At 62.0% G+C, this 44,302-nt stretch carries 33 protein-coding genes and 1 pseudogene (1 of these 34 running past the window's edge); 28 read left to right on the forward strand and 6 right to left on the reverse strand.

The window, feature by feature from the left end; all coding sequences use genetic code 11:
* From J5Y06_RS15580 to J5Y06_RS15600, 5 genes are all read right to left on the reverse strand, one after another.
* Positions 1-1,237, reverse strand: partial view of a sigma-54-dependent transcriptional regulator gene (locus J5Y06_RS15580; protein ID WP_385932620.1) — the 5' portion only. 155 nt of this gene lie to the left of the window's left edge; the window shows 1,237 of its 1,392 coding nt (coding positions 1-1,237); the start codon lies at positions 1,235-1,237; its stop codon lies beyond the left edge, outside the window.
* Positions 1,238-1,327: 90 nt separating this feature from the next.
* Entirely contained in the window at positions 1,328-2,437 is a 1,110-nt protein-coding gene (locus J5Y06_RS15585; protein ID WP_342453439.1) for a DUF1513 domain-containing protein, read from the reverse strand.
* 4 nt (positions 2,438-2,441) lie between these two features.
* The gene (locus J5Y06_RS15590) at positions 2,442-3,500 is read right to left on the reverse strand and encodes an imelysin family protein (RefSeq protein ID WP_209336115.1); all 1,059 of its coding nucleotides are present in this window, start codon (positions 3,498-3,500) and stop codon (positions 2,442-2,444) included.
* Positions 3,500-4,999, reverse strand: coding sequence for a di-heme oxidoreductase family protein (locus J5Y06_RS15595; protein ID WP_209336116.1), 1,500 nt, complete (start codon positions 4,997-4,999; stop codon positions 3,500-3,502). The genes J5Y06_RS15590 and J5Y06_RS15595 overlap by 1 nt, the downstream gene beginning before the upstream one ends.
* A gap of 41 nt (positions 5,000-5,040) precedes the next feature.
* On the reverse strand, positions 5,041-6,303 hold the full coding sequence (locus J5Y06_RS15600) for an imelysin family protein (protein ID WP_209336117.1): 1,263 nt from the start codon (positions 6,301-6,303) through the stop codon (positions 5,041-5,043).
* Between the two features lie 543 nt (positions 6,304-6,846).
* Here J5Y06_RS15600 and J5Y06_RS15605 point away from each other — a divergent pair.
* The 14 genes from J5Y06_RS15605 (at position 6,847) to J5Y06_RS15670 (ending at position 23,460) form a co-directional block, all read left to right on the forward strand.
* Complete coding sequence (locus tag J5Y06_RS15605) at positions 6,847-7,788, forward strand: formylglycine-generating enzyme family protein (protein WP_209336118.1); 942 nt, start codon at positions 6,847-6,849, stop codon at positions 7,786-7,788.
* 104 nt (positions 7,789-7,892) lie between these two features.
* Positions 7,893-9,284, forward strand: coding sequence for an ABC transporter substrate-binding protein (locus tag J5Y06_RS15610; RefSeq protein WP_209336119.1), 1,392 nt, complete (start codon positions 7,893-7,895; stop codon positions 9,282-9,284).
* Positions 9,284-10,228 carry a carbohydrate ABC transporter permease gene (locus J5Y06_RS15615; protein ID WP_209336120.1) on the forward strand — a complete coding sequence of 315 codons (945 nt, stop codon included), beginning with the start codon at positions 9,284-9,286 and terminating at the stop codon, positions 10,226-10,228. The genes J5Y06_RS15610 and J5Y06_RS15615 overlap by 1 nt, the downstream gene beginning before the upstream one ends.
* On the forward strand, positions 10,225-11,058 hold the full coding sequence (locus J5Y06_RS15620) for a carbohydrate ABC transporter permease (protein WP_209336121.1): 834 nt from the start codon (positions 10,225-10,227) through the stop codon (positions 11,056-11,058). The genes J5Y06_RS15615 and J5Y06_RS15620 overlap by 4 nt, the downstream gene beginning before the upstream one ends.
* The gene (locus J5Y06_RS15625) at positions 11,055-12,113 is read left to right on the forward strand and encodes an ABC transporter ATP-binding protein (RefSeq protein ID WP_209336122.1); all 1,059 of its coding nucleotides are present in this window, start codon (positions 11,055-11,057) and stop codon (positions 12,111-12,113) included. The genes J5Y06_RS15620 and J5Y06_RS15625 overlap by 4 nt, the downstream gene beginning before the upstream one ends.
* Positions 12,110-12,892 (forward strand): GntR family transcriptional regulator, encoded by a 783-nt coding sequence (locus tag J5Y06_RS15630; protein ID WP_209336123.1) that lies wholly within the window; start codon positions 12,110-12,112, stop codon positions 12,890-12,892. The genes J5Y06_RS15625 and J5Y06_RS15630 overlap by 4 nt, the downstream gene beginning before the upstream one ends.
* A 14-nt stretch (positions 12,893-12,906) precedes the next feature.
* Positions 12,907-14,538 carry an arylsulfatase gene (locus J5Y06_RS15635; RefSeq protein ID WP_245247920.1) on the forward strand — a complete coding sequence of 544 codons (1,632 nt, stop codon included), beginning with the start codon at positions 12,907-12,909 and terminating at the stop codon, positions 14,536-14,538.
* Between the two features lie 429 nt (positions 14,539-14,967).
* A complete protein-coding gene (locus J5Y06_RS15640; RefSeq protein WP_209336125.1) occupies positions 14,968-15,843 on the forward strand; it encodes an ABC transporter ATP-binding protein in 876 nt (291 codons plus the stop codon).
* On the forward strand, positions 15,840-17,789 hold the full coding sequence (locus tag J5Y06_RS15645; RefSeq protein WP_245247921.1) for an AMP-dependent synthetase/ligase: 1,950 nt from the start codon (positions 15,840-15,842) through the stop codon (positions 17,787-17,789). Before J5Y06_RS15640 ends, J5Y06_RS15645 begins: the two co-directional genes overlap by 4 nt.
* Entirely contained in the window at positions 17,789-18,676 is an 888-nt protein-coding gene (locus tag J5Y06_RS15650; RefSeq protein ID WP_209336126.1) for a branched-chain amino acid ABC transporter permease, read from the forward strand. Before J5Y06_RS15645 ends, J5Y06_RS15650 begins: the two co-directional genes overlap by 1 nt.
* Positions 18,677-18,681: 5 nt before the next feature.
* Positions 18,682-19,755 carry a branched-chain amino acid ABC transporter permease gene (locus tag J5Y06_RS15655; RefSeq protein WP_209336127.1) on the forward strand — a complete coding sequence of 358 codons (1,074 nt, stop codon included), beginning with the start codon at positions 18,682-18,684 and terminating at the stop codon, positions 19,753-19,755.
* Between the two features lie 33 nt (positions 19,756-19,788).
* Positions 19,789-21,045 carry an ABC transporter substrate-binding protein gene (locus J5Y06_RS15660; protein ID WP_245247923.1) on the forward strand — a complete coding sequence of 419 codons (1,257 nt, stop codon included), beginning with the start codon at positions 19,789-19,791 and terminating at the stop codon, positions 21,043-21,045.
* A gap of 66 nt (positions 21,046-21,111) precedes the next feature.
* The gene (locus J5Y06_RS15665; protein WP_209336128.1) at positions 21,112-21,903 is read left to right on the forward strand and encodes an ABC transporter ATP-binding protein; all 792 of its coding nucleotides are present in this window, start codon (positions 21,112-21,114) and stop codon (positions 21,901-21,903) included.
* Positions 21,904-21,939: 36 nt separating this feature from the next.
* Complete coding sequence (locus tag J5Y06_RS15670) at positions 21,940-23,460, forward strand: AMP-binding protein (RefSeq protein WP_209336129.1); 1,521 nt, start codon at positions 21,940-21,942, stop codon at positions 23,458-23,460.
* A gap of 163 nt (positions 23,461-23,623) precedes the next feature.
* Here J5Y06_RS15670 and J5Y06_RS15675 read toward each other — a convergent pair whose 3' ends face one another.
* Entirely contained in the window at positions 23,624-24,052 is a 429-nt protein-coding gene (locus J5Y06_RS15675; RefSeq protein WP_209336130.1) for a DUF1810 domain-containing protein, read from the reverse strand.
* Between the two features lie 954 nt (positions 24,053-25,006).
* Here J5Y06_RS15675 and J5Y06_RS15685 point away from each other — a divergent pair.
* The 14 genes and pseudogenes from J5Y06_RS15685 to J5Y06_RS15750 form a co-directional block, all read left to right on the forward strand.
* Entirely contained in the window at positions 25,007-25,096 is a 90-nt protein-coding gene (locus J5Y06_RS15685) for a potassium-transporting ATPase subunit F (protein WP_209336131.1), read from the forward strand.
* A 20-nt stretch (positions 25,097-25,116) separates the two neighbouring features.
* Positions 25,117-26,823 (forward strand): potassium-transporting ATPase subunit KdpA, encoded by a 1,707-nt coding sequence (gene kdpA / locus J5Y06_RS15690; RefSeq protein WP_209336132.1) that lies wholly within the window; start codon positions 25,117-25,119, stop codon positions 26,821-26,823.
* Between the two features lie 9 nt (positions 26,824-26,832).
* Positions 26,833-28,869 carry a potassium-transporting ATPase subunit KdpB gene (gene kdpB / locus J5Y06_RS15695; RefSeq protein ID WP_209336133.1) on the forward strand — a complete coding sequence of 679 codons (2,037 nt, stop codon included), beginning with the start codon at positions 26,833-26,835 and terminating at the stop codon, positions 28,867-28,869.
* 9 nt (positions 28,870-28,878) lie between these two features.
* Positions 28,879-29,457 (forward strand): potassium-transporting ATPase subunit KdpC, encoded by a 579-nt coding sequence (gene kdpC, locus J5Y06_RS15700; RefSeq protein WP_209336134.1) that lies wholly within the window; start codon positions 28,879-28,881, stop codon positions 29,455-29,457.
* A 2-nt stretch (positions 29,458-29,459) separates the two neighbouring features.
* Positions 29,460-32,147, forward strand: coding sequence for a sensor histidine kinase (locus tag J5Y06_RS15705; RefSeq protein WP_209336135.1), 2,688 nt, complete (start codon positions 29,460-29,462; stop codon positions 32,145-32,147).
* Positions 32,144-32,827: a response regulator gene (locus J5Y06_RS15710; RefSeq protein ID WP_209336136.1), complete on the forward strand. Its 684-nt coding sequence runs from the start codon at positions 32,144-32,146 to the stop codon at positions 32,825-32,827. Before J5Y06_RS15705 ends, J5Y06_RS15710 begins: the two co-directional genes overlap by 4 nt.
* Before the next feature lie 1,350 nt (positions 32,828-34,177).
* Positions 34,178-35,155 carry an AraC-like ligand-binding domain-containing protein gene (locus J5Y06_RS15715; protein WP_209336137.1) on the forward strand — a complete coding sequence of 326 codons (978 nt, stop codon included), beginning with the start codon at positions 34,178-34,180 and terminating at the stop codon, positions 35,153-35,155.
* 94 nt (positions 35,156-35,249) lie between these two features.
* On the forward strand, positions 35,250-37,277 hold the full coding sequence (locus J5Y06_RS15720) for a hydantoinase/oxoprolinase family protein (RefSeq protein WP_209336138.1): 2,028 nt from the start codon (positions 35,250-35,252) through the stop codon (positions 37,275-37,277).
* 4 nt (positions 37,278-37,281) lie between these two features.
* Complete coding sequence (locus J5Y06_RS15725; protein WP_209336139.1) at positions 37,282-39,249, forward strand: hydantoinase B/oxoprolinase family protein; 1,968 nt, start codon at positions 37,282-37,284, stop codon at positions 39,247-39,249.
* Positions 39,250-39,401: 152 nt separating this feature from the next.
* Positions 39,402-40,253, forward strand: coding sequence for an FAD binding domain-containing protein (locus J5Y06_RS15730; protein ID WP_209336140.1), 852 nt, complete (start codon positions 39,402-39,404; stop codon positions 40,251-40,253).
* Positions 40,250-40,741: a (2Fe-2S)-binding protein gene (locus J5Y06_RS15735; RefSeq protein WP_209336141.1), complete on the forward strand. Its 492-nt coding sequence runs from the start codon at positions 40,250-40,252 to the stop codon at positions 40,739-40,741. Before J5Y06_RS15730 ends, J5Y06_RS15735 begins: the two co-directional genes overlap by 4 nt.
* Entirely contained in the window at positions 40,734-43,094 is a 2,361-nt protein-coding gene (locus J5Y06_RS15740; protein ID WP_209336142.1) for a xanthine dehydrogenase family protein molybdopterin-binding subunit, read from the forward strand. The genes J5Y06_RS15735 and J5Y06_RS15740 overlap by 8 nt, the downstream gene beginning before the upstream one ends.
* Before the next feature lie 32 nt (positions 43,095-43,126).
* Complete coding sequence (locus tag J5Y06_RS15745) at positions 43,127-43,846, forward strand: LamB/YcsF family protein (RefSeq protein WP_209336143.1); 720 nt, start codon at positions 43,127-43,129, stop codon at positions 43,844-43,846.
* A gap of 66 nt (positions 43,847-43,912) precedes the next feature.
* Positions 43,913-44,171 (forward strand): annotated as a pseudogene (locus tag J5Y06_RS15750) (aldehyde dehydrogenase family protein); the annotation flags it as partial.
* Positions 44,172-44,302: the final 131 nt, after the last annotated feature.

Genomic DNA, 44,302 nt, shown 5'->3' on the forward strand with positions numbered 1-44,302 from the left:
CGTCTTGGGTTTCCGGCAGATCGAATTCGTCAGGAAAGCGCCCGAGAATCAGCACGCGTTCGACAAGGTTGCGCAACTCGCGCACGTTTCCGGGCCAGTCATAGCGGGCGAGGCCCCGGCGAACCGCGTCGTCCATTGGTACGGCTGGCATTCCCAGCTGTTGGGACAGCTTGCCCATGAAGAGGTCCGCCAGGTCCTGTACGTCGTTGTCGCGGTCCTTCAGGGGCGGCAGGTGGATCTGCATAACGTTGATGCGGAAATAAAGATCGGCGCGAAACTGGCCCTTGTCGACTGCAGCTTTCAGATCGGCGTTGGTGGCGAAGATGAAGCGCAAATCAACCGGAACTTCACGCTCGGAGCCGACGGGGCGAACCCGGCGATCTTCAAGCACTCTCAGAAGCTTGCTTTGCAGGGTAAGCGGCAGTTCGCCGATCTCGTCCAGAAAGAGTGTTCCGCCTTGGGCATGAAGGAACAGGCCTTCCCTGCCGCTTTCCGCGCCTGTGAAGGCGCCCTTCAGGTGACCGAAAAGCTCACTTTCGATCATGTCGGGTGGAACGGCCGCGCAGTTGACCGGTACAAACGGCTTTTGAGCGCGATCAGACAGGATGTGGAGCGAGCGCGCGGCCACTTCCTTGCCGGTGCCGGATTGGCCGGTCAACAGAATGCTCATCGGCAAGGGAGCCACGCGGGCAATGGTTTCGCGGACCTTCGCAATGGCTGCGGAACTGCCGATCAGCCTATCGCGCAAGAGCAAGTGGTCGGACGTTGACTTCAATTCATAGCGCAGAACGGCATTCTCCCGTCGCAGCCGCTGGCGATCCAGGCAACGTGCAACGGAGTTCAGGAGCTGATTGGATCGAAACGGCTTCAACACGAAATCCACGACGCCGGCGCGCAACGCCTGGATCGCCGTGTCGAGATCGGCAAACGCCGTCATCAGGATCACGTCGGGAAAGAGACCAACGCGTCGCTGCTCGACCAGCCATTCCAGCCCGTTGCGGCCGGGCATGATGTTGTCGAGGATCACGACGTCGAAATGCTGCGCGTCGAGCTTGCTCGACGCCTGTTCGGCATTGGGTGCTTCCTCGACCTGCTTGCAGCGCGGCCCGAGCGTACGCATGAGAAAGTTGCGCATTCCCGGCTCGTCGTCCACCACCAGGATCGAAGCCTGAGCCAGCCATGGTCCAAAACTCCGGATCTCCCACCGCTTCGCGCGTCCGGCGCGCTGCTTCCGCAGGCATTGTGTTTCCCTCCCGGCCATCTTGTCGTGGCATCCGCCCGATGATGACCGAAGCCGCGGCAGAAGGCAAAGCGGGGGGAAGGGTGCCTACACGAAAACGCGCAGATGATTGTCCCAGGCTGGCTTGCTTTGATCTGGCTCGACCAACATCACTTCGGCCGCGGGCGACATGCTGGCCACCGCCCCGCGGCCGCTGGTCGCAAGCACCTTACCGGATCCGAGCGGCGCCACGCCACAACCGTCGGGAATCGCCTGCTGGCCAAGAAAGCGGCCCGTTGCGCAGTCCCAGAAGGCCACCAGACCGCCCCGCGGAGAAGAGGTCGCTACGATGTCTCCCGAGGCATCTACCGACATGGAGCCGACGTAATTGTCAAAAGCCCGAAGGGCGTCGCTCGGGCCGGGGAAGAGTTCAGGTTCGCGGCCCCGCCGATGCCTGCCCACCAAAGGCGGCCGTTCCGTTGCCTGGCCCTGGTGCTGGCAGCCGAACCACACAGTTCCCGTTCTGTCGGTTGCAAGATGGCGAATCGAGAGCTGGTGCAGTTCGGGGGCAAGCGACACCTGTTCCACGATCTCGCCTGTGGCAATGTCGATGTAAGCCAGCGTCGGCTTCATCGTATCCAAGTTGAGCTTTAGCCGCTCATAGTCAGGATGTGTGAGGATGCCCCCATTGGCGATGCATAAAGTGCGCCCGTCCCTGGACAACACCGCTTCATGCGGCTCGACGCCGCCGCTCGCAAATTCGCCGATCCTTTCAAAGCCGGCCTGTACGTCATAGATACCGATGACGCCTCGCGCTCCGTTGAAATCGTTTTCCGTGGACAGCATCAGACGACCATCCGGGGTGAATACCCCGTGGCCGAAGAAGTGCCTGTTTCCGGGAGGAGCAATGGCGAGGGGGTCGCCACACCCATCGACATTGAAGGTCACCGCATAACGGCCAGGCGAGCGTCCGAAGGCGACGGCCCGACGGCGTGGCGCGTCAATGGCGAAGGAATGGCCGCGGGCTTCCACCGGAAGCACAAGCCGATCGCGACCGCGTTCGTCGACGACGACCACCTCGAAGCCACCCTTGTTGAGCCGGGCACCGAGGAAAAGGAGCGTGTCCTTCTCCGCCGCAGCAGAGGGCGGAGCAAGCGACGCCGCTCCTGCCAAAGCCAAGAAGGTGCGTCGATCGATGAGGGCGCCTCTGCTTCTCACGGGATCAGTCACCATCCAGGGCGTTGAATCCCATCGAGAGCCCCAGCGCACCTGCGAGTTGTTCCGACACCTGTTGCCCGGCGTGCTCGACCGCGAGATCCGCGAGATTGATCTTCCCGCGCGCGTTCTGGTCCTCGAACGCGTGCTCCGGCGGGATGTCTATGCTTCGCAGCGCTCCCAGCGCCGTGTTCAGCTCGAAAAGGATCGAGTCCGCGATCCAGCGATGATCCTTCGGCAAGGCCTCCGTGAAGCCCGCTTGCTCCAGAAGATCGCGCGCCCCCTGCAGTTGCGCGACCACAAGCTCGAAAGTCAGATCGGAACGCCAGAACGGCGCGCGCTTGCCCCGCGCCTTATCCGGCTTTTCGCCCAGTGCCGGACGAAGTTCGGCGGCATGGACGAACTGGAAAACGGTTGTAAGCGCCTTGATGATCTCGCCTTTGACCTCGGATGCCGAGCGGTAGGGAGCGCTGCTGCCGTCCGGTGCAATAAAGGATTGCGCAAAGGGTTGGCTCGGCGCCCAGCCCGCCAAAACATCTTGCGCCACGTCTTCGATGGTGGCGGCAATCGCGTGACCAAGGCGGCAGCGGAAGCCGCCTCCAGTCGCCGTAAGCTCCTCCGCGCCCGCGCCAAACAGCACCACTTCGAGCGCGGGAAGGCCTTGGCGGGCGACGCTTCCGTCGGCGAGGCTTGCGGCCGTTGTTGCGGCCTCGTTCTCCTCGACCAACAAACCCTGCACCTGCTTCAGCGTTGTGCCGCGCGGATCAGGCCAAAAGAACAAGCGTTCGAAGCGGTTGTTCGCCGCCAGAGGACCGAAGCGCAGCACCGAAGCGCGGCCCCAGGTCGTCACAAGACCTCCGAAAGCGTCGCGCGCGGCGTCGAGCGCGGGTTGGGAGGGCGCTTCGCACAAGCTCCCAATCGTGGTCTCGGCGTGGTCGGCAGCCTCCACCAAAGCGTCGAAAGCCGGCCGGGCAAATGCCAGCGAGATTTGAGCGCCGGGTCCTTCCTGCGCAACAGCCGGACACGAAAGAAGCGCCGGGATCAACAAGAGAAGGAATTTTCTCATCAAAGCGACTCCAGAAAGCGGATCAGCGCGTCCCGTTCATCTCGTTGCATGGCCGCGAACGAGTCCCGCGCCGCCTGCGCTTCGCCGCCGTGCCAAAGAATGGCCTCCTTGAGCGTTCGAGCACGCCCATCATGCAGGAAACCCGCTTCCCCGCTGATCGTGGTGGCTGTGCCGATGCCCCAAAGAGGCGGCGTGCGCCATTCGCGGCCTGTCGCTTGACCTTCCGGCCGATTGTCCGCCAGTTCGGCCCCCATGTCATGCAGCAGCAGATCGGTATACGGCCAGATCAGCTGGAAGCGGTGCGCCTCATGGGCAGCGTTTCGGCTCGTCACATATTTGGGCACGTGGCAGGATGGACAGCCTGCCTGGTAGAAGGCCTTCTTTCCGTTCAGGACTGTGGTGTTGCCGCTGTTGGGTCTTGCGGGGAGGGCCAGGTTCTCGGAATAGAATGTAACGAAATCCAGCAGGTCGCGCGGCACTTCTTCTGGCCCGAAGTCCGCCTGTGCGCCGTGCGGCATCGACCGGCACGCTGCTTCAGCTTCGCCGCAGTCCCCCCAATGATCCGCAAGGATCGGCGTTGACAAGCCCATGTCGCCCGCAAAGGCATGCGCGGTCTGCTGTTCCACCGTTGGCTGTACGGCCTTCCAGCCAAAGCGGCCGATGGTGAGACCGCCTCGTCCATCGCCCACCATGTTTGGACGTCCGGAAATGCCGTCGCCATTGGCGTCATCGGGATCGGCTTTCGCCAGGATATCGGCCGGATGGATTGCGTCCAGCAGTCCCATGCCGCCCATCGGCGGCGCAATGCGCGCCGAAAGCATGAAATCAGGCGCCAGGGGTCCGAAGCCGAGATTGCCGATCGTCACGGCAGGCTTGCGCAAGATCACGGTTTCACCGCCAGATAGGCTGGCCGGGAACTCTTCATAAGCGATCCGGACTTGGCCTTCCGCAGCAAGCCCGGCGACGGCAAAATCCTGAAGCTGCGAGCCATATGTCGGCTCGGGCACCGCCGTGAGCAGCCCCGCGTCAATTGCGCTTTGCTGTTTCCCGTTTGGAGGAATCGAGATCCGCAGCAGCAAAGAAACCGCATCGTCGCCCGCATTTGCTGGCGCGTGCCCGCGTCCATCCTTGATATGGCAGGACTGGCAGGCACGGGCATTGAACAAGGGGCCTAGTCCGTCCGAGGCCTGGGTCGAGGACGGCGCGCTGATCCATTCCTTGCGGAACAAGCCGTTCCCCACCACGAAGCGCTGCTGGTCGTCCAAGGAAAGGTTCGCCGACGGATGCGACAACGCGTTGGCATCCCGGGGCTTGAGCACCGTGGCCGCGCCGGCGGGCATAGCCTCGAAAGCTTCAGGCCGTGAGAAATCGGTCGCTGGCCGCGTCACGGACGCGACCTTCGCCTGGTCCTTTGCGCTGAGATCGTCCCGCAGAATGGCCGTTGCCGCTGCGGACGTAGCGGCGAGCAAAACCAGTGCGAGCGCGAGCTTGAGTTGCATTCCGCTTTTGTCCGCGCCGATCCGTGGTTCCGAGTTGACGGCTATTCGAACACTGCCCCGGGATTGTCCAGGCTATCGGATCCTTCGATGGTCACGCCGCCGAGGTCGAGTGCTGTGATCACCCGCTCCAAAGATCGGGTTTGCGCCATCAGGCCGTCAATCACCGCCTGCACGACGGCGTTGCCTTCCGAGTTGCCTTCGCCGATCATCTGGTCATAGACTTCGCCGCCTTCCGCGCGCGCCTTCAGCGTCTTCGCCGCTTCCATGGTTTCTTTCAAACGGGTTTCCACCTCGTCTGCCAAACCCGGATCGGTTTCCCTTACCAGCTCCGCGAGGCTCGCTCCTTCGACCATGGAGCCGTCCACCCGCTGGTATCGGCCGTGATAGACATTGTTGATACCCACCACGTCATAGAAATGCGAGTTGTGGGTGTTGTCGGAGAAGCAGTCATGCTCCTCCTCGGGGTCGTGGAGCATGAGGCCGAGCTTCATGCGCTCACCGGCGAGCTCGCCATAGGACAGGGAGCCAAGCCCTGTGAGGATCTTGGTCAAGCCGTTTGCAGGATCTCCTTCGGCTACGGCAAGGCGAGCGGCGCCGCCGTCTTCCCAGTTGGCAGCCATCTCCTGGAGATCGGTCACCAGCAGGTCGCTGGCCGCGGTCAGGTACTGAACGCGCCGTTCGCAATGTCCGCCTGTGCAGTTGGCGGGATCGAATTCGGTCGCCGGACGCGCGCCTGCGCCTGCGTCGCTTCCGTTTAGATCCTGTCCCCACAACAGGAACTCGATCGCATGGTAGCCCCGCGAAACATTGGCTTCGATGCCGCCGATTTCCTGCAGCGACTCCAGAACCTCGGCGTTGATGGTGGAGGCGTCAACGTCCGTCCCGCCCACGCTGATCTTTGGATTGGCGATTACGTTGACCGAGTAGAACGCGTTGGCGTCGCTTTCGGCCCCGTAGCTGCCATCCACGTAATCAATCAAACCTTCATCCAGCGGCCAAGCGTTTACGCGACCTTCCCACTCGTCCACGATTGGATTACCGAAACGGAAGGCTTCCGTTTGTTGGTAGGGCACCCGCGCTTGGAGCCAGGCCTGCCGCGCGGCGCGGAGCGTTTCCTGCGTGGGATCTGCGGCGAGCTCATCGATGGCAGCGTCGAGTTTTTTGGCTGTTTCCAAACTGTCCTGATAGCCTGCCAAAGCGATGTTGGAATAGGTTTCCAGCACAGCCGAGGCTTCAACTGCCGACGCTGAAGAGGGAACGGCGAAGGCCAACACCAAAGCCGCAGTTCCGAAAGCATGTTTCATATGGCTGCTCCGCTCGTCCCCAAAGCCGCGCCGAAGCGCGTACCGGACGACAACAATCGGCCGGCAACCCGTCCATCAAGACCTGATCACGAGTTTCTGGAGTTTAGAAGTCAGCTTTAGGCAGTGCAAGAGACATTCATGGCCACCAGCACGTTTCGTGGGAACTCAGTTGTCAGTCAACATGGGAAAGCTTGTGAGAACAACGGTGGGGAGAAGACACTGGCGAGGGAGTGGGATACACACGAACGCAGCAAACCACAGAAAACCTGCGTTTCTCACCTGATCTTTGCCCAATAGGTAGGACAAGTTCGGGAAGTAATTAGCGCCTCATAGAAACGAAGCTGCCCGGCTGTTCACAAGCAGCAGGGTCAGTCAACTCGACCACCGTTGACCGAAGCTGAAGATCCTCACGAGCCGCGATCCCCACGGCTGCTCGGCTGCGAAAGATTATCGCGGGATCGCACGACACCCCTCATGCTCAGACTGCAACGCTTGCATATTCCCCCCAAACAGGAGCTTTCTCCTCATGCCTAGGAGGAGCCCATGACGAACCGAGACCTACCATCTTGCTGCGTCCCCTCCAGCGGAGCCGATGAACCTACTCGCTCGCCTGAGGTGCGACAGTCCATTCAAGCTGATGTGGTACATGAAGAGTGCGTCCTGAGCGGCATCTTCCAGATGGGCGACGCCTTTCGAGAAGGCCGGAAGGACGACGGCGAGGGGCCTCTTCATCGAGTAAATATTAGTTCCTTCGCGATCGATCTGGTCTGCGTCACCGTCCAGCAGTTCGCCGCATTCGTCGAGGACACCGGCTTTGTCACTACGGCTGAACGGCGCGGGTCTTCGGCCGTATTCCATCTGGCTGTGGCCGCCCGCTCGGACGACGTGCTGGGGGACCTTGGCATGCCGTGGTGGCTTGATGTGTGCGGGGCGGACTGGCGCCACCCCTTTGGACCGCTGTCAGATAGCGAAGCGCTACTGGACCACCCGGTCGTGCACGTCAGTCATGATGATGCGCGCGCTTATTGTTTCTGGGCTGGCCGCGCCCTTCCAACCGAAGCTGAATGGGAATTTGCTGCGCGCGGCGGGCTGGACGGGCGGCGCTACGCCTGGGGGGATGAGTTGCATCCCAGCGGGGAACATCGCGCCAACATCTGGCAAGGTGTTTTCCCGACATTCAATTCTGGCGAAGACGGTTTCCGTGCCACCGCACCAGTGAAAGCTTTTCCGCCGAACGGGCACGGCATTTATCAGACGGCGGGGAACGTCTGGGAGTGGTGCGCGGACTGGTTCGATCCCGGGTATTACACGGTCTCGCCAACCCAGGATCCTGCCGGTCCGGCTGATGGTGCGGAACGCGTTCTGCGCGGCGGCTCTTACCTTTGCCATGCCTCCTATTGCGACCGTTACCGTGTATCCGCGCGTAGCCGCAACACGCCAGACGCGACGGCCGGGAATATCGGTTTTCGAACCGTGCGTCGTTAGGAGCCCGCAGTCCGGTCCCTCAAAATACAAATGTCATAACATGATTGACATGTCAGAACATTTGCGCGAGCGTGTGGCATCCGAATTTGAGAAGGGAGGCTCAAATGGAATTGTCAAACTGGAATCGTCGTCTCGTTCTTAAGGGGCTTGCAGCATCAACTGCTGTAGGACTCGCGTCACCGCTGGTGGTCCGGCATGCGCAAGCCCAAGCCAGCGATCTTTCCGCCTACCAGTCCGCCAAGATCGACTGGCGGCAGGCCGAGGGTGAAAACATCACCGTTGCGGTCATCCCGGCGGGCTACTTTGAAAACCTCATCACACTTGCACCACAGTTCCAGGAGCTGACCGGGATCAATGTGCGCTTTGAAAAAGTGCCGCCTGCGCAGATCCGCCAGAAGGCGGTGCTAGACCTGACCTCGGGCACCGGAACTTACGCGACGCATGCCGCGGATCCCATGTATTACCCGCTTTACCAGGCCAATGGCTGGGTAGAGGATCTGACGCCTTACCTTGATGACGCCTCGCTTACCGACAAAGCCTGGTTCAGGCCAGAAGACATCGTTCCTTCCTGGCTAGCTGCCAACAGCATCGAAGGAAAGGTCTACGGTATCCCCTATGACGGGGAAGTCACCCTCCAGGTGCTGCGCAAGGATCTGCATGAAGCCAAAGGGCTGAAGCCCGCTGACGACTTCGAGGGCTTCCTTGCCAATGCCAAGGAGCTTCATGCGCCCCAGGATCGCGTTTGGGCCACCGCCCTGCGCGGGCTCGCAGGAGCCGGGCAGAACGTTTACATCTACTCCTCGATCTTCCGCGCGTTCGGCGGCGAGTGGCTCCCGGGTGGCACCTTGACCGTGAACGGTCCGGAAGCGGAAGCTGCCCTTGCCTGGTACGTCGACACGATGAAAACCTACGCACCGGCTGCAGCCCAGAACTGGAACTGGCCTGACATCGCTGACGCGTTTTCCCAGGGCACGCTCGCCAGCTATATCGATGCACATTCCTCTGCATCAGTGATCAACAACCCCGAGAAGTCGCAGGTCATCGGCAAGATCTCCTACGCACGTTGGCCGAAGGGACCTTCGGGTAAGCGTGTCAGCTCCATCTGGAACTGGGGCTTCCCCATCAACACCCAGCTGTCCGATGAGCAGAAGAAGGCGACCTGGCTCTTCATCCAGTGGGCTGCCAGCCCGGAAACACAGATCCGCACGTCCTACAAGTTCGAAGGCGCGACCCGCAGGTCCGGCGTCAACCGCTTGTCGATGTGGGAAGACCCCGGCTACATCGAGACGGTGTCGAAGTTCGGCGACAACTTTGTCGAAGCGACGCTGACGGCATTGCGGGAAGACACGGATGTCGAGTGGCGGCCGCGCGTTCCGCAGTGGCCCGGCATCGGCGACGTTGTTGCCACAGCTGTTGCTTCGGCCCTGGCCGGCCAGGCAACGCCGAAAGCCGCGCTTGATGCCGCCCAGGAACGCGTTTCATCGATGATGCGATAATGCCCGTTGCAGGTCCAAATATCGCCGGGGAGCCTGACGCGCTCCCCGGTCTGACTGGTCACGACCGGATTTCGGCGCGTCGGGAAAAGCGCTTCGCCACAGCGCTGCTTGCGCCCGCTTTCCTTGCGTTGATCGCCACGACGACCTTTCCGCTGTTGTTCCTCATTTGGATTTCCACCCAGCGCATGGACCTCGCGATGCCGTTCATGGACGGCTTTGCGGGCGTGGACAACTACCGCCAGCTTCTCGCTGATCCGCGGTTCTGGCGGTCGCTCGTGCTCAGCCTTGTTTACACGGTTTCGACTGTTGTGCTGCAGGTCGTGATCGGCTTGGCCTTGGCGCTGCTGCTCATGAAGATGAAGCGCGGTCAGACGTTGTTTCGGATCATCGCCATCCTGCCGGTGGTTCTGTCGCCGGCGATCGTCGGCATGGTGTGGCGGTCATTCATGCTAACGCCCGAATTCGGCGTCATCGATTACCTCGCCATCAGCGCCGGTCTCGGCAGTCAGAATTGGCTCGGTGATCCAACCATGGCGATGATCTCAGTAATCGTGATCCACACCTGGCAGTGGACTCCGTTCGCCTTCATGGTGCTCCTTGCGAGCCTCGCAGCGCTGCCAGACGAAATCTACGAAGCCGCGCGCATTGATCGCGCCGGTGCCTGGCAGCGGTTCATCCGCATCACTCTGCCGCTTCTGCGCCCTGCGATCGTGATGGTGATCATCATGCGCACCATGGTGGCACTGACCGCCTTTGCGGCGATCTATGTGGTGACGGCAGGTGGGCCCGGCACGGCCACCGAAATCCTCAACCTCTACGCCTACAGAAAGTCGTTCACGGAACTTTCGCTGGGTTATGGTTCGGCGCTCGCTGTTGCGCTGCTGATTGTCACTCTTCTCATTTCAGCAGTGTTGTTCCTGATGCGCCGGGAGCGCGCAGCATGAAAACCTTGCGCTCACTCGCCATCAGCCTGGCGGTTCTCGTGTTCATCATCGCATGGGTCTTTCCCATTCTTTGGAGCGTTCTGAACTCGTTCAAGACGGAACAGGACATCCTCGCCTATCCCCCGAAGTTCTTCTTCGAGCCGACCTTGGCGGCCTATCGCGAAGTGCTGTTTGGATCGCAGTCGATCCTGCCCAACGTTTGGAGCAGCTTCGTAATCTCGATCGGCACAACCGTGCTGACGATGATCCTCGCCATTCCCGCAGCTTATGCGCTGGCGCGGCTCCGCGTGCCCGGTAAGCGAGGCGCAGGCTTCTACATTCTGGCTACCCAGATGCTGCCGCCGGTCGGCATCATCATCCCGTACTTCCTGGTTCTGCGGAATATTGGCTGGATGGACACCTACCAGGGCATCATCATCATTTATCTATCGTTTTCGCTGCCGTTCGCGATCTGGCTGATGGTTTCCTACTTCGAAGACATCCCGTTCGAGATGGAGGAAGCGGCCGCCGTGGACGGCGCCGGACGCTTGACCACGTTGTGGCGCATCATCATTCCGCAGGTGAAGGGCGGCATCGCCGTCACCGTTGTGTTCGTCTTCCTGAACGCCTGGAACGAGTTCCTGTTTGCGGTGGTCCTTAGTGGAAACACGGTTCGGCCCGTGACGATCGCAATGTTCAATTTCGTTTCGGTCGAGCAGACGCTTTGGGCTCAGCTCGCCGCGGTTTCGGTGATCGCCATGCTGCCGGTCGTTGTCCTCGGCGTCATCGCACAACAACACATCGTCAAGGGCCTAACCGTCGGCGCAGTCAAAGGGGGAGGCCGGCGATGACGGCACGTGGTCACGTCAAGGTAGAAAAGGTCGCGAAGCTGCATGGCCAGGTCGCAGCTCTGAAAGGGGTGGATTTCGACATTCGTCCGGGCGAGTTCTTCGCGCTGCTTGGTCCTTCCGGCTCAGGCAAATCGACCACGCTTCGCCTGTTGGCCGGGCTCGACAAGCCGACACGGGGTCGGATCCTGTTCGATGGCAAGGATGTCACTGCGCTCGACGCGCAACATCGCGACGTTGCCATGGTGTTTCAAAGTTATGCGCTTTATCCGCACATGACTGTGCGCCAGAACATCGCCTTTCCCCTGGAGATGGCCAAGACGCCGAAAACGGAAATGGCGGAGCGTGTGGAAGACGCGGCCCGTAAGGTCAGCATCCAGCACCTTCTCGATCGCCGCCCTGGCCAGCTTTCTGGCGGGCAGCAGCAACGTTGCGCGCTTGCGCGCGCCATCGTGCGCCGAAGTGGTTTGTTTCTGCTTGATGAGCCGCTGTCGAACCTCGACGCCAAGCTGCGGCTGGAAACGCGAGCGGAACTCAAGAAGCTGCAGCGCTCGCTCGGCGTGACGGCAGTTTACGTCACGCATGACCAGGAAGAAGCCCTGACCTTGGCGGACCGCATGGCGGTTTTCATGGAAGGAGAAATTCGTCAGATCGGGAGCCCCGCCGAAGTCTTTGCGCGGCCGAACTCGATTGACATCGCAGGCTTCATCGGCAGCCCACCCATGAACCTGATGAAGGCTCGCCTCGACAATGGAACGCCGGTCTTGGCCGGTCGTCCCTTGCCGCTGCGGGTCAAGCAGCAAGCCGGTGAGATCGTGGTCGGTGTGCGGCCATCGGCCATCACGATCGGGGAAGAAGGCATGCCAGCCCGGGTCGACCTCGTGGAGAACCTCGGCGACAACGCCATCTTCGACCTCAGTTTCGATGGCGGATTGGTTCGCGCTCGCGGGCCGGATCCGCTGGCCTTTGCGGAAGGACAACAGGTTGCCATCTCGTTTGATGCCAAGGACATCCATCTCTTTGATGCAGCCTCGGGCCATCGGCTGGAGGCAGCATGAACCTTGCGCGTGCTAAAGCCCAGAGCCTTGCATCATCGGTGGACACGCAGAGCCGTGTGCCGCTGCACGTGCAGGTGCGAAAGCTGATCCGAGAAAAAGCCCGCGTGGGAGCTTTGGTGGACGGCGAGGGCCGCCTAAAAACGGAAGCCGAACTCGGTCAGATCTTCGGGGTCAGCCGCATCACCATCCGCAATGCGCTTCAGCCACTTGTGGACGAGGGTATGTTTGAACGCACCCGAGGCAAGGGCACTTTCCTGCGTTCCTCGGAACTCGAGGATTGGGGCGGTGCGCTGATCGGGTTCGTCGAGAGCGGGCGTGAGGCTGGCTTCGAGCCGACGGGAGCCATCCTTCATCAGGGAATGACCAATCAGCAGGACGCAGACATCGCCAAGATGTTGAACGAGCGCGCCGTTTTCGAGCTCAAGCGGCTGCGCTTTGCCGATGGCGACGCGGTTGCAATCGAGCAGGCCTTCTACCCACCCGACATCGGCCTGGAGCTTGAAAAGAGGGATCTCGCGGATGCGGCGATCTACGCAGTCTTCGAGCAGGAACTCAACTTCGAGATCAAGGATGCCGTGCAAACAATCAGCGCGACCTTGGCCGACAAAGAAGCTGCTCGGCTTCTGGACGTGGCGGTGGGAAGTCCGCTCACATTCACCGAGCGCCTGACGCGCGATCGCGACGATCGCCCACTCGAGCTTCTGCGCACGGTTTACGTGCCCGAGCGACATCGCTTTGCAATACGGCTGACGCGCCGAGCCTCGTCGCCTACCGAATGACCGGAGAGAACATCATGGCTGCTTCCAAGCCCGACATCCTCATCATCCTCAATGACGACATGGGTTTCTCCGACATCGGTTGTTACGGCGGTGAAGTGGAAACCCCCAACCTCGACGGGCTCGCAACCGGGGGGCTCCGCTACTCGCAGTTCTACAACACGGCACGCTGCTCTCCCTCGCGCGCGTCTTTGATGACAGGCCTGCACCCGCATCAGACAGGCATCGGCATTCTCACCTATGACACGGGCCCGGAAGGCTATGCAGGCGATCTTAATCGCCGCTGCGTCACCATGGCGGAAGTTCTGAGGGAGGCCGGCTACGGCACCTATCTGAGTGGCAAGTGGCACGTGGCGAAGAACCTGAGGGAGCCAACCGACTCCTGGCCGATGCAGCGCGGCTTTGACAAGTTCTACGGTACGATCATCGGCGCCGGCAGCTTCTTTTATCCAAATACTCTGACGCGCGGCAACGAGAACATAGAGCATGAGGCGAGGGACGACGCGGAGTTCTTCTATACCGATGCAATCAGCGACCAAGCGGCCGCTTTCATCCATGAGCACCACGCTGCTAGCCCCGACAAGCCGCTGTTCCAGTATGTGACCTACACGGCGCCCCATTGGCCGCTTCACGCGCATGACGAAGACATCGCCAAGTACAAAGGGCGTTTCGACGCGGGGTGGGACAGGTTGCGTGAGCAGCGGCTCGAACGCCTGGTTCGCGCAGGCATCATCGACCAGTCGTGGATGCTCACCGATCGGGATCCGTCACAGCCCGCGTGGGAAAATGCCGAGCAGAAGGAATGGCTGCTGCGTTGCATGGAGGTTTATGCCGCGCAGATCGACCGCATGGACCAAGGCATTGGCAGGATCCTTCAAGCGCTTGAGGAAACAGGCCGTTTCGAAAACACGCTGATCATCTTCCTTTCCGACAATGGCGCTTGTGCCGAAGACATCCCGGAAGGCGTGGACGAGAAGTCCCTCGTCGAAGACCTGATGATAGCCCGCGCGCAAACCCGCGATGGTCGACCGGTGCGCCTCGGCAACGACCCAACCATCATGCCCGGCGCTGAGGACACCTACCAAAGCTATGGTGTGGCCTGGGCCAACATGTCGAACACGCCCTTCCGCCTTTACAAACACTGGATCCACGAAGGCGGCATTGCGACGCCGTTGATCGCGCATTGGCCGAAAGGCATTGCGGAGCGTGGCGCGCTCCGCCATGTGCCGGGCCAACTGCCCGACCTGATGGCTACTGTTCTTGAAGTAAGCGGAGCGCGCTATCCGGAAACCTTCAAAGGCAACGTCATCCTTCCACTCGAGGGCGTGAGCCTCGTAAAGTCCTTTGCCGAAGATCACCAGCGCACCGAGCCCTTGTTTTGGGAGCATGAGGGCAATGCCGCCGTGCGCGTGGGCAACTGGAAGCTGGTGCGCAACTATCCTGGCGCCTGGGAACTCTACGACATGCAAAGCGACCGCACCGAGATGCGCGACCTTGCGGCGGATAATTCCGAGCGGGTCAAGGACATGCTTGCGCTCTACGAGGCGTGGGCGAAGCGCTGTGGCGTGATTCCGCGCGAAAAGATCCTGGAGGAAATGAAGAAGCTGGGCGGAAATGCGTTCTGGGAGAAGGAGGAGGAACAAGGCTAGGGGTGATAGCCGAAAAACTCGAAAGCCGAAGCTTTAGCTGTTGGCCGCCTACCGGAGCACGCGTCTTAAGCCAGTCTCTGCGGGAATGTGGCTACGGCCACTAGGCATCGGGTTTGAAGACCTCCGGGACGAGACGCTATTAAGCCGCCCCCATTTTTGAGCCGTTCCGGCTAACATAAGCTGCATCAACTCCGATGCGCTATTGCATTAGGTGCAACCTTCCAGCGGGTGCTGCTCTAAGCACCGCCGCCTGCGCAGCACAGTTGCGAATGACGTTCAGCAAGCGGTTTCGTAACCCCCCTCCTGCCTGGCAAAGTCGCTTAGAAAATACTTCAGGTCCTATAGGCCCAGCCTGCCTCTTGACTTGATGAACCTTATTCATTCGAATGCTGATGAGCTTGGCGCCGCTTGCGGCCAGGGAGGAGGCTCATGAGCGAACGCCCGACTAGGACGTCGTGGGACAAACAAGAGGCATTGGCCCGGCCTGTGGGCTTGTCGAAGGGTGGTCGCGAAGCGCCCGTTCTAGTCTGCGCGGACATTGAACGTCGTTTCGGTGGTCTCCGCGCCCTGAAGGGTGTCAGCCTCTCTGTCGAGAAGGGCGAAATCTTCGGACTTGTGGGACCCAATGGGTCTGGCAAGACCACGATGGTCAATGTCATGACAGGCTTTTATCCGCCCAGCAGCGGCACCGTGACCCTGTTTGGACAGGATGTCAGCGGCATCGCGCCGCATCGCATTGCATCGCTGGGCGTCGCGCGAACCTTTCAGAATCTTGCGCTCTTCAAGGGCATGAGCGTGCTCGACAACATCATGCTTGGGCGCCACACCGCGATGCGGCCAAGCGCGCTCGGTACGTTCTTTTATTGGTGGTGGTCACAACGGGAAGAGCTCGCGCACCGTCGCGTGGTCGAGGAAACGATCGAGTTCATGCAACTCGAGGACATTCGCAATGAGCCCGTGGAGGTTATCCCGATCGGACTGCAGAAGCGGGTGGAACTGGCGCGCGCGCTGGTGGCCGAACCGCGCTTCCTCATCCTGGATGAGCCAATGGCCGGGATGAACCAGGAGGAAAAAGAGTACATCGCGCGCTTCATTCTCGATGCCCGAGAGGAGCGCAACACCACAATTCTTATCATCGAGCACCACATGGACGTGGTGACGGCCATCTGCGACCGCGTCGTGGTGTTGTCCTATGGCGAAATCATCGCTGAAGGGGAACCGCGCGCGGCCATTGCGGATCCCGCCGTGGTGAAGGCCTATATCGGCGAGCGGGCTGCCCGTCGCCAGGCGGGGGCAGCGGCTTGAACGCGGCAGTAAAAACCATCAAAGCGACAGGCTGGCCCGTGCGGGATGATGGTGCCCCGGCGACTTTGGTTGCGGCTGTCGCCCGCAACGCCTTCGAACACGGCGAGCGCATCGGGTTCCGGGAGCGCGAGCATGGCATCTGGCGCGAATGGACCTGGGCCCAGGTGCTTGAAGAGATCCTTCAACTGGCTGCCGGTTTTGAAGCCGTGGGCCTCATGCCCGGCCAAGCCATGACGGTTGTCGGAGACAACCGCGCGGCGATCTACTTCTCCATGGTTGCGGCAAATGCTCTTGGAGCATTTCCCTCGCCGGTCTTCCCAGACGTGCCGGTGGATGAATTCGATGCCTATATGAGATTTGGAGAGCCGCGGATCGCACTTGCCGAGGACCAGGAGCAAGTGGACAAGCTGCTGGATGTACGAGCGCGCACAGGTCGACCGGAGATCATCGTTTATGACGACCCGCGCGGCGTCGCGGCGTATGAGGCTGAAGGCCTCGTTTCTGTTGAGCGATTGCGTGACATGGGAAGCCAGCAACTCGCCTCCGACCCTGGTAAGCGCACAGCGCTGATTGGCCGGGCCGGTGGGGACGACATCGCGGTGCTGCTTTATTCGTCCGGCACCACAGGCAAGCCCAAGGGTATTCCGCTGCGCCACCGCAACGTGGTCAGCGGTGTCCTGAACGCAGAAAAAGGCGGATATTTCCGCCTTCATGAGGAACTCTTCGCATACCTGCCGACGGCTTGGGTCGGAGACTACATCTTCACGCTTGGTGCCGGTATCGTTCTCGTCGCCACCATTAACGTGCCCGAACGCCAGGAAACGGCCCTACACGATCTGAGGGAAGTGGCGCCGACGTTCTACCTCGCTGCGCCGCGTGCGTGGGACAACATGCTGACACGAGTGCAGGTTGGCATGGCGGATTCGACGCCGTTGAAGCGCCGCTTGTTCGACTTTTTCCTGCCGCGTGCCGTCGAACTGGAGCGCCGCAGGCTGGCGGGCAAGTCCATAGGGATCAAGGATCGTGTTCTCGACGGTATTGGCCAAGTGCTTGTTTATGGGCCGATCAAGGATTTTCTCGGTTTGTCACGTGCGAAACGAGCTTTCACTGGCGGCGAGGCCATGGGCGAGGACACGTTCCTGTTTTTCCGCGGTCTCGGTATCCAGTTGAAGCAGTTCTACGGCCAAACCGAGACCTGCGCCTTGTCCGCCGCACAGGTGGAGGGAAGTGTTCGACTCCACACGGTCGGCAGGGCGATGCCCGGTGTTGCGGTGAGGATCGCCGACGATGGCGAAATTCTGCTCAAATCGCCATCGATCATCGAGGCGTATCTCGATGATCCCGACGCGACGGCAAAAACCTTCGTGGACGGATGGCTGCGCACGGGCGATGCTGGCTACCTTGAAAGCGAGGGCGATCTTGTCGTGCTCGGCCGCGTCAGCGAAGTGGTTCACACGGCCGCTGGTGAGCGCTTCATCCCCAATTTTATCGAGAACCGGATCAAGTTCGCGTCCTTCGTGCGAAACGTCGCGGTGTTCGGCGCAGGGCGCGACGACCTGACCGCAATTGTGTGCATCGACTATGAAGCCGTGGGCCATTGGGCAGAGCGTCGGGCAATCACCTATGGATCCTATGCTGAGCTTTCACAGAAGCCGGAAGTCGGCGACCTCGTGGGCGAGGTCATCGCGCATGTCAACGAGACCCAGCCCGAGCCATTGAAGATTCGACGCTACGTGAACCTCTTCAAAGATTTCGACGCCGATGACGGCGAGATCACGCGCACCCGAAAGCTGAGGCGCAGCGTGATCGAGGATCGCTACGCGCCGCTGATCGAGGCGCTGTACTCCGCAAGCGAGAAGGTGGTTTACGAGGCGAGCATAACCTACGAGGACGGCACGCATGGTGTGCTGACCCGCGAACTCGAGATCCGGAAGGTGCTCGTCTGATGGACATGCTGCTTTTGGCGGAACTCGCGATCAACGGTGTTTTTATCGGCCTGATGTATGCGCTGGTGGCAGCCGGCATCGTGTTGATCTACAAGACATCGGGTATTGCCAATCTCGCGCAGGGTGCCCTCGCGATGATGGGCGGCTATCTTGCGTGGGCTTTTTCAGCCCTCACGGGCTTTCCGATCTGGATCGCAATTCCCTTAGCACTTGTCGCCATGTTCCTGATCGGAACGCTTCTTGAGCGGTTCGCTCTCCGCCGCATGGTCGGCCAGCCAATCATCATGGTGATCATGCTGACGCTCGGCCTCGAAATCATGCTGCGCGGCGTATTGCCGGGTTTCTTCGGTTCGGCAGTGAAGCGCCTCGATATCGGGATTCCGCCGACACCATTCTTTATCGGGGACATCTTCCTCAACAAGGCGACGCTGATTGGGGGCTCGGTGTCACTGCTCCTGATCCTGGTCGCGATCTATTTCTTCAACTCGCGCCTGGGCATCATCATGCGGGCGGTTTCGGACGACCAGTCCGCTGCCTGGTCTGTCGGCATCAAGGTCGAGCGCGCCATCGCCATCGCCTGGGGCTTATCAGCCGTCATGGCTACGGCTGCCGGTGTGCTTTGGGGAGCAACCCAGGGCGTCGACTGGTCCTTGTCGCTGCTTTTGATCAAGGCGCTGGCGATCGCCATTCTTGGAGGCCTGGACTCTTTGCCGGGCGTCCTGATCGCCGGCGTCATCGTGGGGCTGGCTGAAAGCCTCGCCACAGGGGTGCTTGACCCGATCGTCGGCGGGGGTACGCGCGATGTCGTGGCATCGGTCATTATCGTGCTGACTTTGTTGCTGCGACCCCACGGCCTGTTCGGCCGCGAGCATATCGAAAGAGTTTAGCAGCCATGTTTTACCGTCGCGCTGGCATCCGGCATACACGCTACCAGGACGAGCGGCAGATCTGGCCCTTACCGTTCGACCGTCGGCTGGCCTTGCTAATATTCCTGCTGGCGATCTTCGCCCCGCTGCTGATCGATCGCTTGTATCTGGTCAGCTATCTGCTTCCTTGGGTCATATGGTCCACCGCCGCGCTTGGCTTGAACTTCCTGATGGGCGGGGCAGGGCAGATCCATCTCGGCTATGGCGCGGTGATCGCAATCGGCGCCTATGCTTCCGTTCACATGGTCCGGGCTGGTTTGCCGTTCGAACTGGCGATGATCGGCGGCGGCTTGTTGAGTGCGGCCGTAGGGATGATCTTTGGCGCGACAGCCCTTCGGGTCAAGGGCCTCTACCTCGCCATGGCAACGCTGGCCATGCAGTACATCGTCGACTTCGTGATCATACAGTTTCCCGCAATCAGCGGCGGCACTCAGGCGACCTTACAGGTGCCGCGGGTGTCGTTCCTTGGCGTCGAAGTGACCGGCGACCTCGCGCCTTACTATGTGGCTCTGTTGATCTGCCTGTTGGTCACCCTTTTCATGCTGAACCTTCGCCGCTCGAGCTTCGGGCGCGCCCTCGCTGCCGTGCGAGAAAAGGACTATGCGGCAGCGGTGATCGGCGTGAACACGTTCCGGTACAAGCTGCTTGCCTTCTGGGTGTCTTCCTTCATCGGCGGCGTCGTAGGTTCAGTCTTGGCCGTTTGTTATTATCGCGCCATTTCGCCCGACCAGTTTCACCTCGACCTGTCGATCCAACTGGTCGCCATGGTGATCGTCGGTGGCCTCGGGAGTGTGCTTGGTTCCTTTTTTGGAGCAGCACTCATCCTGTTTGCGCCGATTCTGCTCAACCAGTTCTTCGGATTCGCGGCAAGCGAACTCGGCATGACGATCTCCACGGATCTGCGCAGTCATGTCCCCCTGATGCTCTATGGCGCAATGATCGTGGGGTTTCTGCTTTGGGAGCCGCTGGGGCTCGCAAAGATCTACGCGAACCTGAGGAACTACTTCCTGGTTTGGCCTTTCCGCCACGCCCGGCAGTGAGTGCGACCAAAAACAATGTGGAGGAGAACGGAAATGAAAAGACGGGAGTTCCTGACCGCTACCGCGGCCGCCGCAGTTCTGAGCCAGATGCCCATCCGCATCGCAGCTGCCCAAGACAAGGTGATCAGATTTTCAATGCCGCAGGACTTCACCAAGGTTTATACCTTTGTGACTGCGGAATATAGCCAAGGACAGCGCGACTACCTGACGCTCGTCAACTTGCAGGGCGGGATTAACGGGCATCAGATCGTCGCCGACGTATCGGATCACGGCAACGATCTTCCGCGGGCGATCGAGGCCTATGAACGGGCGAAGAGCGAAGGCGCAGTGTTGATCGACCCGCTGTCGACACCAGTAGCGCGAGCGCTTGTTCCCCGCGCCCTGGAAGACAAGATCAACCTGATCACCGCGTTCTCGGGTCGCTCCGACGCTGCTGACGGGACGGCGTTCCCTTATGTTCTGCCGCTTTCGCCCAACTACTGGACGCAGGCGGCGCTGCTGATCGACTTCTTTCGGCAAAAGGACGGAGACCTGAACGGCAAAAAGATCTGTTACGTCCATATCGACACGCCGTTCGGCAAAGAACCGCTGCCGATCCTCCAAAAGCTGGCTGAGCAGCAAGGCTTTGAGCTCGTCACCTTCCCCTATACGCCGCCTGGAAACGACCAATCGGCGATATGGCCGCAGGTGCGCCGCGCGCGTCCTGACTGGGTGATGTTCTGGGGCGCGGGGGTTGGTCAAACCACGGCTTTGACAGAGGCCATTCGCAATGGGCTCGACATGTCGCGCTTGTCGTCGAGCGTCTGGATTTCAGAGTCCGACATGGAAGTCGTCGGTGCGGAACAATGCACGGGCGTGTTGAAGGTTGAGCCTTGTGTTTCCGGACGCGAACCGGAGTTGATCCAGGAAATCCTGAAGGAGGTCGTGGAGCCCGACAAAGGTGCAGGACCGGAAGACAAGGTTGGTACCGCCTACTACAACTATGGGGTGATGCTGGCCGCGATTATGGTGGAGGGTGTGCGGAAGGCCTTCGAGAAGGACCCGGATGGTCCGATCTCGGGCGAATGGCTCAACGCCGGCCTGCGGTCCATTTCCGATTTCACGGCGGAAGGATTGATCCCCGCAACGACCATTACGCCAGAAGATCACCAGGGTGGCGGACAGGGGCGCATAGCCCACTGGGACGGTGCGAAGTTCGTGCCAGACACAGACTTCTTTTCCGCAAACCAGGATGTGGTTTGGGAAGAGGTGCGAAAATACTCCGAGGAGTTCAAGAAGACGGGCAAATAGGCTCCTTCAGGTACGGTCGAGCTGAGGCTCGGCCGTACCGGTTTCCTCCAGAGCTTCAGGTCACCAATGACACTGCTTGCGTTGAACAACATCGAGGTCGTCTACGACAGCGTCTTTCTGGCAGTGAAGGGCGTGTCGATCGAGGTGCCGGAAGGTGGGCTCGTCGCGCTTCTGGGTGCGAATGGCGCCGGCAAGAGCACGATCCTGAAGTCTATCAGCGGACTTCTAAAGCCCGAACGTGGTGCCGTCAGCCACGGTCAAATCACGTTCGAAGGAACAGATATCTTGGCGCTTGATCCGCCGGAGCGGGTCCGCCGTGGGCTGGTTCATGTCCTAGAAGGTCGCCGCGTCTTTGAGCACCTGACGCCCGAAGAGAACCTTCTGGCCGCAACCTCTATGCACGGGGATCGCTCTGAAGTCGCAGGGCTGGTCGAGCAGATGTTTCAACTCTTTCCGCGGCTGGCTGAACGAAACAAGTCGAAGGCGGGTTACTTGTCTGGTGGTGAGCAGCAGATGCTGGCGATCGGGCGCGCCTTGATGACCAAGCCGAAGCTGATCCTGCTTGATGAGCCCAGCCTTGGCCTTGCTCCTTTTCTCGTCGATGAGATATTCGATACGATCCGTCGCATCAATGCCGAGCAGAACACAGCGGTGCTTCTTGTCGAGCAGAATGCCGTTGCCGCGCTTGATGTCGCGCAATCCGCTTACCTGATCGAGCAGGGACGCATCGTGATGAGCGGCACAGCAGACGTTCTGAAATCCAATCCGGATATCCAGCAAGCCTATCTCGGGGGTGGCAGTGGCGTCGACTACCATGCCGTGAAGCACTACCGCCGGCGCAAGCGCTGGCTTGCCTGACCCAACATCGTTCGCATTTCAGAAGGTGAGTTCGAGATGCCGAATCCTCTCCGCGCTTACACAGTCTGGAACGTGATCGAGCGCAACGCTCGTGTCCGGCCGGAGCACGCCGCTTTTGTTGGCGATCTAGGTGTTCTCACCCATCGCGACCTGTTGACCAAAGCCCTCGGCCTAACCGCCCAACTAGCGGAGCTTGGCGTTTCACCCGGCGACCGCATCGCAGTTTTGGCCGAAAACCACATACGATTTTACGCGCTGTTGGGAGCCGCGGCCCGTATCGGAGCCATTCTCGTGCCGCTCAATTGGCGGCTGCAGGTGTCTGAACTCAACATCATCGTCGACGACTGCCAGCCAGTTCTGTTGGTGTGCGACGCAGCCACGCGTGATGTGGCAGAGGCACTCGCGGAGGGTGTTGGTCCCCTCCAACTCCTCACGCTTGATCAAGCGGACGGATCCATCAAAGCGCTGGCGCCGGCGACGCCGGGCTCAGGACTTTCTCCAGATCCCGATGCCGATGCTGTGCTGTGCTTGATCTACACGGCGGCCACCGACGGGGTGCCACGTGGCGTGATGCTGACCCATGGCAACATGATCGCGTCTGCCGTCCAGCTTGGTTATGGCCTGAAGCTTGACGACAAGGCAGTGTTTCTCGGCAATCTGCCGCTATTCCATATCATGGCATTGAGCTTCGCGTTTGCGGTCCAATTTGCCGGCGGCGCAACCGTGGTGCGGCCCCGCTTCGACGCGGCTGATGCAGCGCAAGCCATTGCGAAGTACGGAGTGACGATGGCCGGAACTTTTCCGCCCATGCTCGCAGCGCTGCTTGATGCAGCGGAAGAAGGAGGGCATGACCTGTCCACGCTGCGGTTCTGCCTCGGACTTGAAGCACCAGCCACCATCGAGCGCCTAGAAAAAAACTGGCCAAATGCCCGTTTCTGGAGCGGGTTCGGTCAAACGGAAACGTCCGGTTTGGTTTCGCTCGGCCAAGCCCAAGCTATGCCCGGCGCGTCGGGTCAGCCGTCGCCGCTCAGCGACGTTGCGATTGGAGCCGAGGACGGCATGCTGCTTCCAGAAGGTGAAACGGGTGAAATCCTCGTCCGCGGGCCGTTGGTGATGAAGGGCTACTGGAACAGGGCGGCTGAAACCGCCGCGGCGTTCCAGGACGGCTGGCACCACACAGGCGATCTTGGCCGGCTCGAAGGCGGATGGCTCTTTTACCAGGGGCGCAGCGCGAGAAAAACGCTGATCAAAAGCGGCGGCGAGAACGTCTATCCCGCCGAAGTAGAGCAGGTGCTGAAGCAGCATCCCCAAGTCGCGGACGCCGCAGTTTTCGGCGCCCCGGACGAACGCTGGGGGGAGGTGGTTGTCGCCGCAGTTGTTCTAATGGAGGGCGTTCATCCCGACCCCGACGCCTTGCGTGCCTTTGTTGGTTCGCGGATCGCCGCCTACAAGCGACCGAAGCACATCATCTTCCGAAAGCGCCTCCCGCGCAACGCAAACAACGAGTTGGATCGCGCAACGATCGCCAAGCACTTGTCTTCTGGTGCGCTTAACTGACTTGAGTATCACCGCGCCGAATTTGCGCTTATCACTGCGACCGGCATGCTCCTCGAGAGCGAACGCATGGGATCGCTCACAGCAATCGTGAATACGGCTTCAACGGCGAACTCGCGATCAATGAATCCGGCGAGCGCTGGTCATCGGCGCGGTGACCAAAGGCTCACGACTTGACCAAATTCAGCGTCCGCTCATCGCGGTTCCCTGAACACAAGCCGTCCAACGCCCGGCCGAAAAGATCTTCCTTCGGATCGGCCGCTTCGAACAAGGTCATTGACGACCGGAATTTGAGGTCGTCGGGGGAGCCAAAAATATCGATCAACGACTGCGCTTGACCCTCCAAGACCGTCTGGGTGCAGAGGGTCAGGCGCGAGCCCAGCACGTCATGCTGGAGATAGGCGCGGGCCTCGTCGACGGATACGATGCCATAGAATTGCGCAGTGGGAGAATAGCCAAGCCCGCGCAGCTGGGGAAACACGAACCACATCCAGTGGCCTCGCTTCTTGCCTTCTTTTAGCTCCGCCAAGGCGATGTCGAAGACAGGTTCCTGCGCCGCGACGAAGCGCTTTAGATTGTAGGGATCGTCGGCCATGAGGGGGTCCTCTCCTGGCTGCGGACGCCTTTGCGCGTCCGCTCGTCAGCCGGCTCAATCAATGTCCGCGTTTGGTCGCCGAGTTTCTCCCGAGCGACTCTGGCATCGTTCCTAAGGATAGCAGTGGCGGAACGGAAAAGTGAACCCTGTCCCCTGCGGGAACGGTTTGTCCAGGAAAGCCGCTTCGCCTCCTGTAAGCTGCCAACTGGCGTTCGGCCCCAAGCCGTAGCGTTTCGCCAAAATCTCCTTTGGCCAATCATGGCCGAGAGAACTCACATGGGCGCCATTCCAAATCGATAGTGCTAGTCGCGAGCGCGCTGCCTGGAACATCGGAAAGAAGGTCGGCACACCAAGCCTCCGTTCACCCAGAAGCAAATCCAAGCCATTCGTTTTTCCTTGATCGCGAGAGACGCGTTCGGGATAGAGCGTTGTTCGATCTGCCAATCGACAGGAAGCTTCGCGGCTATGACTTGGTCAAGATCAGGATCCGTGAGGTGGTCGGCGGACTCGCTTCGGCGCACGAAGACCTCGATGATCTACAGGGCGACCGGAAACATCGGCGCCATCCAGATCCTGCTTGGTCACTCCAAGATCGAGAACACGGTCCGCTATTTCGGCGTCGACGTCTAGGACGCGCTGCTGCTGGCTGAGCGCACCGAAATCTAGGAGTTCGGCTGCCAGGGATATGGACGCCTCCCGCCACGCTTCGCGATAGCTGCGGAGGACACTTTCTGTGCTGCGGAGCGTGGATTCTCCCCAGTCGCGTTTATGCGCTGTTTACACCGATCGTTTCGATGACACATCGCGCGTTGATGCCTCCGCGCCATAGGTAGGACGCTCCCGACAACACGGAGCGTTCCATGTCCGACATCCTCTACATTGCGCTGGCAGCCGGCTTCTTCGTCGCCGCCGCTGCCTCTGTGCGCCTGCTCGAACGGCTCTGAGGTTTCCGACATGGCTCTCGACCTCATCGTCGGCGGCGCGGTTGCCGCTCTCATCCTCGTCTATCTTGGCTATGCGCTGGCTCGACCGGAACGGTTCTGACCCAGCGCAAGGACATTCTCATGGCCCCCGACATTCTGCAGTTCATCCTCTATGCGGCACTCGTGACCGCGCTCGCATGGCCGCTCGGCCTCTATCTCGCTCACATCTATGAAGGCGGTAGGACCCGGCTATCGCCGCTCCTCGCCCCCGTCGAACGCGGCATCTACAGGCTCGCCGGCATCCGCCCGGACCAGGGCCAGCACTGGACGCGCTATTCGCTGTCCGTGCTCGCACTCAGCCTCGGCTCCTGGGCGCTGCTCTACGCGATCCTGCGACTGCAGCACCTGCTGCCGTTCAACCCGCAGGCGCTCGGCCCCCTTTCGCCAGACCTCGCCTTCAACACGGCTATCTCATTCACGACCAACACCAACTGGCAGGCCTATGGCGGGGAAACGACCATGTCGTACTTCAGCCAGATGGCCGGGCTGACGGTGCAGAACTTCGTCTCAGCCGGCGTTGGCATGGCGGTCTGTGCGGCGATCATCCGTGGCTTCTTCGCCCGCGAGCAAAAGACGCTCGGCAATTTTTGGGTCGACCTGACCCGCTCCGTTCTCTACGTGCTTCTGCCCCTGTCGATCCTGCTGACGCTGTTCCTGGTTTGGCAGGGCGTGCCGCAGAACCTGATGGCCTATGTGACCGCGACGACCGTCGAAGGCGCGCAACAAACGATCAGCCAGGGCCCCGCTGCCTCGCAGATCGCGATCAAGCAGCTCGGCACAAACGGCGGTGGCTTTTGGAACGCGAACTCGTCCGTGCCTTATGAAAACCCAACGCCGCTTTCGAACCTTGCGGAGATGGTTTCGCTCCTGCTTATCCCGGCCGCCTTCTGCTTCATGTTCGGGCGAATGGTGCGCGACACGCGCCAGGGCGTGGCGATCTTCGCGGCCATGGGGCTCCTGTTCCTCGGCGCTCTCGCGCTGACCTATGGTTCGGAAGTCTCCGGCAATCCGGCGTACGCGCAGCTTCCGGTCGAACAAACGGCCGGCAACATGGAGGGCAAGGAAGTCCGCTTCGGCGTCGGCAATTCCACGCTCTGGGCGACCGCCACGACGGCGGCGTCCAACGGCTCGGTCAATTCGATGCACGACTCGTTCATGCCGCTCGGTGCGCTCGCCCCGATGCTCCTGATGCAGATCGGCGAAGTGGTGTTCGGCGGCGTGGGGTCGGGCTTCTACGGCATGCTGTCCTTCGTCGTGCTGACCGTGTTCCTTGCCGGGTTGATGGTCGGGCGCACGCCGGAATACCTCGGCAAGAAGATCGAGGCGCGTGAGGTGAAGCTCGCCGTCATCGCCTTCCTGGTCATGCCGCTCGGCGTGCTGGGGCTCGGTGCGCTCGCCGCCGTGCTGCCGATCTCGCTGTCCTCGCTCCAGGATGCCGGCCCGCACGGACTTTCCGAGATCCTCTACGCCTATTCCTCGGCAACGGGAAACAATGGCTCGGCCTTCGCGGGCTTGGGGGCGGGAGTGCCCTACCACAACACGATGCAGGGCATCGCCATGCTGCTGGGGCGCTTCATCTACATCGTGCCGATGCTGGCGGTCGCCGGGTCGCTGGCGGCCAAAAAGTCGGCGCCGGCATCGTCCGGCACCTTCCCCACGCACGGGCCGCTGTTCGTCACCCTCTTGATCGCCGTGATCCTGATCCTCGGCGGATTGACCTTCTTCCCGGCGCTCGCGCTGGGTCCGATAGCCGAGCACGTCTCGATGCTCGCCGGCGAAACCTTCTGAGGCACTCCCATGCGCAAGAAACCCGATATCTCCCTGTTCGACTGGCGCGTTACCGGTCCCGCGCCGAAAATGGCTTTCACAAAGCTTGATCCGCGCCTGATGGCCAGGAACCCCGTCATGTTCGTCACCCTGGTGGTGGCAGCGCTTTCCACCTTGTTGTTCCTGCGCGATCTTGTCGCCGGAGGTGAGAACGTGGCCCTTACCGGGCAGATCGCCGCCTGGCTCTGGTTCACCGTGTACTTCGCCAATGTCGCCGAAGCGATGGCTGAGGGCCGTGGCAAGGCCCGCGCCGATACACTGCGCGCCACTCAGTCCGAGACGCCTGCGCGCAGGCTTCCCTCGATCGATTCGGACGCGCCTGAAACGGTTTCGAGTCGGTCGCTCAGGCCGGGAGACTTGGTGCTGGTGAAAGTCGACGACATCGTGCCCGCCGACGGCGAGATCATTGAGGGCATCGCCTCCGTCGACGAGAGCGCGATCACCGGCGAATCCGCATCGGTGATCCGCGAGGCGGGCGGCGACCGGTCGGCGGTGACTGGCGGCACGCGAGTCGTGTCGGACTGGATCAAGGTCAAGATCACCTCAAAGCCCGGCGAGAGCTTCCTTGATAGGATGATCGCCATGGTCGAGGGAGCGGAACGCCAGAAGACCCCGAACGAGATTGCGCTCAACATCCTGCTCGCGGGCATGACGATCATCTTCCTGATCGTCGTCGTCACGCTTCAGCCCTTCGTCATCTATTCCGGCGCGTACGTGCCGGTGGTCTTCCTGATCGCACTGCTCGTCACGCTCATCCCGACCACGATCGGCGGCCTCCTGTCTGCCATCGGCATTGCCGGCATGGATCGGCTGGTGAAGGCCAACGTCATCGCCAAATCGGGCCGAGCGGTGGAAGCGGCCGGCGATGTCGACGTGCTTCTTCTCGACAAAACCGGCACGATCACCTTCGGAGCGCGACAGGCCGACGCCTTCGAGCCCTTACAGGGCGTGTCGCAAAAGGAGATGGCGGAGGCCGCGCTGATCGCATCCCTTGCCGACGAGACACCCGAGGGTCGATCGATCGTGGATTTTGCACGCAAGCAGCTCGGCCGGACCCTGGACGGAACGGACGAGGTCGCGGAAGCCATTCCCTTTTCCGCCAACACGCGCATCTCCGGGGCCGACCTGAAGCATGGGTCGACGCTGCGCAAGGGGGCCTCCGATGCGATCCTCGCATGGTGCGGCATCGGCACCACCCCGCAGATCCGCGCCGTCGTCGAAGGCATAGCAAAATCCGGCGGCACCCCTCTGCTGGTCGCCCGCGACAAGCGCGTGCTCGGCGTTATCCAGCTGAAGGACATCGTCAAGCCGGGCATCCGCGAGCGGTTCGCCGAACTGCGGAGGATGGGCGTGCGCACGGTCATGGTTACGGGCGACAATCCGCTGACGGCGGCCGCCATCGCCGCCGAGGCCGGCGTTGACGATTTCCTCGCCGAGGCTACGCCGGAGCGCAAACTGGAGCTGATCCGTAAGGAGCAGGCCGAGGGCAAGCTCGTCGCCATGTGTGGCGACGGGTCGAACGACGCCCCCGCACTTGCCCAGGCCGATGTCGGCGTGGCCATGAACACGGGCACGCCCGCCGCGAAGGAAGCGGGCAACCTGATCGACCTCGATTCGGATCCGACCAAGCTCATTGAGATCGTGCTTGTGGGCAAGCAGTTGCTGATCAGCCGCGGCTCGCTGACGACCTTCTCCGTAGCGAACGACGTGGCGAAATATTTCGCCATCCTGCCGGCCCTGTTCGTGACCGCCTATCCGGCGCTCGGCGTGCTCAACGTCATGGGTCTCGGCAGCCCAGGGAGCGCCATCCTGTCGGCCGTCATCTTCAACGCCCTGATCATCATCGCGTTGATCCCGCTGGCTCTGCGAGGCGTGAAGTACCAGCCGGCGACGGCTGTAACACTCCTGCGCCACAACCTTCTCGTCTATGGCCTTGGCGGCCTTATCGTTCCCTTCATCGGCATCAAGGCGATCGACCTGATTGTCAACGCCGCTGGCATCGTATGAGGTGACACAATGCTTTCCGAACTCAGACCCGCTCTGACCCTTCTCGCCCTATTCACGCTGCTCACCGGAGTAGCCTATCCGCTGGCGATGACGGGCGCCGCGCAGGCGCTCTTCCCGAACGAGGCGAATGGCAGCCTGGTCGAGCGCGACGGCCGGATCATCGGCTCCTCGCTAATCGGCCAGTCCTTCTCGGGCGAAGCCTATTTCCACGGACGCCCCTCAGCTGCCGGAACCGACAGCTACGATGCCGCTTCCACCGGCGGCAGCAATCTCGGGCCGACATCGAAGATACTGATCGAACGTGTGACGGCAGATGCGAAGCGGGTCAGTGCTGCGAACGGCGGCGCGTCGGTCCCCATCGATCTCGTCACCACGTCCGGCAGCGGTCTCGACCCGCACATCTCGCCGGCGGCTGCAATCCTGCAGGTCGAGCGCGTCGCCGCCGCGCGAGATGCAGATCGGGCTGCGGTCCGCGCGCTGGTCACCGAGCATATCGAGAACCGGACGCTCGGCGTGCTGGGCGAGCCGCGCGTCAATGTGCTGCTGCTCAATCTCGCGCTTGACGAACGCATTCCGGTCGCTGATTGACGATGGAAAAGGAAAGCCGCCCCGAACCCGAGGCACTCCTGGCGGAAGCCGCGAAGGAGGGGCGCGGGCGGCTGAAGATCTTTCTGGGTGCTGCCCCTGGCGTCGGCAAGACCTATGCGATGCTGGAGGCCGCGCAGCGACGTGGGGCGGACGGTCTCGACGTCGTGGTCGGTGTCGTTGAGGCGCATGGCCGGAGTGAGACTGAGCGGCTTGTCGCAGGCTTGGAGGTCGTTCCGCGGGCGCAAATTCCTTATGGCGGGCGCCTGCTCGCTGAAATGGACCTCGATCGCATCATCGCCCGGCACCCGCGACTGGTTCTCGTGGACGAACTGGCCCACACCAACGTGCCGGGCAGCCGACATGAAAAACGCTGGCAGGACGTGGAAGAGCTTCTGGCAACAGGGATCGATGTCTATTCGACGCTGAACATTCAGCACCTCGAAAGCCTCAACGACGTCGTCGCCCGGATCGCCCGGGTGAAGGTGCGGGAGACGATCCCGGACAAGGTCCTGGAACTCGCCGACGACATCGAACTGATCGACCTGCCGCCGGACGAACTCATCGAGCGGCTGCGGGAAGGCAAGGTCTACATCCAGGATCAGATTGCACGCGCGATCCAGAATTTCTTCTCCAAGGGCAACTTGACTGCCCTCCGGGAACTCGCGATGCGTGTCGCCGCCGATCGGGTCGATGCACAGATGACGGCCCACATGAAGAGCCATGCGATCCCCGGCCCGTGGCCAGCGCAGGATCGGGTGCTCGTCTGCGTCAACGAGGCGCCCGTCTCCAAGGCACTCGTCCGAGCTGCAAAACGCATGGCCGAGCGGTCGCGGACGGACTGGGTTGCGGCGTGCGTTACGACACCGGCATCCGAGCACCTCTCGGATGCTGCCAAGGATTCGATCGCCGAGACCCTGCGGCTCGCCGAGTCCTTGGGAGCAGACATCTCGACCATCAACGCCGAGAGCCATGTCGCCGACGAGATTCTTACCTTCGCCCGCAGCCGCAACGTCTCGCGCATCGTGCTCGGACGCCCACGGCCGCGTCTATTCACGGCTTGGTTCACGCGCGAGACGGTCGCCGAGGAGATCATCCGCAAGGCCGACGATTTCGAGGTGACGATCGTTTCGGCCGATCCGGGGGAAGCCAGGAAGGCTGCGATCCGTGGTGCCGTCCTCGCTCCTGAGCGCGATCCGAAGGCCTATTTCTGGTCGGTTGCCGCTGTCGCGGCCGCCACCGTCATTGCGATTTTCGTCAATCGCGTCTTTCCGGTCGAAAGTCTGTCGCTCTTCTTCCTGGTGGCTGTGCTGGGGGTTGCCGCCCGCTTCGGTCTGTGGCCCTCGATCTTCGCCAGCGGGCTGGCCTTCCTCAGCTACAACTTTTTCCTCACTGAGCCGTTCTTCACCTTCGAGATCGCCAACCAGGATCTGGTGCTGACGCTCTTCCTGTTTCTGGCTGTGGCGGTCGTGACAGGCAATCTCGCAGCGCGCCTGCGCGACCAGGCGCGGGCTCAGCGCGCGATCGCCAAACGAACGGCGAACCTGTTCGACTTCTCGCGCAAGGTCGCAAGTGTCGCCTCGCTGGACGACGTGGTCTGGGCGGCAGTGACCCACGTCGCATCGACGATGCAGTGCTCGTCGATGATCCTCATGCCGGATGCCTCGGGCCAGCTTGCGATCGTGGGGGGCATGCCGCCCGAGGACCATCTTGAACCGCGCGACCGCGGCGCGGCGGAGTGGGCGTGGGACAAGCGCGAGCCGGCGGGCTGGTCGTCGCAGACCCTGCCGTCGGCAAGCTGGCTGTTTCTGCCGATGAAGAGCGCGGACCGTATTCACGGACTGCTGGGCGTCCAGTTCGGCGCGCGCCAATACATCAACACGGAGGAGCGGCGGCTGCTGGACTCCCTGGTTGACCAGGTCGGTCTCGCCATCGAGCGCACCAAGCTCGCGTCCGACATGGAGCAGACGCGCCTGCTGGCGGAGACCGAGAGCCTGCGTGCTGCACTGCTCTCCTCCGTCAGCCATGATCTGAGAACCCCGCTGGTCTCGATCATCGGCGCTGCGACCACGCTGGTCGACGCGGACGAGGCGCTGGGCACCTCCGGCCGCCGGAGCATGGCCGAGACGATCCGTGACGAGGGCGAGCGGCTCAACCGCTACGTCCAGAACCTTCTCGACATGACCCGTCTCGGCTATGGTGCACTGAAGGTGGCCCGGCAACCTGTCGATCTGCGCGAGGTGGTGGGCCGGGCCTTGCGGCGGCTGGATCGCGATCTCGCCGGACATCGGATTGTCCGAGACCTGCCGGCTTCCTTGCGCGAGGTGTCCGGCGATGCCGGCCTTCTGGAGCAGGTGGTAGCGAACATTCTCGACAATGCCGCGAAATACGCGCCACGGGGTTCGCAGGTGACCCTGTCGGCCGACTCGAGCGGCGATGCCGTCACGCTGACCATAACGGACGAAGGCCCAGGCATTCCCGAGAGCGACCGCCCGCATGTCTTCGACATGTTCTTCCGCGTCCGCGCGGGCGACGGCCAGCCGGGCGGCACTGGTCTCGGCCTTGCCATTGCCAAGGGGATCATCGACGCGCATGGCGGAACGATCCGCGCCGAGGCGGCGCAGAAGGATGGCAGCGGGACGCGCATCGTCTTGACCCTTCCCACCGCTGCACTATCCGGCGCGCCCGTATGAAGACTGGCCGTATTCTCCTGATCGAGGACGACCCGGGCATCCGGAAGTTTCTGCGCGTGGCGCTGGAGGCGCAAGGCTTCACGATGGAGGAGGAGGCGTCCGGCAGGAGTGGGATCGCCAAGGCGGCGACCGCTCAGCCCGATCTCGTCGTGCTCGACCTCGGTTTGCCCGACTTGGACGGCAAGGCGGTGATCGCGAGAATTCGGGAGTGGTCGCAGGTGCCTATTCTGATCCTCTCCGTCCGCCAGGCCGAGGAGGAGAAGGTCGCAGCTCTCGATGCGGGGGCCAACGATTACGTCGTTAAGCCCTTCGGCATCGCGGAAATGCTGGCACGCGTCAGGGCGCTGCTTCGATCCGCATCGGGGGGCGCGGCGCCCGAAACGGAAATCGTACGCGGCGACCTCTGCATCGATCTCGCCAGCCATGAGGTCGTGCTTGCAGGGGATCCGCTCAAGCTCACGCGCAAGGAGTTCGACCTTCTCGCGCTGCTCGCCCGCAACGCCGGACGCATCCTCACTCATCGTCAACTGCTCGCCGACATCTGGGGACCGGCCCACGAACACGACCTCCAGTACCTGCGCGTCTTCATCGGCCGCCTTCGCGCCAAGCTCGGCGACGACCCGGCCGCGCCAAGGTTCATCCTAAACGAGCCGGGAGTGGGATACCGATTTCTGGACTAGCGGATCGCTCAGGACATTTGTCGGGCAAACGGCAGCTTGTTCAGTCTCGCCACCGTAAGCTAGAATCCTCCAGGCTACCGGCCGCCTCTTTCGAAAGCGCGGTTTCGAAGCGGTGACAGTGGAAAAGCCATGGCAATACCGGCCAGATCGAAACCATGTGAGAAGGTCGGTCCGATGGCTAGGGCAGCCCCGGCGAAGGCTGCAAGGATGCCGCTCCACTGACCAGCCCCCCAGCGGCATTCGGTGCATGATCGACAAGATTAGCACAAGAAGGATCGGCCATAGGTAGGCGATCACGTTTGCCTCGGCAGGCCCAATCCGGGGCATGGCCAAAAGGTAGAGGATGTTGTGATCTGCAGGCCTGCCGCGACGAGCAAGATCGTCATTGGCGAGGTGCGAACGAACGCGCCCATGCAGCCAGATGCCAAGGCCGGAATGATGGAAACGCAGAAGCCCACAGGCGCGGCCAGGGACAGAACGAGGAACGGGGGAGCGGGCTGCGCCCAGGTTGCCAACGTCGGCCACGTGGCCCAGAGCACCACAGCCCCGAGGGCGAGCGAAGCCGCTAGCGCTTTCGGTCCGAACCGTGGCAGCCTGACCAACTCCAGCCAAGAGCGAAGAACCGCGATCATGCCCGTAAGTCCTCTTTAATCAACTTGTTGTCTCAGACACTGATGTACACGGCGAACAGCCGAACATAAGCTGCATAATTTAGGAGTTTTAGCGCGGGTTGCTAAGTGCCCGCGACGAACTCGGCGGCCACAGCTGCATCTACCGCATTACCGCCCTGCCCAAGCATCTCCATGGCAGCCTCAGCGCTCTCCAGACGACCTGCTGAAACAGCGCCCTGTCGTCCCGCAACTCCCGTCTTGCTTACGATTTGCCTCGACTGGTTCAAAAGTCTCTCCTAACCGAGTGCTCGGCGCTGAACGTGATGGCTGGCGTATGCTCCGTTAGCAATTACTGCAGAACCAGGCGAGTGGACTAGTCACGTACGAAAGAAGCGTTCGCAAGCGGGCGAACGAGCAGGCTGTGAGGTGCGTGCAGATAACCACGGCCGAAATCCTCTGCGCTCCCGGACGTTGACTTAAGCCAGCTCGTCCCAAGTTTGGAATTGCTTTCAGCGACGCCGTCAAGGGCGTGACCCGAAGAGGTCGGTCTCGACCGAGGTGCTCGCGTTCCATGAGGCGCTTACAGTTTAACGGCACCGAAACTCCCTCTCGCCGTGACGCGGACGGACAAGACTTACTGCGCAGAACCACCAAGACTCGCAGGCAAATTTCTGTATCCTTGTCCTCAGAACCTTGAGTGCGCCAAGACGATCTGGCAGCCAACAAGAAAGGTCGGGGAATGAAGTACGTCGTCGATACGGTCGGCGGCCCCACAGGCGGAGACGCCTGGCAAGCCGCTGTCACAGCCGCCTATTTTCCGCTCGACACCGAGTATCGCAACCGTCATGAATTCCGCGGTTCGCTGGATATCTATGCGCTGGGCACTGTCAGTGTCTCGCGCATGCTGTGCGATGGGGTGCACTACCGCCGCCATCGCAGGCACTTCCTCAACGAGCAGGATTCCAGCCTGCTGATCACCATTCCGGAAGTCAGTGAGGTCAACTTTTCTCAAGGCTCGCGCAGTGTGCGCTGTGAGCCGGGCTCGTTTCTGGTTGAGCGTGGCGACGCGCCTTATGAGTTCTGGCACGGTCGGGCCAACGCGCTCTGGGTGCTGAAGGTGCCGACGGCCAGCGTCCGCTCGCGCATCGGGTCGGCCGATCGCCTGAGCGCTCTCTCCTTCGACGCCACGCAAGGTGTCGCTGCGCTCTTCCTCGACACGGTGCGCACCACGATCGTCCATATCGACGCCATTGACGATGCTGCGCGCGAAATGATGGGCCGGCACCTCCTTGAGATGCTCTGCCTTTCAGTGGTCTCGGATGACCGCGTGCTGGACAGCAGCGTGTCTTCGGTGCGCGCCGGGCACCTGCAGCGTGCTCAGCAATTCATCTGCGACAACCTGAAGAACAGCGAGCTCAATCCGCAAGCGGTGGCGGAGGCGTGCGGCATCTCGCTGCGCTACTTGCAGGGGCTGTTCAAGGACGCAGAGAAGTCGATCAACGGGTTCATCCGCGACAACCGACTCGATCGCTGCGCGGAAGACCTCTCGATGGTCTCTGATGGCCGCACCATCGCAGAAGTCGCATATCGGTGGGGGTTCGCCGACCAGTCGCAATTCTGCAAGCACTATCGTACCCGCTTCGGCTGCTCGCCCACCGAAACCCGGCGGCAGGCCATTGAGCGGGCGGGCAGGTCGCCCCAGCGGCGCGGGCACTAGAGCGCATACCCGATCATCCGAACGAACGCCGCAACCTGGACTTGCGGCGAGGGCGGACGCGTGTCCGCTCGTGAATTACCTTGCGAGGAACAGCATGACGAAGACCAGAGTGGCCGTGGATGTCGGGGGGACCTTCACCGACATCTGCATCATGGACGAGGAGACCGGCGCGATCCGGATCGAGAAAACGGCGTCGACGCCGCATGATCCGATGCAGGCGATCATGAACGGCATCGAGCAGGGGCGGATCGACCTCCCTGACGTTTCCATGTTCTCGCATGGGACGACGGTGGCGACCAACGCCCTGATCACGCGCCGCTTGCCGCGCGCCGCCATGGTCTGCACGGAAGGTTTCCGCGACGTGGTGGAGATCCGCCGCGCCAACAAGGAGGACCTCTGGGACACCTACAAGGACGTCGCGAAGCCTTATATCCCGCGCCGCGATCGGCTGACCGTGCGCGAGCGCGTCGACGCCACCGGTGCAATTTTGCAGTCCCTGAACGAAGACGATGCCCGCCGCGTCGCCGAGGTGCTGAAGAAGCGCGAGGTGAAGGCAGTCGCAGTCTGCTTCATGAATTCCTACGTCAACGGCGCAAACGAGCGGCGCATGCGCGAGATCCTCGCTGAGGTCCTACCGGATGTGCCGGTCTCGGTGTCGTCGGAGGTCATGCCAGAAATCTTCGAGCACGAACGTTTCTCGACGACCATGGCGAACGCAGTCTGCGCGCCAGTCGTCGTCAACTACGTCTCGCGTCTCGGCGAGAAGCTGGCCGATGCCGGCTATAAACGCGATCTTCTGCTGCTTCATTCCGGCGGCGGCGTGATGACGCCCGCCAGCGTCCGGGATTTCTCGGCGCGCCTCGCCGGCTCCGGCATCGCGGCTGGCGCCATTGCCAGCCGCTTTATCGGTAATCTCTGCGGCTTTCCCAATTCCATCGGCTTCGATATGGGCGGCACGTCGACCGACGTGTCGCTGGCCTATGCCGGTGAGCCCCGCATTACCAAGGACTGGTACATCGAATACGGCTACCCGATCCGCTTTCCGTCAATCGAGGTACTGACCATAGGTGCCGGAGGCGGCTCGCTCGCTTGGCAGGACGAGGGCGGCTCGCTACGGAACGGTCCGCAATCGGCCGGAGCACATCCGGGCCCTGCCTGCTACAAGAACGGCAACAAGACCGCGACCAATACGGACGCCAATGTCGTGCTCGGCCGCCTCGGCACCAGTCTTGCCGGCGGCAAGATCACGCTCGATCCTTCCCTGGCAAGGGAAGCGGTACACGACACTGTTGCAGCCCCGTTCGGCATGGAACTGCACGAGGCGGCGGAAGCCATCGTCTCTGTCGCCAATGCCAACATGGCCAATGCCGTGCGACTTCTGTCGATCAGCCGCGGCTACGACCCACGCGACTTTGCGCTGGTGGCCTTCGGCGGTGCTGGCGCCCTGCATGGCGCGGCGGTCGCGAAGGAGTTGTCCATCCCGACCGTGATTGTACCGCCGAACCCGGGCGTCACCTCTGCTCTTGGTTGTCTGCTGGTTGATGTCCAGCACGACTTCTCCGACAGCTTCATGGCCGATGCCTCGAGTGTCGCGCCGGAGGACATGGAGGGCGCCTTTGGACGCATGGAAGCACAGGCCGTTGAGCGGCTGACGCATGAGGGTGTTGCGGAAGCCGACATGGCGCTGCAGCGCAGCGTCGAGATGATGTACCAGGGTCAGTGGCGCGCGCTTTCGGTGCCCGCCCCAGCGAAGGTCGAGAGCGTCTCGGCGCTGGTCGACGCCTTCCATGCCGAGCATGAGCGCGAGTTCAACTTCCGCCGCGAGGATGCCCCGGTCTCGATCTTCCGCGTCGCGGTCAAGGCCGTTGGCATCGTGCCGAAGGCCGATCTGCCGAAGCACCAAGTCAGCGCCCATACGCCTCAGACCGTCGGCCGCCGCGAGGTCTGGTTCGAGGGCAGGGCGCACGATGCGGCGCTCTACCAGCGCGATGATCTCAAGGCGGGCGCGACTTTCAGCGGCCCCGCGATCGTCGAGCAGTTTGATTCCACCACCGTGGTGCCGCCGGGCATGGCGGCGTCGGTTGACGCCTTCATGAACATCCTCATCACGACGAAAGGCTGACGCCATGAACCAGACACCAGAGACCGGCAAGAGCCTCGACCCCGTGACGTTCGAGGTCCTGAAGAACTCTTTTATCACCACCGTCGACCAGATGGCCGAGCAGATGCTGCGCACCTGCTATTCCTTCGTCATCTACAACCGAGATTTTTCCAACGCGCTGCACGACGCGGAGGGAAACTCGATCGCCCAGGGCAACTACGACATCGCGGTTCACGTCGGAACGCTCCACAACACCTGCAAGGAGGTCATCCGTCACTTCGAAGGCGACATGGCGCCGGGCGATGTTTACGCCATCAATGACCCCTATGCCGGCGGCACGCATTTCTCCGACGTGCGCCTCGTCAGGCCGATTTTCGACGAGGACAAGCTGATCGGCTTTTCACAGTCGAACGGCCACTGGTCGGATCTTGGTGGTTCCGTGCCGGGCTCGTTCGACGTGACGGCACGCGATATGTTCCGCGAGGGCATGCGCATCACGCCGGTCAGGCTCTTCCACAAAGGCCGCTTCTGTTCCGACGTCGCCAACCTGATCGCAGCCCAGACTCGCGATCCGGCCTCGATCATCGGCGACATCCACTCTCAGGCGCAGGCGACGCATGTGGCCGAACGCGAGATCCTGCGGCTGGTGCGGAAGTATGGTCGCGACCAGGTCACGCGCGGCATGGAGGAGGTGCAGGACTACGTCGAGCGCGCGGTGCGCAAACGCATCGCCGAACTGCCGGACGGCACCTGGGAGACGGTGGACTATATCGATCGCGATCCGACGGGCGGGGAGGGCATGATCCCGATCCGCATCAAGATGACGATCAAGGGCGACGAGATCACCTACGACTTCACCGGCAGCCATCCGACTATCGGCTCGATGTACAACTCGGCACCCGGAGCGACCTTCTCGGCCGTCGTCGCTGGCACCAAGACCTTCTTTCCGGACTTGCCCCTCAACAGCGGTTTCTACCGGATGATCAAGGTGACCGCGCCGAAGAACAGCGTGGTGAGTGCAGAGTGGCCGGTGGCTGTCACTGGCTTTCTGATGCCCTTCGAAAAGATCATGAACGCAATCTTCGAGATGTGGTCGAAAATCATGCCGGAGCGCGCGATCGCCTGCGCCTTCAACCTCGAGTATCTGCTCGCCGGCGGGCGAGATGCGCGTAAGCCCGAAAAGCCGATCTTCATGTTCTACGAGTGGCTGCCGGGGGGCTGGGGCGGGCGCAACGGCAAGGATGGCGCTGACGTCACCACAGCCTGCTTCGGGACCGGCTTGATGTCGCAGCCCAACGAGGGCAACGAGCGTGTCAACCCGACCCGCACCACCGAGTTCCAGATCAAGCAGGATTCTGCTGGGCCCGGCAAATGGCGGGGCGGTGTAGGCGTCCAAAAGACCTCGCTGCTGCTGGAGGCCGAGGGTGCCGTCATGTCCTACATCTGCGACCGCGAGCGCGCCGTCGTCTGGGGTGTCGAGGGCGGCCTTCCCTCCATGCCGCACGGGCTGACGCTGAAGCGCGCCGGCTCGGATGAGCCGACCTGGCTAGGCTCGGTCTTCTCCGACCATCCCGTCCATACCGGCGACGAGTTCGCACGGCCGACGGCTGGCGGCGGCGGCTTCGGCGATCCCCTGGAGCGCGATCCGAAGAAGGTTATGGAGGACGTGATCGACGACTATGTCTCCGTCGCTCGAGCCGCGGTGGACTATGGTGTCGTCATCCGGGAGATCGACCGCGACCTCTGCGCCTTCGAGATCGATGAAGCCGCGACCGAGGCGAAACGCGCGGAAATCCGCGCCGCACGCACAGACTGGGCACGGAGCGACCCGCAAGAGGTATCGCGCAGGTATAAGGCTGGCGAGATCGATGCGCTCGACGCCATTCGGCAGTACGCCACCATTCTCGACTGGGAGACTGGTGAAGTGCTGCCAAAGACTACGGAGCAGTTCCGCGAAAGCTACGAGAAACGCACCATCGCGCATTGGAGCTGAGTAGCCCGATCTCGTGACGCCCACGGTCGCGAACAGGCTATCAGTTTTTTCGATATATCATTCGCAGAACTACTATTTCACAGGCGTCATATGCTGAGCAAAGATGATGCTGCAGTGCCGCAACAAGACGGCAGCTTCAAGGGTGAAGATCGATGTCGCAAAGCGTGGAACGGCAGTTTGCCGTTGCCGACAGCATTGATGCGGCTCTGTCTGCGCGACGCAGTGGAGCAGCGGTGCTGGCGGGTGGGACCTGGATGATGCGCGACCCGCGTCGGGGTCACGACTTGCCAGATGCGGTCGTGGTGCTTTCCGGGCTGTCAGGCATGACGGACATCGCCATCGATCCCGATGAAGTCGTGGTAGGTGCGTCCGTTACCCATGAAGCCTTGGCCGACGCCCTCAGGGGATCGGCCGGCTTCGAAGGCGTAGTCGTCGCGGCGGAAGGGGCAGCTAACCCTGCCATCCGCCGCGTTGCCACGGTCGGCGGCAATCTCTGCACGCCGGACTTTTCCGCCGCCGATCTCGTGCCAGCCTTCCTCGCGTATGGCGCGATGGTGGAACTTGCCACTCCGGAGCGCACGCTGATCTTGAACATGGCCGAATTTCTGAAGCAGCGACGCGAGCTGCTCAGAACTGCTATTCTCACCCGCATTCACCTCCGCCGCGACGTTGCTGCAAGCGCTCATGCGCGGCTACCCCTGCGCAAGGCAGGCGACTACCCCGTGGCTATCGTGTCGGTGGCGGTGGACGGCGAAGGTGCGATCCGCATCGCCGTCGGCTCGGTGGAAGAGCAGGCGCGGCGCTGGACGTCGCTTGAGAACGCGCTGACCCGCTTGCCCGGGCTGCCGGCTTCTCCTGAAAGGGCGGCTGAGCTCGCCCGCGAACACATGGATTTCAGTGGGCGTGACGGCGTCGAGGCGGAGGGCTGGTATCGCTGCCAGGTGCTGCCTGCGCTGGTGCGGCGCGCGTTTGCGTGCTTGCCGAAGCTGGAGACCCGCGCATGAGCGTAACCTTCCGCCTGAACGGCCAGACCACCCGCTTCCACGACGATCCGATGACCCCGCTGATTGACGTCTTGCGGCGCGAAAAATTTTTGACTGGAGCCAAGCCCGTCTGCCGCGAAGGCTTCTGCGGTGCCTGCACCGTCCAAGTCGACGGCGAGGCGCAGATGGCCTGCCTGAAGCCGATGGGGCTCCTGGACGGGCGCGAGGTCACCACCATCGAAGGGCTGGGCAACGGGCGCGAGCCGCTTCATCCGCTTCAGGTAGCCTTTGCCGCGGCGGACGTCGTCCAGTGCGGCATGTGCTTTCCCGGCATGGTGATGGCGCTGTCTGCCTTTGTGCGCGATCACCCTGAAGCCGATCGGACGGCGATCAAAACAGCGATGGTCGGCAACATCTGCCGCTGCACCGGCTATGAGCGCATCATAGATGCCGTTGTGGACCACCTGAAGGATGGTGCCGCGCCTAAAGCGGAGCTCGCCGATGTCTGACGTGCTTTCACCCGAAGCCTCAACGGTGATGAACCTGCCGCGCCGGGATGCACAGGACAAGCTCCGCGGGCGCACGAAATACACTGTCGACCGGGCGCGGCCAGATACGCTGCATGCGGCGGTACTGCGCTCCACCCTCGCTGCTGGACGGATCAGGAAACTGGACGTCTCTGCTGTCTGGGATTGCGAGGGCGTACGAGGCGTCGTCACCGGCCAGGACGCGCCCGGCCTCTACGGGATAGGCATCGCCGACCATCCTTTACTGGCTGTCGATACGATCCGCTACCATGGCGAGCCGATCGTCGCGATCGCGGCCGATACCGAGGCGTTAGCGCGCGCGGCACTCAAGGCAATCGTGATCGAGATCGAGCCGCTTCCCGCAGTTCAGACAATGGCCGATGCGCTCGCGCCCGAGGCGCGGCTGATCCATGAGGACTGGCGCAGCTACGACCTGCTGTTCGAGGGAGGCGCCCGTTCGGGTAACATCGCCTGGGAAGCGAAATCAAGCCGGGGCGATGTGGACGCAGCCTTCGCGCGTCCCGACGTAAAGGTCGTGGAAAGCAGCATCGGTGTCGGCCGCCAGAGCCATGTCCCGCTCGAGCCACGGGTTGCGATCGGCTCCTGGGAGAACGGGCGCGCTCACCTTCAAACCTCAACGCAGGTGCCGTGGACGGTGCGCAACGTCACCGGCCGTGTCATGCAGCTGCCTCCCGGCCATGTCCGCGTGACGGTTCCACCCGTCGGCGGTGGCTTTGGCCTTAAATTCGATGCCTCAATCGAGCCGATCACGGCCGTTCTCGCCAAGATGACTGGTCGCGATGTCATCCTGGAAAACACGCGCCAGGAAGAAATGGCGACCTGCCTTTGCCGCGAGAACGCCGAAATCGTGATCCGCTCGGCCGTGACACCCGATGGGGAGATCGTTGGGCGCGAGGCAGTTGTGCTGATGGATGCCGGCGCCTATGGCGGTGAGCAGGTGTTTCTTACCACGATGACCTCGCACACGCTTGGCGGAAATTATCGTGTCGGCGCCATCCGTATCGTCAGCCGCGCGGTTTATACCAATACTCCACCCAACGGAGCCTTCCGCGCCTGCAACGGCGTCTACAACACTTTCGCGCTGGAGCGGCACACCGACGAGATCTGCGCGAAGATGGGATTTGATCCCGTCGAGTTCCGCAAAAGGAACGTGCTGGGCGATGGCGACCTCGGTCCGACCGGCCAGGTTTTCGAAGATGATGTGCTCCATCCGATGCTCCAACGCATGGACGCGCTTCGGGAAAAGACCGGCACCGTCGAACATCTTGCAGACGGGCGGCTCTATGGCAAAGCAACGACGGTCGGGACCTGGTTTGTGTTCGTCGGCCCCTCGGCCGCCACCGTGAATCTCAACGCCGATGGCAGCGCCACGCTGGTGACGTCGGGGGTGGAGATCGGCTCAGGCACCATGGTGCAGGCGCTGCCGCAGATCGTGGCCGGCCAGCTTGGCTTGGATCCCAACCAGGTAATCGTGCGCGAAGCCGACACCGACGCCGCCGGCCTTGATGCGGGGGTTGGCGGCGGGCGCACCACGGTGTCAATCGGCGCCGCAAGTGTCGCCGCCTGTGCCGACGTGCGCGAAAAGATGCTGCGGACCGCAGGCGAGATGCTGCAAACCAAGCCCGAGGATCTGGTTCTCGCCAACGGGCGCGTCGAGATCGCCGGCCGGCCTGGTTCGGGCACCACAATTCCCGCAGTCGTCGCGCATGCGCAAGCCACCACCGGCCCGATCAGCGGCAGTGGATCATTCACCGCCAAGAACACGCCGGCCATGAGCGGCTGTGCCGCGGGCCATTTCGTTGACGCGCTTGATATACCCGTTTTCGTTGTCCACGAGGCGGAAGTTGCAGTCGACCCGGATACCGGCCATGTCGAAGTGCTTGCTTATCGCGTAGTGCAGGATGTCGGCCGCGCTTTGAACCCGCGCGCGATCCATAGCCAAATTCAGGGAGGCGTGGTGCAGGGCCTCGGTTATGCGCTACACGAAGAGGTGACGATCACCGCCGACGGACGCATCGCGCAGGACAGTTTTGAAGCTTACCGCGTGCCGCTCGCAGGCGACGTCGTGCCGGTCGCGATCGACCTATACGAAGGCGCGCCTTCCATGGGACCGCTTGGCACCAAGGGCGCCGGCGAAGTCCCGATCCTGGCCGTGGGCGCGGCTATTGGATGCGCTGTCGCGAACGCCATCGGCAAGCCGGTTGACAAGCTGCCGCTCACGCCGCCGCGTGTTTTGCGTCTGCTGCGTGGACGCGAACCAAAACCCGTTTACCTGCACATCGCGCCAAGCTGGACGCAGAATACGCTGGGCTGATGCCCGGCCGCACAATCAACGGACATTCAACGATGGTCACGCTCAATTGCGACATGGGTGAAAGCTATGGAAACTGGCGCTTCGGCGACGATGCCGGCATCATGCCGCATGTCGACTGCGCCAACATCGCCTGTGGCTTTCATGCCTCCGACCCATGGACGATGCTGAAGACGGTGCGGCTGGCAAAGTCGCTCGGCAAGGCGATCGGCGCCCACCCGGGCCTGCCGGACCGCGAAGGTTTTGGCCGCCGCGAAATGAAGCTGCAGCCGGAGGAGCTGACGGCTGCCTTCCTATATCAGATCGGTGCGCTCTCGGGCCTGCTCAGGGCGGAGGGGCTTGAACTCGCACATGTGAAGCCGCACGGGATCATCTATGGCATGGCCGCGCGCGACATGGACAGCGCCCGCGCCATCGCGGCTGCAGTGAAGCCGTTCGGCGTGCCGATCTTCGGCATGGCCGGCACCTGCCATCAGACAGCCGCCGCCGAACTCGAAGTGCCCTTCCTCGGTGAATTCTTCCCGGACCTGACCTACGCTCCGGACGGCAGCCTGATCATTCCGCGACAACAGTCTGCCATCGACCTAGAAGCCGCCGAAGAGCGCATGAGCCGCGCCCTGACAGCCGGCGAGCTCGTTGCAACCGACGGCACCATCCGCAAGGTGGATTTTCAGACAGTTTGCATTCATTCCGATCCGCCGAACGCCCGCGACGTCGCGGCGACGATGCGTCGGGTTATCGATGTCCATTCTTGAGACCGAGACTCCTACGATCATGATACCCCTGACTGAAAAGCTTCTCACCATCGACGACCTGCGCAAAACCAGGAGGAGGTAATTGAGGCGGCCAATGCGACGCCCTATGGTCTCGCTGGCTATTTCTTCACGCGCGACATCGACCGGATGTTTAGAGTCGCGGACGCACTGGAAACGGGCATGATCGGCATCAACGAAGGCTTGATCTCCAACGCGGTCTCGCCTTTGGCGGGTCAAGGAAAGCGGGCTCGGACGCGAAGGATCTACCCACGGGATTGAGGAATATCTCGAACTCAAGACACTCACTATCAGCTCCAGCACCTAAGAAGGCTATCATGGACACGCTTTCCAACTCGCTCGCGGCAGCGGATATCGCCAACACGCTGCATCCCTACACGAACCTGCGCCAGCACGAGAAAGCCGGGCCGATTGTGATTTCGCGGGGGGACGGTATCC

The sequence above is a fragment of the Tianweitania sediminis genome (assembly GCF_017813335.1).
GTDB lineage: Bacteria > Pseudomonadota > Alphaproteobacteria > Rhizobiales > Rhizobiaceae > Tianweitania > Tianweitania sediminis.

What these genes read in the sequence shown, in the direction of transcription:
- kdpC (WP_209336134.1), top strand. Translation starts at nt 28,879, where the DNA reads ATGCTTTCCGAACTCAGACCCGCTCTGACCCTTCTCGCCCTATTCACG.
- J5Y06_RS15730 (WP_209336140.1), top strand. Translation starts at nt 39,402, where the DNA reads ATGTCGCAAAGCGTGGAACGGCAGTTTGCCGTTGCCGACAGCATTGAT.
- J5Y06_RS15610 (WP_209336119.1), top strand. Translation starts at nt 7,893, where the DNA reads ATGGAATTGTCAAACTGGAATCGTCGTCTCGTTCTTAAGGGGCTTGCA.
- J5Y06_RS15705 (WP_209336135.1), top strand. Translation starts at nt 29,460, where the DNA reads ATGGAAAAGGAAAGCCGCCCCGAACCCGAGGCACTCCTGGCGGAAGCC.
- J5Y06_RS15675 (WP_209336130.1), bottom strand. Translation starts at nt 24,052, where the DNA reads ATGGCCGACGATCCCTACAATCTAAAGCGCTTCGTCGCGGCGCAGGAA.
- J5Y06_RS15625 (WP_209336122.1), top strand. Translation starts at nt 11,055, where the DNA reads ATGACGGCACGTGGTCACGTCAAGGTAGAAAAGGTCGCGAAGCTGCAT.
- J5Y06_RS15655 (WP_209336127.1), top strand. Translation starts at nt 18,682, where the DNA reads ATGTTTTACCGTCGCGCTGGCATCCGGCATACACGCTACCAGGACGAG.
- J5Y06_RS15640 (WP_209336125.1), top strand. Translation starts at nt 14,968, where the DNA reads ATGAGCGAACGCCCGACTAGGACGTCGTGGGACAAACAAGAGGCATTG.
- J5Y06_RS15710 (WP_209336136.1), top strand. Translation starts at nt 32,144, where the DNA reads ATGAAGACTGGCCGTATTCTCCTGATCGAGGACGACCCGGGCATCCGG.
- kdpB (WP_209336133.1), top strand. Translation starts at nt 26,833, where the DNA reads ATGCGCAAGAAACCCGATATCTCCCTGTTCGACTGGCGCGTTACCGGT.
- J5Y06_RS15635 (WP_245247920.1), top strand. Translation starts at nt 12,907, where the DNA reads ATGGCTGCTTCCAAGCCCGACATCCTCATCATCCTCAATGACGACATG.
- J5Y06_RS15620 (WP_209336121.1), top strand. Translation starts at nt 10,225, where the DNA reads ATGAAAACCTTGCGCTCACTCGCCATCAGCCTGGCGGTTCTCGTGTTC.
- J5Y06_RS15685 (WP_209336131.1), top strand. Translation starts at nt 25,007, where the DNA reads ATGGCTCTCGACCTCATCGTCGGCGGCGCGGTTGCCGCTCTCATCCTC.
- J5Y06_RS15595 (WP_209336116.1), bottom strand. Translation starts at nt 4,999, where the DNA reads ATGCAACTCAAGCTCGCGCTCGCACTGGTTTTGCTCGCCGCTACGTCC.
- J5Y06_RS15735 (WP_209336141.1), top strand. Translation starts at nt 40,250, where the DNA reads ATGAGCGTAACCTTCCGCCTGAACGGCCAGACCACCCGCTTCCACGAC.
- J5Y06_RS15650 (WP_209336126.1), top strand. Translation starts at nt 17,789, where the DNA reads ATGGACATGCTGCTTTTGGCGGAACTCGCGATCAACGGTGTTTTTATC.
- J5Y06_RS15615 (WP_209336120.1), top strand. Translation starts at nt 9,284, where the DNA reads ATGCCCGTTGCAGGTCCAAATATCGCCGGGGAGCCTGACGCGCTCCCC.
- kdpA (WP_209336132.1), top strand. Translation starts at nt 25,117, where the DNA reads ATGGCCCCCGACATTCTGCAGTTCATCCTCTATGCGGCACTCGTGACC.
- J5Y06_RS15745 (WP_209336143.1), top strand. Translation starts at nt 43,127, where the DNA reads ATGGTCACGCTCAATTGCGACATGGGTGAAAGCTATGGAAACTGGCGC.
- J5Y06_RS15740 (WP_209336142.1), top strand. Translation starts at nt 40,734, where the DNA reads ATGTCTGACGTGCTTTCACCCGAAGCCTCAACGGTGATGAACCTGCCG.
- J5Y06_RS15665 (WP_209336128.1), top strand. Translation starts at nt 21,112, where the DNA reads ATGACACTGCTTGCGTTGAACAACATCGAGGTCGTCTACGACAGCGTC.
- J5Y06_RS15590 (WP_209336115.1), bottom strand. Translation starts at nt 3,500, where the DNA reads ATGAGAAAATTCCTTCTCTTGTTGATCCCGGCGCTTCTTTCGTGTCCG.
- J5Y06_RS15725 (WP_209336139.1), top strand. Translation starts at nt 37,282, where the DNA reads ATGAACCAGACACCAGAGACCGGCAAGAGCCTCGACCCCGTGACGTTC.
- J5Y06_RS15630 (WP_209336123.1), top strand. Translation starts at nt 12,110, where the DNA reads ATGAACCTTGCGCGTGCTAAAGCCCAGAGCCTTGCATCATCGGTGGAC.
- J5Y06_RS15600 (WP_209336117.1), bottom strand. Translation starts at nt 6,303, where the DNA reads ATGAAACATGCTTTCGGAACTGCGGCTTTGGTGTTGGCCTTCGCCGTT.
- J5Y06_RS15660 (WP_245247923.1), top strand. Translation starts at nt 19,789, where the DNA reads ATGAAAAGACGGGAGTTCCTGACCGCTACCGCGGCCGCCGCAGTTCTG.
- J5Y06_RS15715 (WP_209336137.1), top strand. Translation starts at nt 34,178, where the DNA reads ATGAAGTACGTCGTCGATACGGTCGGCGGCCCCACAGGCGGAGACGCC.
- J5Y06_RS15720 (WP_209336138.1), top strand. Translation starts at nt 35,250, where the DNA reads ATGACGAAGACCAGAGTGGCCGTGGATGTCGGGGGGACCTTCACCGAC.
- J5Y06_RS15670 (WP_209336129.1), top strand. Translation starts at nt 21,940, where the DNA reads ATGCCGAATCCTCTCCGCGCTTACACAGTCTGGAACGTGATCGAGCGC.
- J5Y06_RS15605 (WP_209336118.1), top strand. Translation starts at nt 6,847, where the DNA reads ATGACGAACCGAGACCTACCATCTTGCTGCGTCCCCTCCAGCGGAGCC.